Origin of the sequence: Pseudarthrobacter niigatensis (genome assembly GCF_030812615.1) — a bacterium.
Classification (GTDB): domain Bacteria; phylum Actinomycetota; class Actinomycetes; order Actinomycetales; family Micrococcaceae; genus Arthrobacter; species Arthrobacter niigatensis.
The window spans coordinates 112,445-160,929 of the sequence record NZ_JAUSTB010000010.1 but is presented as its reverse complement, the minus strand read 5'-3'; the positions used below and the strand labels follow the sequence as shown (position 1 = coordinate 160,929).

45 protein-coding genes (1 of these 45 cut by a window edge) are annotated in these 48,485 nt (G+C 66.3%); 17 read left to right on the top strand and 28 right to left on the bottom strand.

Translation table 11 applies throughout. The features are described from left to right. Nucleotides 1-264 precede the first annotated feature (264 nt). The gene (ggt, locus tag J2T23_RS15095; protein WP_307361246.1) at nucleotides 265-2,118 is read right to left on the bottom strand and encodes a gamma-glutamyltransferase; all 1,854 of its coding nucleotides are present in this window, start codon (nucleotides 2,116-2,118) and stop codon (nucleotides 265-267) included. 90 nt (nucleotides 2,119-2,208) lie between these two features. Between ggt and J2T23_RS15090 the strand changes: the two genes are divergently transcribed. Both J2T23_RS15090 and J2T23_RS15085 read left to right on the top strand, forming a co-directional pair. Beyond that, a complete protein-coding gene (locus J2T23_RS15090; protein WP_141158967.1) occupies nucleotides 2,209-3,156 on the top strand; it encodes an L-lactate dehydrogenase in 948 nt (315 codons plus the stop codon). A 120-nt stretch (nucleotides 3,157-3,276) separates the two neighbouring features. Continuing rightward, nucleotides 3,277-4,593 (top strand): ATP-binding protein, encoded by a 1,317-nt coding sequence (locus J2T23_RS15085; RefSeq protein ID WP_307361241.1) that lies wholly within the window; start codon nucleotides 3,277-3,279, stop codon nucleotides 4,591-4,593. On the opposite strand, the gene J2T23_RS15080 is transcribed toward J2T23_RS15085, so the two are convergent. Further along, the gene (locus J2T23_RS15080) at nucleotides 4,590-5,204 is read right to left on the bottom strand and encodes an HD domain-containing protein (protein ID WP_141158965.1); all 615 of its coding nucleotides are present in this window, start codon (nucleotides 5,202-5,204) and stop codon (nucleotides 4,590-4,592) included. The genes J2T23_RS15085 and J2T23_RS15080 overlap by 4 nt on opposite strands. 9 nt (nucleotides 5,205-5,213) lie before the next feature. Next, nucleotides 5,214-6,110, bottom strand: a complete 897-nt coding sequence (gene gluQRS, locus J2T23_RS15075) for a tRNA glutamyl-Q(34) synthetase GluQRS (protein WP_307361237.1) — start codon at nucleotides 6,108-6,110, stop codon at nucleotides 5,214-5,216. Nucleotides 6,111-6,436: 326 nt separating this feature from the next. On the opposite strand from gluQRS, the gene J2T23_RS15070 reads away from it, so the two are divergent. Next, nucleotides 6,437-6,895, top strand: a complete 459-nt coding sequence (locus J2T23_RS15070) for an Lrp/AsnC family transcriptional regulator (RefSeq protein ID WP_210411392.1) — start codon at nucleotides 6,437-6,439, stop codon at nucleotides 6,893-6,895. A gap of 14 nt (nucleotides 6,896-6,909) precedes the next feature. Here the strand turns inward: J2T23_RS15070 and J2T23_RS15065 are convergent, their stop codons facing one another. After that, on the bottom strand, nucleotides 6,910-7,365 hold the full coding sequence (locus J2T23_RS15065) for an Lrp/AsnC family transcriptional regulator (protein ID WP_141158962.1): 456 nt from the start codon (nucleotides 7,363-7,365) through the stop codon (nucleotides 6,910-6,912). A 106-nt stretch (nucleotides 7,366-7,471) separates the two neighbouring features. Here J2T23_RS15065 and J2T23_RS15060 point away from each other — a divergent pair, with 106 nt between their 5' ends. Continuing rightward, nucleotides 7,472-8,113, top strand: coding sequence for a LysE family translocator (locus J2T23_RS15060; protein WP_307361234.1), 642 nt, complete (start codon nucleotides 7,472-7,474; stop codon nucleotides 8,111-8,113). A gap of 16 nt (nucleotides 8,114-8,129) precedes the next feature. On the opposite strand, the gene J2T23_RS15055 is transcribed toward J2T23_RS15060, so the two are convergent. From J2T23_RS15055 to J2T23_RS15035, 5 genes are all read right to left on the bottom strand, one after another. Further along, a complete protein-coding gene (locus J2T23_RS15055; RefSeq protein WP_307361231.1) occupies nucleotides 8,130-9,107 on the bottom strand; it encodes a hypothetical protein in 978 nt (325 codons plus the stop codon). 194 nt (nucleotides 9,108-9,301) lie between these two features. Then, nucleotides 9,302-9,805, bottom strand: a complete 504-nt coding sequence (locus J2T23_RS15050; protein WP_307361228.1) for a DUF456 domain-containing protein — start codon at nucleotides 9,803-9,805, stop codon at nucleotides 9,302-9,304. A gap of 93 nt (nucleotides 9,806-9,898) precedes the next feature. Continuing rightward, nucleotides 9,899-11,098: an NAD(P)-dependent malic enzyme gene (locus J2T23_RS15045; protein WP_307361225.1), complete on the bottom strand. Its 1,200-nt coding sequence runs from the start codon at nucleotides 11,096-11,098 to the stop codon at nucleotides 9,899-9,901. A gap of 290 nt (nucleotides 11,099-11,388) precedes the next feature. Next, a complete protein-coding gene (locus J2T23_RS15040; RefSeq protein ID WP_141158957.1) occupies nucleotides 11,389-11,997 on the bottom strand; it encodes a TetR/AcrR family transcriptional regulator in 609 nt (202 codons plus the stop codon). A gap of 137 nt (nucleotides 11,998-12,134) precedes the next feature. Next, the gene (locus tag J2T23_RS15035) at nucleotides 12,135-13,421 is read right to left on the bottom strand and encodes an MFS transporter (protein WP_307361222.1); all 1,287 of its coding nucleotides are present in this window, start codon (nucleotides 13,419-13,421) and stop codon (nucleotides 12,135-12,137) included. A 119-nt stretch (nucleotides 13,422-13,540) separates the two neighbouring features. Between J2T23_RS15035 and rraA the strand changes: the two genes are divergently transcribed. The 3 genes from rraA to J2T23_RS15020 all read left to right on the top strand — a co-directional run bounded on the left by rraA (nucleotide 13,541) and on the right by J2T23_RS15020 (nucleotide 17,490). After that, nucleotides 13,541-14,038 (top strand): ribonuclease E activity regulator RraA, encoded by a 498-nt coding sequence (gene rraA, locus J2T23_RS15030; protein ID WP_307361220.1) that lies wholly within the window; start codon nucleotides 13,541-13,543, stop codon nucleotides 14,036-14,038. Nucleotides 14,039-14,158: 120 nt separating this feature from the next. Beyond that, nucleotides 14,159-15,823: an MDR family MFS transporter gene (locus J2T23_RS15025; RefSeq protein WP_307361217.1), complete on the top strand. Its 1,665-nt coding sequence runs from the start codon at nucleotides 14,159-14,161 to the stop codon at nucleotides 15,821-15,823. A 224-nt stretch (nucleotides 15,824-16,047) separates the two neighbouring features. After that, the gene (locus tag J2T23_RS15020; RefSeq protein ID WP_307361215.1) at nucleotides 16,048-17,490 is read left to right on the top strand and encodes a sugar porter family MFS transporter; all 1,443 of its coding nucleotides are present in this window, start codon (nucleotides 16,048-16,050) and stop codon (nucleotides 17,488-17,490) included. A 111-nt stretch (nucleotides 17,491-17,601) separates the two neighbouring features. Here J2T23_RS15020 and J2T23_RS15015 read toward each other — a convergent pair whose 3' ends face one another. The 6 genes from J2T23_RS15015 to J2T23_RS14990 all read right to left on the bottom strand — a co-directional run bounded on the left by J2T23_RS15015 (nucleotide 17,602) and on the right by J2T23_RS14990 (nucleotide 24,068). Then, nucleotides 17,602-18,828 (bottom strand): MFS transporter, encoded by a 1,227-nt coding sequence (locus tag J2T23_RS15015; protein ID WP_141158953.1) that lies wholly within the window; start codon nucleotides 18,826-18,828, stop codon nucleotides 17,602-17,604. A 47-nt stretch (nucleotides 18,829-18,875) separates the two neighbouring features. Then, nucleotides 18,876-19,316: a MarR family winged helix-turn-helix transcriptional regulator gene (locus tag J2T23_RS15010; protein ID WP_141158952.1), complete on the bottom strand. Its 441-nt coding sequence runs from the start codon at nucleotides 19,314-19,316 to the stop codon at nucleotides 18,876-18,878. 42 nt (nucleotides 19,317-19,358) lie between these two features. Then, entirely contained in the window at nucleotides 19,359-19,880 is a 522-nt protein-coding gene (locus tag J2T23_RS15005) for a GNAT family N-acetyltransferase (RefSeq protein WP_168225722.1), read from the bottom strand. A gap of 147 nt (nucleotides 19,881-20,027) precedes the next feature. Then, on the bottom strand, nucleotides 20,028-21,191 hold the full coding sequence (locus tag J2T23_RS15000; protein WP_307361211.1) for a mannitol-1-phosphate 5-dehydrogenase: 1,164 nt from the start codon (nucleotides 21,189-21,191) through the stop codon (nucleotides 20,028-20,030). Continuing rightward, nucleotides 21,191-23,251, bottom strand: a complete 2,061-nt coding sequence (locus tag J2T23_RS14995; RefSeq protein WP_307361209.1) for a PTS mannitol transporter subunit IICBA — start codon at nucleotides 23,249-23,251, stop codon at nucleotides 21,191-21,193. The genes J2T23_RS15000 and J2T23_RS14995 overlap by 1 nt, the downstream gene beginning before the upstream one ends. Before the next feature lie 88 nt (nucleotides 23,252-23,339). Next, nucleotides 23,340-24,068, bottom strand: coding sequence for a TetR/AcrR family transcriptional regulator (locus J2T23_RS14990; RefSeq protein WP_141158949.1), 729 nt, complete (start codon nucleotides 24,066-24,068; stop codon nucleotides 23,340-23,342). A 160-nt stretch (nucleotides 24,069-24,228) separates the two neighbouring features. On the opposite strand from J2T23_RS14990, the gene ptsP reads away from it, so the two are divergent. From ptsP to J2T23_RS14975, 3 genes are read left to right on the top strand one after another with little or no spacing between them, the layout of a single operon-like run. Further along, a complete protein-coding gene (ptsP, locus tag J2T23_RS14985) occupies nucleotides 24,229-25,914 on the top strand; it encodes a phosphoenolpyruvate--protein phosphotransferase (protein WP_307361205.1) in 1,686 nt (561 codons plus the stop codon). A gap of 39 nt (nucleotides 25,915-25,953) precedes the next feature. After that, entirely contained in the window at nucleotides 25,954-26,376 is a 423-nt protein-coding gene (locus tag J2T23_RS14980; protein WP_141182756.1) for a helix-turn-helix domain-containing protein, read from the top strand. A gap of 59 nt (nucleotides 26,377-26,435) precedes the next feature. Beyond that, nucleotides 26,436-27,206 carry an alpha/beta fold hydrolase gene (locus J2T23_RS14975; RefSeq protein ID WP_307361256.1) on the top strand — a complete coding sequence of 257 codons (771 nt, stop codon included), beginning with the start codon at nucleotides 26,436-26,438 and terminating at the stop codon, nucleotides 27,204-27,206. On the opposite strand, the gene J2T23_RS14970 is transcribed toward J2T23_RS14975, so the two are convergent. Continuing rightward, on the bottom strand, nucleotides 27,169-28,389 hold the full coding sequence (locus J2T23_RS14970) for a PucR family transcriptional regulator (protein WP_141158946.1): 1,221 nt from the start codon (nucleotides 28,387-28,389) through the stop codon (nucleotides 27,169-27,171). The two genes, J2T23_RS14975 and J2T23_RS14970, sit on opposite strands and share 38 nt — an antisense overlap. A gap of 234 nt (nucleotides 28,390-28,623) precedes the next feature. Here J2T23_RS14970 and ald point away from each other — a divergent pair, with 234 nt between their 5' ends. Then, complete coding sequence (ald, locus tag J2T23_RS14965) at nucleotides 28,624-29,742, top strand: alanine dehydrogenase (protein ID WP_307361200.1); 1,119 nt, start codon at nucleotides 28,624-28,626, stop codon at nucleotides 29,740-29,742. A gap of 72 nt (nucleotides 29,743-29,814) precedes the next feature. On the opposite strand, the gene J2T23_RS14960 is transcribed toward ald, so the two are convergent. The 6 genes from J2T23_RS14960 to J2T23_RS14935 all read right to left on the bottom strand — a co-directional run bounded on the left by J2T23_RS14960 (nucleotide 29,815) and on the right by J2T23_RS14935 (nucleotide 37,804). Beyond that, complete coding sequence (locus J2T23_RS14960; protein ID WP_307361198.1) at nucleotides 29,815-30,879, bottom strand: Gfo/Idh/MocA family protein; 1,065 nt, start codon at nucleotides 30,877-30,879, stop codon at nucleotides 29,815-29,817. 106 nt (nucleotides 30,880-30,985) lie between these two features. After that, nucleotides 30,986-32,701 (bottom strand): ABC transporter family substrate-binding protein, encoded by a 1,716-nt coding sequence (locus J2T23_RS14955; protein WP_307361195.1) that lies wholly within the window; start codon nucleotides 32,699-32,701, stop codon nucleotides 30,986-30,988. 50 nt (nucleotides 32,702-32,751) lie between these two features. Next, the gene (locus J2T23_RS14950; RefSeq protein ID WP_307361192.1) at nucleotides 32,752-34,950 is read right to left on the bottom strand and encodes an ABC transporter ATP-binding protein; all 2,199 of its coding nucleotides are present in this window, start codon (nucleotides 34,948-34,950) and stop codon (nucleotides 32,752-32,754) included. Next, nucleotides 34,947-35,936 (bottom strand): ABC transporter permease, encoded by a 990-nt coding sequence (locus tag J2T23_RS14945; RefSeq protein WP_307361190.1) that lies wholly within the window; start codon nucleotides 35,934-35,936, stop codon nucleotides 34,947-34,949. Before J2T23_RS14945 ends, J2T23_RS14950 begins: the two co-directional genes overlap by 4 nt. Nucleotides 35,937-35,938: 2 nt before the next feature. Next, nucleotides 35,939-36,922: an ABC transporter permease gene (locus J2T23_RS14940; protein WP_141158940.1), complete on the bottom strand. Its 984-nt coding sequence runs from the start codon at nucleotides 36,920-36,922 to the stop codon at nucleotides 35,939-35,941. A 258-nt stretch (nucleotides 36,923-37,180) separates the two neighbouring features. Beyond that, on the bottom strand, nucleotides 37,181-37,804 hold the full coding sequence (locus J2T23_RS14935) for a TetR/AcrR family transcriptional regulator (RefSeq protein WP_307361188.1): 624 nt from the start codon (nucleotides 37,802-37,804) through the stop codon (nucleotides 37,181-37,183). 120 nt (nucleotides 37,805-37,924) lie between these two features. Here J2T23_RS14935 and J2T23_RS14930 point away from each other — a divergent pair, with 120 nt between their 5' ends. The 4 genes from J2T23_RS14930 (at nucleotide 37,925) to J2T23_RS14915 (ending at nucleotide 40,886) form a co-directional block, all read left to right on the top strand. Beyond that, complete coding sequence (locus tag J2T23_RS14930) at nucleotides 37,925-38,482, top strand: NAD(P)H-dependent oxidoreductase (RefSeq protein WP_141182763.1); 558 nt, start codon at nucleotides 37,925-37,927, stop codon at nucleotides 38,480-38,482. Nucleotides 38,483-38,608: 126 nt separating this feature from the next. Then, nucleotides 38,609-39,901 carry an aminotransferase-like domain-containing protein gene (locus J2T23_RS14925; RefSeq protein WP_307361186.1) on the top strand — a complete coding sequence of 431 codons (1,293 nt, stop codon included), beginning with the start codon at nucleotides 38,609-38,611 and terminating at the stop codon, nucleotides 39,899-39,901. Between the two features lie 44 nt (nucleotides 39,902-39,945). After that, nucleotides 39,946-40,374 (top strand): universal stress protein, encoded by a 429-nt coding sequence (locus tag J2T23_RS14920; protein WP_141158936.1) that lies wholly within the window; start codon nucleotides 39,946-39,948, stop codon nucleotides 40,372-40,374. Nucleotides 40,375-40,550: 176 nt separating this feature from the next. Further along, entirely contained in the window at nucleotides 40,551-40,886 is a 336-nt protein-coding gene (locus J2T23_RS14915; RefSeq protein WP_141182765.1) for a hypothetical protein, read from the top strand. A 29-nt stretch (nucleotides 40,887-40,915) separates the two neighbouring features. Here J2T23_RS14915 and J2T23_RS14910 read toward each other — a convergent pair whose 3' ends face one another. From J2T23_RS14910 to J2T23_RS14890, 5 genes are all read right to left on the bottom strand, one after another. After that, complete coding sequence (locus tag J2T23_RS14910; protein ID WP_307361182.1) at nucleotides 40,916-41,533, bottom strand: phosphatase PAP2 family protein; 618 nt, start codon at nucleotides 41,531-41,533, stop codon at nucleotides 40,916-40,918. Nucleotides 41,534-41,549: 16 nt separating this feature from the next. Continuing rightward, nucleotides 41,550-43,007 (bottom strand): dihydrolipoamide acetyltransferase family protein, encoded by a 1,458-nt coding sequence (locus tag J2T23_RS14905; RefSeq protein ID WP_141158933.1) that lies wholly within the window; start codon nucleotides 43,005-43,007, stop codon nucleotides 41,550-41,552. Between the two features lie 7 nt (nucleotides 43,008-43,014). Continuing rightward, the gene (locus tag J2T23_RS14900; protein WP_141158932.1) at nucleotides 43,015-43,995 is read right to left on the bottom strand and encodes an alpha-ketoacid dehydrogenase subunit beta; all 981 of its coding nucleotides are present in this window, start codon (nucleotides 43,993-43,995) and stop codon (nucleotides 43,015-43,017) included. Next, nucleotides 43,995-45,227 carry a pyruvate dehydrogenase (acetyl-transferring) E1 component subunit alpha gene (pdhA, locus tag J2T23_RS14895; RefSeq protein WP_307361179.1) on the bottom strand — a complete coding sequence of 411 codons (1,233 nt, stop codon included), beginning with the start codon at nucleotides 45,225-45,227 and terminating at the stop codon, nucleotides 43,995-43,997. Before pdhA ends, J2T23_RS14900 begins: the two co-directional genes overlap by 1 nt. Before the next feature lie 149 nt (nucleotides 45,228-45,376). Continuing rightward, on the bottom strand, nucleotides 45,377-46,495 hold the full coding sequence (locus J2T23_RS14890) for a histidinol-phosphate transaminase (RefSeq protein WP_141182768.1): 1,119 nt from the start codon (nucleotides 46,493-46,495) through the stop codon (nucleotides 45,377-45,379). A 105-nt stretch (nucleotides 46,496-46,600) separates the two neighbouring features. On the opposite strand from J2T23_RS14890, the gene J2T23_RS14885 reads away from it, so the two are divergent. Both J2T23_RS14885 and J2T23_RS14880 read left to right on the top strand, forming a co-directional pair. Then, on the top strand, nucleotides 46,601-47,026 hold the full coding sequence (locus tag J2T23_RS14885) for a phage holin family protein (RefSeq protein WP_141158929.1): 426 nt from the start codon (nucleotides 46,601-46,603) through the stop codon (nucleotides 47,024-47,026). Nucleotides 47,027-47,242: 216 nt separating this feature from the next. Beyond that, nucleotides 47,243-48,142, top strand: coding sequence for a glycoside hydrolase family 25 domain-containing protein (locus J2T23_RS14880; RefSeq protein WP_307361174.1), 900 nt, complete (start codon nucleotides 47,243-47,245; stop codon nucleotides 48,140-48,142). Between the two features lie 27 nt (nucleotides 48,143-48,169). On the opposite strand, the gene J2T23_RS14875 is transcribed toward J2T23_RS14880, so the two are convergent. Beyond that, nucleotides 48,170-48,485 carry the 3' portion of a hypothetical protein gene (locus tag J2T23_RS14875; RefSeq protein ID WP_307361172.1) on the bottom strand. It continues 989 nt past the right edge of the window, so the window shows 316 of its 1,305 coding nt (coding positions 990-1,305); its start codon lies beyond the right edge, outside the window; its stop codon occupies nucleotides 48,170-48,172.

The window sequence follows — 48,485 nt, the reverse complement described above, 5'->3', positions numbered from 1 at the left end:
GTCTTCATCGACTCACCCCTGACCATGCTCGTCACCGCCATCGCCTCCATCCTCATGGTCGCCGGCTGGTACGCCTGCCGCCACCGCATCCGCCAAATCGCCGAAACCCGCGACGGCTACACCGGCACGTCCCCGGTAGTCGCCAACGCGCCGGCTGACACCTTCAAGAAGTAGCTGCCGCAAGACGTCCGACGGCGGCACCTGGGTTCTGGAAGTCGCAGAACCCGGGTGCCGCCGTCGGGGTTTAAGGGCAGTTTCCGGCCGTCACTTGGACGGCTTGACCACCAACGCTGACCCTCCGCCGCGCCTTACCGGCTCGGCTGCGGCCAGGGTGCGCCCGTCATCGAGGAATTCGATGGCGGTGGCCGCCCCGATCTCCGAGGCGGAGGTTCCCGGGGCACCGGCCGCCATAAACGTGTGGCCATAGCGGGCAGCCAGGACCTTGCCTGACGGGGAGTCAATGAAGGCCTGTTCCGCTGTCACATTGGCGGTATTCCGCTGGGACGCACGGGGGGCCGCGATGGCGTCCGGGGTGCTCATGCCCAGGTCAATGCGGTTGACGATGGTCTGCAGGACGGTGGTGATGATGGTGGAACCGCCCGGTGAGCCCAGTGCCAGGAACGGCTTGCCGTCCTCCAGCAGGATGGTGGGGGACATGGACGAACGCGGCCGCTTGCCCGGCTCGATCCGGTTGGGATCGGCCTTGTCGTACACGGCTGAGAAGTCCGTGAGCTCGTTGTTCAGGATGAACCCGCGTCCGGGAACCACCATGCCGGAGCCGCCGGTCTGTTCAATGGTCAGCGTGTACTCCACCACGTTGCCCCACTTGTCCGACACGGTCATGTTGGTGGTGTTGATGTTTTCCGTGTCCTTCTCGTCCGCGGCAGCGGCAGGTTTCACCGGGCAGGCGCCGTCGTAGGAGGTGACGTCACCTGGCAGCACCGGCTTGGTTGCCGCATGGGTGGGATCAAGCTCGCAAGCGCGTTCCTTGCCGAAGATGGGGTCCGTCAGGGCCTTGGTGGGCACCTTCACAAACGCCGGGTCCCCCACGTACTTGGCACGGTCCGCAAAAGCCAGCGCGCTGGCCTCAAGGTAGTGGTGCAGCACTGCAGGCTGGTCCTTTTTCAGTCCCGGCAGGTCGAACACGTCCAGGATGTTCAGCGATTCGCCCACCGTGGTGCCGCCGCTGCTGGAAGGCGCCATGCCGTAGACGTCGTAGCCCCGGTAGTTCACATGCGTTGGGTCCTGGTCCAGGGCTTTGTAGTGCTCCAGGTCCTCCTCGGTCATCGAGCCTTTGGGGACTGGGAGGGTGGTGTCCTTGGACTTGGGCGGGTTCTGCACGGTGTTGGCGATCTCCTTGGCCAGCGGTCCGTTGTAGAACGCGTCCATTCCCTTGGCTGCCAATAGCCGGTAGGTGTCTGCGAGGTCGGGGTTCTTCAGGACTGATCCTACGGCGGGCGCCTCGCCGCCCGGAAGGTAGATCTCGCTGGTGGCGGGGAAAGCGGAGAAGCGGACCTTGTTCTCTGTGGTCTGAAGATTGAACGTCTTGTCCACCACGAATCCGCGGTCAGCGACCTCAATGGCAGGTTCCAGCGCCTTCTTCAGGCTGAACTTCCCCCAACGCTCCAGCGCGCGTTCCCACGTGGCGGGCGTTCCCGGGACGCCCACCGAGACGCCGCTGGTGACGAGTTCTGGCGTGAAGTTGTAAGATTTGCCGGTCTTCGGATCGATAAAGGCATCATGGGTGATACCCGCCGGCGCCGTTTCCCGCCCATCGATGGTGCTGACTTTCCGGGACTTCGCGTCGTAGTAGACGAAGTAGCCGCCACCGCCAATTCCGGCGCTGTACGGTTCGGTGACCCCCAAGGTGGCTGCCGCGGCGACGGCGGCATCAACGGCATTTCCGCCATGGCTGAGGACATCGATGGCCGCCGCTGACGCTTCCGGGTCCACAGTACTCACCGCGCCGCCGTAACCGGTGGCCGTGGGGTTCTTGTCGGTGTGGCGCCCGTCGCCTTCATGCGGGTTTGTCGCGACTGCGGGGCTGACGGCCCCCGTGGTGACGCTTATGGCCAGCGCGGCAGTAACAGCTGCGAGCCGGCGTCCGAAATGTGGCATGGTGGCTCCTAAATGGGGGTTTGAGTGATGTGGGCCACGCTACTCTTCGGGTAGGACACACTCAACGGCTCCGGAAAGGAAGGGTGCACCATGGCAGGATCCAAGCTCGCGGTGGTAGGCGCGGGAAGCGTCGGAACCTCGCTGGCGTACGCAGCATTGATCCGCGGCTCTGCCAGCAACATCGCACTGTTCGATGTCAACGCGCCCAAGGCGGAGGCTGAAGCCCTGGACCTTGCCCATGGCAGCCAGTTCGCCGCGGCGTCGGCCACCGTAACAGGCGGCGGGGACATCGCCGTTACGGAAGGCGCCGACGTCGTGGTCATCACGGCCGGCGCCAAGCAGAACCCCGGCCAGAGCCGGCTGGACCTGGCCGGCACCAATGTGCGGATCCTGGAGCAGTTGATGCCGCCGCTGCTGGAGCAGGCACCGGATGCTGTCTATGTCCTGGTGACCAACCCGTGCGATGTCCTGACGGTGGCCGCGCAGCGGATTTCCGGACTGCCCCCGGAGCGGATCTTCTCCTCCGGAACGGTACTGGACACGTCCCGGCTGCGCTGGCTGTTGGCCCGCCGGGCAGGGGTCTCCGTCACCAGCGTCCACGCCAGCATGGTGGGCGAGCACGGCGACACCGAATTCCCGCTGTGGTCCGGCGCCACCATCGGCCCGGTCCCGATCCGCGACTGGACGGTTGGCGGGGAACGGATCTTCACGCCCGAATCCCTCACGGGCGCCGCCAAGGAAGTGGTGCAGGCCGCTTACAAGGTCATCGCGGGCAAAGGGGCCACGAACTACGCCATCGGCCTCTCCGGCGCCCGCATCGTGGAAGCGCTGCTCCGCGACGACAACGCCGTCCTGCCCGTATCCACGGTCCTGTCGGGGCTCTACGGGATCTCCGGGGTGGCGCTTTCCCTGCCCAGCGTGGTGGGCCGCGGCGGCGTGCACCGGGTTCTTGAGACACCCATGGACGACGACGAGCTGGCAGCACTGCGTCACTCTGCGGACACCCTGCGGCACTCCATGGACGCGCTGGGCCTCTGAGTGGACGTCATGCAACGCCGCCGCAACCCTCCCGGGCGGCGGCGTCGCATAAGCTCACTTCCAGGTGCCAAACGCTGGCCCACCGGGACTGGCTCGACGACGAACCAACAGGAGTAACGCATGACCAACTGGCGGATCAGGGATTTCCATTCGGCGGACCTGGACGGGATCCTGCACCTGTGGGAGACGCTTAAGGCCAACAACGTGGAGCCCGTCTATGCCCTGTCCGAGGTCCTCGCCTCCTGCGAAAAAGACCATGCAGTGGTGGCGGTGCTGGGTGAGCAGGTGGTGGGCGCCGCCGTCGGGCGGGCCGCCCACGACCAGGGCTGGATTGTCTTCCTCGCCACCCTGCCCGAATACCGGGGCCGCGGCATCGGCACCTCGCTGCTGGCCGCCGTCGAAAGCCGGATGGCCCCGCATGGCCTGAACAAGCTTTCGGCGCTGATGCCGGAATCCGAAACCCGGGTGGAGGCGTTCCTGGGCCGCGGCTTCGCGCTCAAGAAGAACCTCCGCTACTTCGAACGCACCATCCCGGTCCAGCGGCAGGAGCTCGGTGCCCTCGGCCAGCTCGGCGGCCGGGTCCTGGCACGCGACCTGTGGGAAAACGTGGCGGGGATGCGCAAGGAAAAGGAACTGCTCGAACGCCGCCTGGTGCTTCCACTCGCCGAGGCGGACCTGGCCGATGAATTCGGCGTGGTGCCGCCGCGCGCCGTCGTCCTGTTCGGCCCCCCAGGCACCGGCAAGACCACCTTCGCCAAGGCCATCGCGTCCCGGCTCGAATGGCCGTTCGTGGAAGTGTTCCCCTCGCGGCTGGCCGGTGATCCCCAGGGCCTGGCCGGCGCACTGCGCGAAACCTTCCTGGAAATCGCCGAGTTGGAGCACGCGGTGGTGTTCATCGACGAGGTGGAGGAAATCGCCTCGCAACGGGCCGGGGACCCGCCGTCGCCGCTGCAGGGCGTGACCAACGAGCTGCTCAAGATCATCCCGGCGTTCCGCGAACAGCCCGGCAGGCTCCTGGTCTGCGCCACCAACTTCATCCGCGCCCTGGACTCTGCATTCCTGCGCCACGGTCGGTTCGACTACGTCATCCCCATCGGGTTGCCGGACCGGCAGGCACGCGAAGCCATGTGGCAGCGCTTCATCCCCGCCACCGTGGTGGACGGCGTGGACGTGGAACTCCTGGTGGAGCGCACCGATGGTTTCTCCCCGGCGGATATCGAGTATGCCGCCCGGAGCGCGTCACAGCGGGCCCTGGAAAAGGCAGTGTACGACGACGGCGGGCTGGCCTCGGGGGGCGATGTGTCCGTCCGGGAGGCGGTGCGGAAGGGCCCTTCCACCCAGGACTACCTGGATGCCATCGGTGACACCCGGACCACCGTGAGCGCTGAAGTGCAGGCGGATTTCCTTGAGGACATCGAGGCGCTGGGGCGGGTCTAGCTCCCGGAACCGGAGTCGTACCGGAGGTTTTCGTAGTCCGTGTCGTCGGCCTCGTCCAGCTGGGCGTCGAATTCCTCAAGCAACCATGGGTTGGCCCGGGCCAGGATCTTCCGGACTTCTTCCACCTCTACGGCGGCATACAGCACGGGCCTGGCATCACGGTACTTGGTGACCGGAGGCTTGTCCGGCCACTTCGCCGCGAGCGCCTGGACACGTTCCGGCAGCGAATTGTGGGCATTGTCGGCGATCTTGACCAGGGCGGCGTCATGGTCCTGGGCGATCTCGAGCATGCCGGCCTGGTAATCATCCGGGTTGCTGTGCAGTCGGTTAGTGACGCGCTCGATGATGTCCACCGAACGCTCCGGGACCCCCATGTCCAGCAGTGCCTGGCGGGTGATAGGTGTGTCCTCGGCGATGTCGTGGAGATACCCGGCGATCCGGATCTCGTCGTCGAAGTCCGCCAGGGCATCGCCCACGGCAAGGACGTGCTCCCGGTACGGGCGCTTCAGCTTGTCCTTTTGCCTGTTGTGGGCCACTTCGGCCAGGACCTTGGCTGTTTCCACCGTAAACCTGGGTGCGGGGTTCTGCTCCGGAAAGTGCTCGCGTGACATGCACTAAGCCTAGGGCGTGGTTGCCGCCTTGGGTGTCCACACCCAAGGTTCCCGGGGCAGGGCTCCGGGGCGGAAGGCCGGCAACGCCTGCCCCAGCGTCCCGCCCGGCAGTCCGACGGACGCCAGCAGCCTGTCCCGGACCTCCCCTGCCGCCACCCCGGTCTTCGCCAGGTCAGCGAGCGTGACCGCACCGTCACGCTTGGCCAGCCGCACGCCGTCGTGGTTCACCACAAGGGGAACATGCGCATATTCCGGTATTGGAATATTCAAGAGGCTTGCGAGATACGCCTGGCGGGGCGTGGACGGGAGCAAGTCATCACCGCGGACCACCTGGTCTATGCCCTGTTCGGCATCGTCCACCACCACGGCAAGGTTATAGGCCGTGACGCCGTCGTTGCGCCGCAGCACAAAGTCGTCCACCACCCCCGTGAACTGGCCGTGGAGGACATCCGTCACGGTGAACTCCGCGACGCCGGCCCGCAGGCGGAGGGCGGCGGGCCGGATGGAACGCTTGAACTCCAGTTCCGCGCGGTCCAGGTTTCGGCAGGTTCCCGGGTAGGCGCCCTGCGGGGCATGCGGCGCGGACGCCGCCTCCTGGATCTCCCGGCGGGTGCAGAAACACTCGTACGTGAGGCCCGCCCGCGTGAGCCGGGTGATTGCCTCGGCATAGAGGGGCCCCCGGGCCGTCTGCCTCACCACGTCGCCGTCCCAGGTGACGCCGATGGCGGCCAAGTCCCGCAACTGCTCCGCCTCCGCCCCGGCGCGGGCACGGTCGAGGTCCTCCACCCGCAACAGGAAGGCCCGGCCGGTGGAGCGGGCGAAGAGCCAGGCGAGCATGGCGGTGCGGAGGTTCCCGATATGTAGTTCGCCGGAGGGGCTGGGGGCGAAGCGGCCGGCGGAGGTCATGAACCAACCCTAGACCGAACGACACAAGAGCCCCTCAGCTACCGATGACAGCGGAATTCCGACGTCGGTAACCCAGGGGCTCTTGCCGTGTTTGCAGAGTGAGCATGGTGTGAACAAGCCTCATTCAGCGGCGGCCTCCTTGCGGGAAGCGGTGTCCAGGGTGCGGGTGGTGTGCCGGGAAACCTGTAAGCCTGCGGGTTCGAGCGGTAGCTTTTGCCCTTGTTGCCACCATTCCAGCAGACGACCTACAGTTGGTACAACAAGCAGGACTTTGGTTAGTCATACTGATCAATTCCTTACGCGGGAGCAGGCAGGAAGTGATCAGATTGCAGGAACTGGACGCAACAGACAAGCGGATCCTGAATGCACTGGATCAGGACCCGCGGATCCCGGTCATGGTGCTCGCCCAAAAGCTGGGCCTGGCACGCGGAACCGTGCAGTCACGGATGGAGCGGATGGCGGCGTCGGGCGCCCTCCGGCCCAACAGCAGCCGCGTCCTGCCATCGGCCCTGGGGCGCGGCGTCGCGGCGGCCGTGAGCGCAGAACTTGACCAAAGCCACTTGAATGAGGCCATCGATGCACTGCGGCGGATCCCCGAAGTCCTGGAGTGCCACGCGCCGGCCGGGGACACCGACCTCCTCATCCGCGTGGTGGCCAAAAGCCCTGACGACCTCTACCGCGTCTCCGAAGAAATCCGCCTTTGTCCCGGCATCGTCAGGACGTCCACGAGCATGTTCTTGCGCGAGGTCATCCCGTACCGCACCACCGGATTGCTCGAAGGGTAGCCGTTGCCCAGCTGCTACACCGGCGGGCCGGCGTTGGATTTCAGGTTCTTCATGACCAGCGTTGACGTCAGCCGCTCCACCCCGGGCAGGGACGTGAGCTCGGTGTCGTAGAAACGCTGGTAGGCCGGCAGGTCTTCGGCGATGATCTTCAGCAGGTAGTCAGGCGAGCCGAACAGCCGCTGGGCCTCGATGATGTTCGGGTTCCCTGCCACCCGGTTCTCAAAAATCTCCATCGTGGACCTGTCCACCTGGCGGAGCGTGACGAACACGATCGCCTCGAACCCCAGGCCCACCGCAGCCGGGTCGACGTCCGCCTTGTAGCCGCGGATGACTCCGGACTGTTCCAGTTCCCTCAGTCTCCGGTGGCATGGTGCCACCGTCAGCCCCACCTTGGCAGCAAGCGCCGTGGCCGTCATCCTGCCATCCTCCTGGAGGTGGCGCAAAATATTCCTGTCGATACTGTCGATCACGCAATAAACATATCGGTTCGGCGGTGGGTCGGGCGAAAACCGGACAGCACTTTTGGCTGAATTCTCCCTATGGTTGCTCCTGAGAGTATTCCGACAGGAGAAAACCATGAATCCGCAGCTGTTCCTGGCATTTTTGGTGGTGGCCGCCGCCCTGGCGTGCACGCCGGGAGTGGACTGGGCCTACACCATCGCAGCGGGACTGAGGCAGCGCAGCTTCGTTCCGGCGGTGGCAGGACTATGCGGCGGATATGTCCTGCACACGGTCCTGCTGGTGGCAGGACTGGCCGCGGTGCTGGCCGGGTTGCCCGGCGTCCTGGGCTGGATCACCCTGGCAGGTGCCGGCTACCTGCTGTGGCTCGGTGTGGGAACCCTCCGGTCCTGGCGTGGGGCCACCTTCAGCGCCCATGCCGACGGCGGCTCCGGCACCCAGCTGCGCACCTTCCTGCAGGGCATGGGCACCAGCGGGATCAACCCCAAGGGCCTGCTCTTCTACGTGGCGCTCATCCCACAGTTCATCAGCGCCGATGCTTCCCTGCCCGTGCCCGTGCAGTCCGGACTGCTCGGCATGACGTTCGTTGTCCTGGTGGGTGTGGTTTACACGTTGGTGGCCCTGCTCTCACGAACCCTTCTGCAAAGCCGGCCCGGCGCCGCCCGGGCAGTCACCCTCGCCAGCGGCATCATCATGGTGGCGCTGGGGGCCGTGCTGCTCGGGGAGCAGCTGGTGCCGCTCCTGGCCGGCCGGGCGTAGCACCGGCCCGGGGCTTCTAGTCCCCGTTGAGTTCCTTCCAGTCCTGCTCCCAGATCCGCCGCATCTCCTCGTCCTTGCGGATGGGTACCGGTGCCCCAAGCTCACGCTGCGGTTCCGGGTCCGGGCGCCGGCGCCCCCAGTCACGCGGGTTCAGCGTCCGGCGGCTTGATTCCAGCACCAGCAGCGCCCGGTCAGTCAACGCATCATTGCGGAGCGTCAGGTGGGTCTTGCGACGGCGGAGTACCTCAGCGATGGCTTGGTGTGCGGCGTCCAGCCGGCCCTCCCTGCGCAAGGCACGGGCGCGGACCAGCAGCAGGGCGGCGGAAAGATCGTCCGCGTTCAGCAGTCCGTCGGTCCAGTCGATGACGGTCCGGGTTCGACCCAGCCCAAGGGCCAGAGAGCAGCGCGCCAGGGCCATGGGCAGCGACGGCGGCAGCCCGGTGAGCGCATCGAGAGCAGCTTCCGTGCGGCCCGTCTCGCGGAGCGAGTGGGCGAGGGCCAGGAACACCGATTCCTCACTGAACAGGACGGGGATCTCTACCCGCTCGGCCAGTTCTATCCTGGTGACGATCCGGGTGAGGTAGGTGGAGGAGTAGCGGTTCGCCTCGTCGTCGTTCCTGGTGGTGAGGCCGCGCTGGAGGAGCTCGGAAGCCCGCAGGTAGCCGCCATGCTTGTATATCAGCAGTCCGGCCATCAGGTAGCAGAGACCGGCCCAGCCGGGGTAGGCGCGCGCCAGGGTGATCAGGCGTTCCGGTTCGCGGCTCGTGAAGACAGCCTCGTGGACCGCCTTGGCCGGCTTGGGCATCAGCCGCTTGAGCCGGGGCACCTCGCCGTCGACGGACAGCAGGGCGGGATTGCGCCCGCCCAGGACGCCGGTCAGCAGGCCGCCCACACCTCCGGCAAGGTCGTGGACCGGAGTGCGAAGGTATGGCTGGCCGAAGGGAGTGAGGTCGCGGCTGTCCCAGTAGATCGGTGCAGTTTCCCCGGAGCCCATCCTTCCATGCTAACCGCGGCCGGCCGGAGGCGGACGCCCATCCCGGAAGGCGGCGCCGGACTGGGGGCCTTGTCCCGGCTCCATATTCAGGGAGGGTGGGAAGCACCTTTGTCCAGGCTTGGCATCAATCCTGCCGACCTGCTGCAGAAGCTTCCCGGTGGCCTCGGTGACAAACTTCCGGGCGGCCTGGGACTCTAAGCGCCGGCCGCGGCTATCCACACCCCGATCACCCAGGTACTGGCAGCCAGGCAGGCGAGCCCGAATTCGGCGAGCATTCCCAGACCCGTGGCCTTCAGTGCCGCCCAGCTGGATCGCGCCGCCGTCGACATGTTCCGGGTGCGGAGGAACTCGCTGGCCAGCAGCCCGGCGGCGAAGCCAACGAAGAGTCCCACTACCGGGATGATGAACATTCCCGCCACACCCGCCACCAAAGCCACCACGACGCTGCGGCTTGGAATGGCGTGCTGCTTCAGTTTCCGGCCGGTGAGGACGGCGCCAGCTGTCATTCCTGCGGCCACAAAAATCATGGCCACTGCGAATACCACCCATCCCGCCGTTCCGGCACCGCCCCAGATGGCCCACGCCAGCAGGCTCACGCCGATCAGGACGCTCCCGGGCAGGACAGGAATGATGGTGCCGGCCACCCCCACCAGGATCGCCAGGCCGCACAGGATGGTCACCACGGTTTCGGAGCTCATGGTGCCCAGTCTAGGGTGCTGCCTTAATGCCCGACGGCGGTACCTCCTTCAGGAAAGGAGGCACCGCCGTCGTGGTTTCCGGGGAAGGAAGCCCTACCCTGCTTCGACCGCTGCGGCGACCGCGGCGGTGACTGCCGGGGCCACGCGGGGGTCCAGGGGGCTGGGCACGATGTAGTCGGCCGACAGTTCCTCTTCGGCGAGCTCGGCGATGGCGCGTGCCGCCGCAAGCTTCATGGCAGGGGTGATGCGGCGGGCGCCGGCGTCGAGGGCACCGCGGAAAATGCCGGGGAACGCCAGGACGTTGTTGATCTGGTTCGGGAAATCACTGCGGCCCGTGGCCACAACGGCGGCGTACTTCACGGCAACCTCAGGCAGGACTTCGGGGTCCGGGTTGGACAGCGCGAACACGATGGCGTCCTTGTTCATGGTGGCAAGGTGCGCCTCGTCCAGCTTGGAGGAGGAGACGCCGATGAAGACGTCGGCACCGGCCAGCGCCTCGGCGGGTCCGCCCGAAATGCTGCGGGGGTTGCTGCGGCCGGCGATGTCCGCTTTCTTGCCCGCGGGGCTTGCGGCGAGGTCGGCTCGGTTGCTGTTGATGACACCCCGGGAATCGAGCAGCACCACGTCGGTGATGCCCGCTGCCAGCAGGATTTCGGCAACGGCGATTCCGGCCGCGCCTGCACCAGACACCACGACCTTGAGCCCTTCGAGGCCGCGGCCGGTTACCTTCGCGGCGTTGGTGAGCGCAGCAAGGGCCACCACGGCGGTGCCGTGCTGGTCGTCGTGCATGACCGGGCAGTCCAGGGCTTCGATGAGCTTTTCCTCAAGCTCGAAGCAGCGCGGTGCCGAGATGTCTTCGAGGTTCACGGCGCCGAAGCTGGGGCGGAGGCGGACCAGGGTCTCCACGATCTCGTCCACATCGGTGGTGTTGAGTACCAGCGGGATGGAGTCAAGGTCGCCAAAGGTCTTGAAGAGGGCGGACTTGCCTTCCATCACCGGAAGCGAGGCGCTGGCGCCAATGTTGCCCAGGCCCAGGACGGCGGTGCCATCGCTGACCACGACCACCAGGCGTTCCGCCCAGGTCAGTGTGCGGGCGAGTTCGGGCTTGGCATGGATGGCACGGCTGACCTCGGCGACACCCGGCGTGTAGGCGATGGACAGGTCCCGCTTGTTGGACAGCGGAACAGTACTGGTGACGGACAGCTTGCCGCCCTGGTGGGCGCCGAAGATCTCTTCTTCGGTCAGGGCAGTGGCTGCTGAGTTGTCGGTGGCGGTGATTGCGTCAATGGACACGTCGTTGTCTCCTGGTGCTTGCCGTGGGCGCACGGCACATGGGGCTGGTGCCCGGCAGCGGGCCCAGCATGGAAAGTAGTGCGACAGGAAACCCAGGGGTGGCGGGTCCGTGGGGAACGCCGGGGATGTTTCCGCCCTGACCGCTCCTGTGCCTCCATGGTAGGCAGCCCCAAGGGTGCGGTCAGGCCACCCTTGACACGAAGCAACCCTGCTAAAACGCTTACGCAGGACATTTTGTGGTCCGCATCACGTGATTATGGCGGATTTAATGCCGTTTTGGTCTAGACCAGTTACGCGGTTTTGCCCACTGTGAACCCTGATTCAGCACCGGGGGACAGCCGTCCGCAGGCCTTTTTGAGGTCCTCCTCGGCTTCGAAGAGCGAGAGGCGGCGGTTGCGCACTGACTGGACCAGACCAGTGACGGTCAGGAGCAGGACTCGGGCGCCAACGGCATCACCGCAGGCTCCGGCCACAAGCTTCTCACTGAGCGCGTCGATCTCGCGCAGCAGATCCGTGGTGTCCTTCTCGGGGAGGTAGACGCCCCGGCTGAGGCACTGCTCCACCGCGGGCTGCATGACGCGCATGTGGAAGATCTCCATCAGCAGGCCGGAAAGCGCCCGGCCGCGGAAGCGCGGGGACGAGCCGCGGGACCCTGCCTGCAGCTCATCAAGCTGCTGGCGGTACAAGGCGAGCATCAGGTGCGTTGGGGAGGGAAAGTACCGGTAGAGCGTGCCGAGCGGAACGTCCGCTTTTTCCGCGACCTCGGAGAGTTCCACGGCGTCAAGCCCGGTCCGGGCAAACCCTGCAGCGGTGTCGAGGATCCGTGCATAGCGGAGCCGCTGGCGCGGAGCGGAAGGCCTGGCGGCCATGGGCGGATGGTCTGAAAAAGTCTCGGGCATCAGCATTCCGGGGTTGTGTTTTAGCGACTGCGGCCAGGAGCGCCCCCACTTCCGTACCGCCCTGCAGCCGGTTCAACTATACGGCACAGGTCCGTGCCCTAATTCGTCAGCCACCCTTACTATCAAGGGCCGCAAGGTCAGTCGACGCCCTTGATCTTCACCACGAAGACGGCGCCCAACAGTCCGATGACCGCCGCCGTGAGGAACAGTGTCCGGTAGCCACCCCCGTAGGCCACGGCCAGCAGCGCCAGCCCCGGGGCAACCACCTGCGGCAGCGAGTTGGCCACGTTGATGACCCCCATGTCCTTGCCGCGGCTGACCGCGAAGGGCAGGACCTGGGTCAACAGTGCGAAGTCAACGGCAAGGTAGGCGCCAAACCCAATGCCCAGGACGGCGGCACCGGCCAGGGCTCCGGGCCACACGGGAAAGAACGCCATGATGGCACCCGCCATCGCGATGGTGGCGGAGGAGGCGATGACGAAGGGCTTCCGGCGGCCCACCCGGTCGCTCCAGGGCCCAGCGACCACGGCGGTGATCATCACCATGACGGCGTAAATGCCCGTCAGGACCAGCACTCCCGCGGCGGGGTCCTCATGGTGGATGACGTCCCGCAGGAAGAAGAGCAGGTAGACGATGGTCAGTTGGTTGCCAACGTTCACCAGGAAGCGTGTCAGCCAGGCCCAGGCGAAGTCCGGGTAGATAAACGGGCTGATCCAGAAACCCTTGAGAAAAAGCCCGAGGCGGAAAGCCTCCAGTTCCGACTTGGGCAGAGCGGGGTCATTGCGGTGGAACAGGTACGGCAGAACGGACAGCAGCAGGGCCCCTGCGCAGAGCCAATAGCCCACCAGGAAGTTTCCCGAGACCACGGCTCCGAAAACCGCCCCGGTGAGGATGCCGAGGGTCTGGCCCATCGCTGCGAGGCCGCCCACTCCCCCGCGCTGGACCACGGGGACCCGGTCGGGGACCGCAGCGGTGATCGCTGCGTAGGCGGCATTTGCGCCCAGCTGCACCAGGCACCAGAAGAGGGCCATCAGGGCCACGGCGCCCGAGAAGGACATAGCCACAAGCGCCGCAGCAGCAAGCACTGCCCCGGCCAGCACCCACGGAGCCCGGCGGCCGAAGCGTGACGTTGTCCGGTCCGAGAACGCGCCGGACAGGGGATTGGCCACCAGGGAAACAGCCGCGCCGCAGGCCGTGACCAGCGAGAGGATGGCTTCCTTGCTGGGCGCGTCGATGCTGATGGCCTGTTGGCCGATGAAAACGTTAATCGGCCCGAAAAACGCCGCGTTGATACCCACGTTCACCAGCACCAGGCCGGTCACCCAGCGGGCGGTGACCTTTCGCACCGGCTCGGCGAGCGCCGCCCCGGTGCTCTCCTCTTCCGCGGGCGGCCCCGAGGGCGCGGGAGTGTTGGACAGGCTCATTGCGTGGCTCCCCCCGGTGCGGCCGTTTGGCAGTGGGATCAGACTATCGTGGGCGGTATCGCGCCGCCCGTCCCAAGGCGCCGCATGTGCATAATCCACCACCAGGCGAGGAGAGCCACGTGACCACACCAGCAGGAACCGGATCCGCCCCGGCCGTGAACACCGCCGATCTTTATGATGAGCGCGGCGACGGGCTGGCGTCCGTCTCGCTGCAGTTCCAGTCCCTGGGCGGCCGCTCCCATTTCAGCGGCCCGGTCCGGACCATCCGCTGTTACCAGGACAACGCCCTGGTGAAGTCCACGCTCGGCTCCCCGGGGAACGGTGCGGTCCTGGTGGTGGACGGCGGCGGCTCGCTGGGGACTGCCCTGATGGGGGACATGATTGCCGAAAGCGCCGTGGCCAACGGCTGGGCCGGCGTCGTCATTAATGGCGCCATCCGCGACCGGCTGGCCATCGCGGAACTGGATCTTGGCGTCAAGGCGCTCGGCAGCAACCCCCGCAAAAGCCAGAAGGCCGGAGCCGGCGAGGTTGACGTGGATGTAGTGATCGACGGCGTGACCTTCCGCCCCGGAGCCACTGTCTGGTGCGACCCGGACGGCATCCTCGTGGAGTCGTGAGGAAGGACGGGCAAAACTTTTTCGGTAAAAATCCGAAGGACGGGGAATAGAAAGAACCGGTAAGATAGTTACTGAAAGCAACTATCGCTGCTTATATCCTTTTCTTTCCTTGGAGCACCCATGTCCAAAGCCCCTTCCGCGCCCCGTGCCGGAGAAACACTGACGCAACGACAGATCGTCACGGTAATGGTGGGCCTGATGCTGGGCATGTTCCTGGCGTCGCTTGACCAGACCATCGTCTCCACGTCCATCTACACCATCGCCAACGACCTCGACGGGCTCTCGCTGCAGGCCTGGGCCACCACCGCGTACCTCATCACGTCCACCGTCAGCACGCCGCTCTACGGCAAGTTGAGCGACATCTTCGGCCGCCGCCCGCTGTACCTGACGGCGATCCTCATCTTCCTGGTGGGCTCGCTGTACGCCGGCTCGGTCCACTCGATGACCGAACTCGCAGTTGCCCGCGGCATCCAGGGCCTGGGCGCCGGCGGCCTGCTGGCCCTGGCGCTGACCATCATCGGCGACATCGTCTCGCTCAAGGACCGCGCCAAGTTCCAGGGCTACTTCATGTCGGTGTTCGGCATCTCCTCCGTCCTGGGCCCGGTGGTGGGCGGCGCGTTCGCCGGTTCCGCCAACATCCTCGGTTTTGACGGCTGGCGCTGGGTGTTCTTCATCAACATCCCCATTGGCCTCGCCGCGCTCACGGTGGTCTTCCTGTTCCTGCACCTGCCCGCCAAGCACCTGAAGCAGAAGATCGACTACTGGGGCGCAGCCGCGATCACCGTCGCCATCGTTCCGCTCCTGCTGGTGGCCGAACAGGGCCGCACCTGGGGCTGGACGTCGCTGAACTCCTTCCTTTGCTATGGCCTGGGCGTGGTGGGCATTGCGTGGTTCCTGCTGGCGGAAAAGCGTGCCGGCGACTACGCCCTGATCCCGCTCCGGCTCTTCCACAACGTCACGTTCGGGCTGTCTTCCCTGCTGAACTTCATCATCGGCATCGGGATGTTCGGCGCCATCGCGATGCTCCCCATGTACCTCCAGCTCGTGAAGGGCCTCACCCCCACCGAGGCCGGCCTGATGATGATCACCTTCACGGTGGGCATCCTGTTCGGTTCCATCACCGCCGGCCGCACCATCTCCGCCTCCGGGACGTTCCGCATCTTCCCCATCATGGGCACCGGCATCCTGACCGCGGCCGCCCTGGTGATGGGCTTCTCCCTGGGCGTTGACACCGGGCTCTGGGTGCCGGGCGTCATCGCGGTCTTCTTCGGCGTCGGCCTGGGCTTCTGCATGCAGCCGCTCACCCTGGCCATGCAGACCTCGGTCCCGCCGCGGGACATGGGCGTGGGAACCTCCTCGGCCGCGTTCTTCCGCTCCATGGGCGGCGCCGTGGGAACCGCAGTCTTCATCTCCATGCTCTTCAGCCTGGCCGCAAACCGGATTGCCGACGGCATGAAGGCCGCCACCACGGACCCCGCCTACCTGGCCGTCCTGAAGGATCCCGCCGTCGCGTCGGACCCGGCCAATGCCAAGCTGTACGACTTCTTCAAGAACGGCGCGTCCAACGACTCCCTGAACGACACCAGCTGGCTCCACACCGCCAACAGCACGCTCACCAGGCCCATTACCGAAGGCTTCGCCACGTCCATTGACACGGTGATGCTGACGGCCGCGGCCCTGACGGGCCTGGCATTCCTCATCAGCTTCGCCCTTCCCCGCAAGAAGCTGACGGACCAGAAAGCATCCCCGCAGGACGACGACAGCATGCAGATCCCGGCGCACTGACGCCGGGCACCCTGCCGGGGTGAGCGGGACAGTGGGATGAGACGACGACGGCGGCACGGCCCGCCGTCGTCGTCGTTCCTTAAGGCCCGGGCAGACCCTGCCAAGTGGAACCTGCGGCGGTGACGTGCCACACTGTTTAGCGCGTGTGCGCCGGCCCCTCCGGCCGGTACCGCAGCCGACGACGTCCGCACCGCATCCATAAACCCCCAAACCCAGGGAGAACCATGCCCACTGCACAGGAGCAGACCAATACCGGGATACCGCGGCGGGTGATCTGGCTGGCACTTGCGGGGGCGGTGGGCGGATTCCTCTTCGGCTTCGACTCGTCCGTGGTCAACGGGGCCGTGGACGCCATGAAGGAAGAATTTGCCCTGTCCGAGGCAGTGACCGGTTTTGCCGTGGCCATCGCCTTGCTGGGCTGCGCGGCCGGCGCCTTCCTGGCCGGCAAAGTGGCTGACCGCTACGGCCGCATTCCGGCCATGAAGCTGGGCGCGCTGCTGTTCCTGGTCAGCGCCATCGGTACGGGGTTCGCGTTCGGCGTGTGGGACCTGGTGTTCTGGCGCCTGGTAGGCGGCCTGGGCATCGGCCTGGCGTCCGTGATCGCACCGGCATACATATCCGAGATTTCGCCGCGAAAGGTCCGCGGCCGCCTCGCATCCCTGCAGCAGCTGGCCATCACCACGGGTATCTTTGCCGCCCTGCTCTCCGACGCGCTCTTCGCCACCAGCGCAGGGGGCGCAGACCAGGCCTTCTGGCTGGGCATTGAGGCGTGGCGGTGGATGTTCCTCGGTGCTGCGGTGCCGGCCGTCGTGTACGGCTGGGTTGCCTTCACCCTGCCCGAATCCCCGCGGTTCCTGGTCTTCCAGGGCAAGGAGGACGAGGCCCGGACGATCTTCGACTCGATCGCACCCGCGGAGGACACGGAGCGCCATATCCGCGATATCCGCGAAGCCATCGAGGAGGACAAGGTGGCCGGCCAGAAGGGATCGCTGCGCGGCAAGACCCTGGGCCTGCAGGCAGTGGTCTGGGTGGGCATCATCCTCTCCGTACTGCAGCAGTTCGTGGGGATCAACGTGATCTTCTACTACTCCACCACCCTGTGGAAGGCTGTGGGGTTCCAGGAGAAGGACTCCCTGGCCATCTCGGTGGCAACGTCCATCACCAACATCCTGGTCACCCTGGTGGCCATTGCGCTGGTGGACCGTGTGGGCCGCAGGCCCATCCTGCTGGCCGGCTCCGTGGGCATGGCCGTGTCCCTGGGCGCCATGGCCCTGGCCTTCTCCTCCGCCACCGGCTCGGGCGAGGACATCAGCCTCCCCGGCGCATGGGGTCCGGTTGCCCTCGTGGCCGCCAACATCTTCGTCATCAGCTTCGGTGCCTCCTGGGGTCCGCTGGTATGGGTGCTCCTGGGCGAGATCTTCCCGTCCCGGATCCGCGCCCGCGCGCTGGGCCTGGCAGCGGCGGCGCAGTGGGTGGCCAACTTCGCGATCACCCTCAGCTTCCCGGTCATGGCCTCGGCGTCCCTGCCGCTGACGTATGCCATGTACGCCCTGTTCGCTGCCGCGTCCTTCTTCTTCGTCATGTTCAAGGTGCCGGAGACCAACGGCATGTCCCTGGAGCAGGCTGAGACGCTGTTCGTGCCGAAGGGTTCAGCGAAAGCCAAGTAACGCCCCATCACATCCGGCGGCCTTTCCGGGGACGCCCCATCGGCTTTCGCCGGAAAACAACAAACCCTCCATCACCTGGTGTGATGGAGGGTTTGTTCGTTGTCCGGATATCTACACGACGTGCGGTTCGTGCGAGGACAGGTAGGCCCGGCCACCGAAGGCGATCAGGATGGCAATCACCATGGCCACGGCACCGGCGAAGAACGGAACCTGCGGACCGAAGTGTTCACCGAGCTGGGCTGCCAGGAAGGGGGCCAGGGCTCCGCCCATCCAGCGGACGAAGTTGTAGCCGGAGGACGCCACGGGCCGGGGCGAATCGGAGACGCCCATGGCCAGTTCGGTGTAAATGGTGTTGTTGACGCCCAGCAGGGCACCGGCAACGATCACCAGGACGACGACGGCAGGAACCGAGTGCCCGGCGGCCAGTCCCAGCCCGGCCAGGTCCAGCATGAGCAGGAACAGTGTGCCGGTCAGGACCTTGACGGCGCCGAAGCGGGCCTGCAGGGGCGGGGCAACGAAGACGGAGAAGACCGCCACGGCTACGCCCCAGCCGAAGAACACGCCGCCGATGCCGTAGGCGTTCATGCCCAGGATGAAGGGGGTGAAAGCCAGGATGGTGAAGAAGCCGTAGTTGTAGAACAAGCCGCTTGCCGCCGTCGTCCGCAGGCCCTTGTGGCCCAGTGCCAGCAGCGGGTCGCGCAGCCGCACCTTGCGTTCGGGCAGCGGCGTTTTAGGCAGCAGGGCGATCAGGGCGATGAAGGCGGCCGCCATCAGGACCGCAGTGCCGAAGAACGGTGCGCGCCACTGCCAGCCGCCCAGAAGGGCTCCCAGGAGCGGGCCCAGGGAGATGCCAAGGCCCAGGGCGGCTTCGTAGAGGATGATGGCGGTGCCGGCACCGCCGCTGGCCACGCCCACGATTACAGCGAGGGCGGTGGCCACGAACAGGGCGTTGCCCAGGCCCCAGCCGGCGCGGAAGCCCACCAATTCACCGACGCTCGCGGACAGGCCGGACAATGACGAGAAGACGACGATGACGGCCAGGCCGATCAGCAGGGTCTTCTTGCCCCCGATCCTGGAGGAAACAAAGCCGGTGATCAGCATGGCGAGTGCGGTGACCAGGAAGTAGCTGGTGAAGAGCAGCGATACCTGGCTGGGGCTGGCATTGAGGTTGGTGGCGATTGCCGGGAGGATGGGGTCCACCAGCCCGATCCCCATGAAAGCGAACACTGCGGCGAGGGCGGTGGCCCATACTGCCTTGGGCTGCTTCAGGAACGAGGCCTTTTCGGCCTGCAGGGTGGATTCTGGTGCCGGCAGGGTTTCTGCGAGCTGGCCGTCCATGGAGGGTACTCCTAAGTTCGTGGCTGTTTCAGTGCGGGGTGGGTGGTTCAGTTCTGGAGTGACGCATTGATTTTGTCGATCACCGGAAGGGCTTCCGCCAGGGCTTTGCGGTCCCGGTCGGTAAGGCCGCTGAGGATGTCTGCCATCACCTGGTTGCGGCGCTTGTTCGCGGCGTCGACGGCGGCGCGGCCTTCGGGGGTGAGGATCACCCGGACGGCGCGGGAGTCTGCCGGGTCAGGTTCGCGGCGCGCAAGGCCTGCGCGTTCAAGCTTGATGATCTGCTCGGTGGCGCTGGGCACGCGGACCCCGAGGTTCCGCGCGATCTCGCCGACGCGCTGGCCATCGCCGAGCAGCATCTTGAGGGTGCTGAGCTGGGCGGCGCTGAGTTCACCGTCCGCGTCGAGCCGCCGGACCAGGTAAACGCTGTGGCGGAGGGCTTCGCGGAACCCGCCGGCGAGTTCCTCCAACTGGGGATCTATGTCATTCATCGTTAGGTAGCCTAACATTTAGGGCACCTAACGGTCAAGGCCCTAGAGGGTCAACTTCATCCCGACGTGGCTGGCCTCGAAACCCAGCTGTTCGTAAAACCGATGCGCGGCCGTGCGGCTCTGGTGCGTTGTCAGCTGCATCAGGTTGCAGCTCCGCCTGCGGGACTCCGCGATGGCCCAGCCCACCATCAGCTTCCCGATCCCCTGGCTGCGGAGGGACGCGTCCACCCGGACGCCCTCGAGCTGCGAGCGCCATGCCCCGTGCCTGGAAATGCCGGGGAGAAAGCTCAGCTGGAACGTGGCCACCACCGCTGGAGAATTTTCGCCGGGCCGCACCAATTCGCCCACCACCAGCAAGTGGGAGGGGTCGGCCGCGATCGCTTCAAAAGCCAGTTCGTAGGGTTCCATGTCCGCGCCGTACTCCCGTCCGGCCCCCATGGCGTCGTCGGCCAGCAGCCGCACTATGGCGGGCAGGTCGGCGCGGGTGGCGTGGCGGAGTCTGAACGTCCCGCCGTCGACGTCGGCGGTAAACAGGGCAGGAACGGCATCTTCAGCAGGGGTCACCTGCCCAGCTTTGCACAGGAACCGAACGACGCCGGCACTTGGGGAAGTGCCGGCGTCGTTGTGATGGGGCGTTGCCGGAATTCCTGCAGGATCGGATGGCGCGTTGCGTTAAAAGCCGCAGGAAGTGATGGCGCGTGCCGGGGGGCGTCAGGCCGGGGTGCGGGCCAGCTCCGCCTGCCGCTCCTCCACCAGGGTGGCGACGGCGTTGAACAGCGGGTGGTCCTTTTCGAGCCCGGTGATCTTCTCCGTGGCATCCACCGGACTTTCCGAGCCCAGGATGGCCGCCAGCTCGGTGGCCTCGGTATCCGCAGGATCGGTAAAGCGCAGGGCGGCGGCAATGGCACCCAGCAGGGCTTCCGGCACCACGCCGCGTTCCGCCAGTTCCGCAGCCGGGCCGATGAACCGTTCATGCCGGCTCAGCTTCCGCAGCGGTGCACGGCCCACCCGGTTCACGGTGTCAGGCAGGTACGGGTTGGAGAACCGGACCAGGATCTTCTGGACGTAAGCCTCCTGTTCGTCGTTGCTGAACCCGTGCTTGGCCACCAGGAGCTGCTTGGTTTCCTCCAGCACCGCCCGCACATCCTCGGCCACATCCTGGTCCGCCATGGCATCGGAAATCTTCTCCACGCCCGCTTCGAAGCCGAGATACGCCGCCGAGGCATGCCCGGTATTGACGGTGAACAGCTTCCGCTCGATGTACGGCGACAGGTCATCCACGAACGTGGCGCCAGGGATCACCGGGGCCGCGTCGCCGAAGGCGGTGCGGTCGATGACCCACTCGTAGAAGGTCTCCACGGTCACGTCCAGGCCCTGCCCGGCCTCCTGGTTCGGCACGATCCGGTCCACGGCGGTGTTGGCGAACACAGCCTTGCCGTCAAGGACTGCTGCGGTGACTCCCGGCTGGGATGCCACCTCCCTGGCCAGGATGTCCGTGGCGTTGATGGCGTTCTCGCAGGCCATCACCTGGAGCGGTGCGAGCCCCGGTTCCCTGGCAACAATGCCCTTGGCGATCACGGGTGCCACGAACTTCAGGATGTGCGGGCCCACCGCCGTGGTGACGATGTCCGCCGTCGAGATTTCCTGGACCAGCTCAGCTTCCTGGGCGTTGGAGTTCAGCGCCCGGAAGTTGTCCACGGTGCGCACGGCCGGGTTCTCCCCCACCTCGTGCACAGCGTAGCTGTCGGCCTGCGAGAGCCGGGTGATGAGTTCGTCGGCCACGTCCGCGAACACCACCTCGTAGCCTGCGTCATGCAGGAGCAGGCCCACGAAGCCGCGGCCGATGTTGCCGGCACCGAAATGTACTGCCTTCACTATGCGTTGACCTTTCCGAAGAGCTCCAGGACTTCATCCTCGGACGTGGCAGCCTCGAGCCGGGCAACCTGCTCCTTGTTGGTGAAGACCTTGGCGATGGAGGACAGGATGTGCAGGTGCTCGTTGTTGATGCCTGCCACGCCCACCACGAACTTGACCTGCTTGCCGTTCCAGTCGATGCCTTCCGGGTAGCGGATGACGGACACCGCCGACTTGCGGATGTGGTCCTTGGCTGCGTTGGTGCCGTGCGGGATGGCCAGGAAGCTGCCCATGTAGGTGGACACAGATTCCTCGCGTTCGTGCATGGCGGCAATGTAGCCCTCGTCCACGGCACCGCGCGCCAGCAGGAGCCGGCCGGCCTCGTCGATGGCGGCGTCACGGGTGGTGGCCTTACCGGCCAGCACCACACTCTCGCGGGCCAGGATCTCGGAGGTTCCGTTGGCGGAGGCGCCGGACGCCGCAGCTGTTCCCGCGGCAGCGGGCGCTGCGTCAACGGGGGCGTCGGCGGCGTGCGCACCGTGGGTGGTGCCGGCGTCGGACTTTTCCCCTTCGGTGTTGCTCTCACGGACCAGCTCGACGATCTCGTCGTAGCGCGGGCTGCTCATGAAGTTGTCCACGGAGTAGTGGACGGCGCTGGACGTGGCCGGCTTGGCGCGTTCGGTGAGGTCCTGGTGGGTGACCACCACATCGTAGGTGTCCGTGAGGTTGGCAATCGAGGCATTGGTGACCTTGACGTCCGGGAAGCCTGCGGCCTTGATCTTGTTCCGCAGCACCGAGGCGCCCATGGCGCTGGAGCCCATACCGGCGTCGCAGGCGAACACGACGTTCCGCACGGGGCCCGCCAGGACGCCCACCCCGCCGCGGCCGGCGGCTGCACCAGCGGCAGTTCCTGCAGCGGCACCGGTGAGGGTTGAGGCAACCGAGCTCTTCTTGCCCTTCATGGCTTCCATGCGGGCGGTGGCGTCACCCAGGTCGGCCTCGTCGCTGTGCTTGGTGGTGCGCAGGATGACCGAGGACACCAGGAAGGAGACGGCCGCCGCGAGCACCACGGACAGGATGACGCCGAAGTAGCTGTCACGCGAGGTCTGCGCCAGCACGGCGAAGATGGAACCCGGGGCGGCCGGAGCGACCAGGCCGGAGTTGGTGACGGCCAGGGTGGCGATGCCGGTCATGCCGCCGGCGATGGTACCCAGGATCAGCAGCGGACGCATCAGGACGTACGGGAAGTAGATCTCGTGGATGCCGCCGAGGAACTGGATGATGGCTGCGCCGGGGGCCGATGCCTTGGCGGCGCCGCGGCCGAAGAACGCGTAGGCGAGCAGGAGGCCCAGGCCGGGACCGGGGTTGGCCTCCAGCAGGAACAGGATGGACTTGCCCTGCTCCAGCGACTGCTGCACGCCCAGCGGGGTGAGCACACCGTGGTTGATGGCGTTGTTCAGGAACAGGACCTTGGCGGGCTCGATAAAGATGCTGGTCAGCGGCAGGAGGCCGTTGTGGACCAGGAACTGCACGAAGTTGCCTGCGGCAGTACTGAACGCCGTGACCAGCGGCGATATGCCGTAGAAGCCCAGCAGCGCCAGCAGGGCGCCCCAGATGCCTGCGGAGAAGTTGTTGACCAGCATCTCGAAGCCGGGGCGGATCTTGCCGTCCCAGATCGAGTCGATCTTCTTCATGGTCCAGCCGCCCAGCGGGCCCATGATCATGGCGCCGATGAACATCGGGATGCCGGCACCGACGATCACGCCCATGGTGCCGATTGCCCCCACCACGCCGCCGCGGACGTCGTAGACCATCTTGCCGCCGGTGTAGCCGATCAGCAGCGGCAAGAGGTAGGTGATCATGGGGCCTACCAGGCCAATGTTGGGCTTCCCGTCGGTCTCGCCGAAACCACCGAGCTGCGGTACGGGCAGCCACCCCTTCTCAATGAAGAGGGCGGTGATGATGCCCCAGGCGATGAACGCCCCGATGTTGGGCATGATCATGCCGGACAGGAATGTCCCGAACTTTTGGACGTGCACGCGCGCGCTGGTGCGGGGTTTTGCAACTGTCTCTGTTGCCATGTGATTTCCTAACCGTCATTCCTGCTGCTCCGCAGGATTGGTCCGATGATTACGACGACGTACTGCTGGGTAATGCGTGGTTGTGGGGCTACCCGGCCGGGCTGGTGGAGATCCGGTGGAGCCATTCGAGGAAAAGCTTGAGTTCCGAGCTGGAAAGCTGGTCAGAGTGCGAGGCCTGAAGTGCGGCGTTCAGGGCGATCGCTGCCACCACCACCGAGGACTTTCCGGCGCCGCCCGGGGCCGGGCCGCTGGCGGGCTCGGCGGACACCGCGAAAATCATGGCGTCCCGGGTCATGGTGGACAGTTCGAGGTTGCGTTCGGTGGCGGGCTCCGCAATCAGCATCAGCGTCACGCCCACGTTGGCCGCCAGGATGGACCTGGCCGCTTCCCGGGGCTGGACGTTCAGCTGGCCCGCCGCCGCTGCCTTGTTCAGCATCTCCTCCATCAGCGCCTCGGCGTCCGCCACGATGGCGGGCCGGCTTTCCGGACGGATATTGCCGAACATCACCAGGTACAGCTCGGGCTGGTTGAGCCCGAACTGGACGTGGTTGTCCCACATTCTCCGGATGTCCTCGAGGGGCTGTCCGGAAGGGGCGAAATCCCTTTCGCCCGCGACATATTCTTCAAATCCTGCGGCGACGACGGCGTCGAACAGACCTTCCTTGTCACCGAAGTGGTGGTACAGGGTGGGAGCGGAGACCCCTGCCAGCTGGGTGATCTGGCGGGTGGAAACCGGAGCTCCCGCGGAATTTGCCAGCAGTTCCGCGGCAGCACGGAGCAGCCGCATTTTGGGGGGAAGCTGGCCATCCAAACTCATAACCGCTACCCTAGCACCTATAGCGTTGCTATATGAACTGAATCACATACAATTTTTTCAGGCTCGTTTCCACCTCCTGACGTGGCAGTCCGGCGGTGTTCCGGCACGGCGCCGGAAATGTTTGGCGGGCCTGGCTACCGGCAGAGAATGAGGACCTTCAGTGCAGAACTTCCCAGGAGTAGGCGTCAGTCCAGGCCGCGTCATCGGCACCATCCGCCAGATGCCCAAACCGATCAGTGAGCCTCCTGCAGGTGAGCAGCTGGCGCCGGACACCACGGCGGAAGAAGCCACGGCTGCCCTGAAGGCGGCCTCGCAGGCCGTGCACGACGAGCTGAAGGACCGCGCCGCGCACGCCACCGGAGACGGAAAGGCGGTCCTTGAAGCCACTGCACTGATGGCCAAGGACACCATGCTGATCAAGGGCGCGGCCAAGCTGGTGGCCCGGGGCACCTCCGCCGAGCGCGCCATCTGGGAATCAGGCTCCTCGGTGTCGGAGATGCTGCACAACCTGGGCGGCTACATGGCCGAACGCGCCACCGACGTCCTGGACGTCCGCGCCCGGATCGTCGCTGAGCTGCGGGGCGTCCCCGCGCCCGGCATTCCCGCCTCCAGCACCCCGTTTGTCCTGGTGGCTGAAGACCTGGCCCCCGCCGATACCGCCACGCTGGACCCCAACAAGATCCTGGCGCTGGTCACCGCCGGCGGCGGACCCCAGTCCCACACTGCCATCATCGCCCGCTCGCTCGGCCTGCCCGCCGTGGTCGCAGCCGTGGGCGTTGATGAACTTCCGGACGGCACCGAGGTGTACGTGGACGGCGCGGCCGGCAGCATCACCGCCGAACCCGACGAGACCCTCCGTGCCACGGCCGAAGCCTGGGCGGCAACGGCCTCCCTGCTGGCCGAATTCAACGGCACGGGTACGACGGCGGACGGCCACGAGGTGCCGCTCCTCGCCAACGTGGGCGGCGGCAAGGACGCCGAAGCAGCTGCCAAGCTGGGCGCCCAGGGCGTGGGCCTGTTCCGCACCGAGTTCTGCTTCCTGGAACGGGACACGGAACCTTCCGTGGAGGAGCAGGCGGCGGCCTACAAGAGCGTGTTTGATGCCTTCCCCGGCAAGAAGGTGGTACTCCGCACGCTCGACGCCGGCGCCGACAAGCCGCTTCCGTTCCTGACCGACTCCACGGAGCCCAACCCTGCCCTGGGCGTTCGCGGCTACCGCACCGACTTCACCACGCCGGGCGTCCTGGACCGGCAGCTGGAAGCCATTGCCCTGGCCCAGCAGCAGTCCGAAGCCGACGTCTGGGTCATGGCTCCGATGATCTCCACGGCCGAGGAAGCGGCGCGCTTCGCCTCCATGTGCGCGGACGCCGGGATCAAGACCCCCGGCGTCATGGTGGAGGTCCCCTCCGCCGCCCTCACCGCAGAAGCGATCCTCCGCGAAGTGGAATTCGCCAGCCTGGGCACCAACGACCTCACGCAGTACGCCATGGCGGCCGACCGCCAGCTGGGCCCGCTGGCCAACCTGAACACCCCGTGGCAGCCCGCAGTCCTGCGCCTCGTCGGACTGACCGTCGAAGGATCCCGCGCCGAGGGCCACAACAAACCCGTTGGAGTCTGTGGTGAGGCTGCCGCCGATCCTGCCCTCGCCGTCGTCCTTACCGGCCTTGGCGTCAATACACTCTCCATGACCGCGCGTTCGCTGGCCGCAGTGGCCGCGGTCCTGAAGACGGTAACCCTGTCCGAGGCCCAGGAACTGGCCAAGCTGGCCCTCTCCGCCCCGAGTGCCACCGAGGCGCGGGCCTGGGTGCGCGAAAAGCTGCCGGTCCTGGAGGAACTGGGACTCTGACCAGCCGCGGGCGGGCGGCACCCGGGATAGGCTACGTCCATGGCACTGATAGCCCCCCGGGTCTCGGCCGGCCTGCCCGCCGGCGAGGCCCGCGCCCTGACGCGCGCCCTCGAGGACAGCAACGACGTCACCGTGTTCGTGGACGGCACCGTCCACCGGCTGCCCGCGGAGGCCCGGGACGCCGTCGTCGATCTCCTCGCCAGGCTGGGACGCGGCGAAACGGTGACGGTGAGCAGCGTGGAGGAGATGCTGACAACCTCCCAGGCCGCCGAACTGGCCGGGATTTCGCACACCTACCTGCGGAACATGACCGATCGCGGGGAAATCCCGGTGGAGTACCGCGGATCGCACCGCCGGATCCGCACGGCCCACATCATGGCCTGGCTGGAGCAGCAGAAGCTTGCCGAACAGAAGCGCAAGCAAGGCAAGAACGCGGCCGTCGACGCCGGCGCGGGCGAATAGTGCGGGCCCCCCTGTCCTGGCCACGGCGCCGGAAGGATGTTGTGCTCCACTCAGCCGACATGGAAGCGAACGGTTTCACGGGCCGGATCCTCTGGGCTGACGGGACACCAGCCCCTGGACCGGATGCCGCAGGCGCCTCCATGGCACCGGCCTACATCCTCATTCACGGCATCGGCGTTTCACACCGCTACCTTCGCCGCTTGCACGGTGAGCTCGCCGCCGTTGCCCCAACGTACTCCTTGGAACTGCCGGGCTTCGCTGGAACGCCCAGGCCGGAGCGGCAGCTGTCCGTGGCCGACTACGGCGCCTTCATCGCCCAGGCACTCAAGGCAAGCGGCATCGCCTCCTACATCCTGGTGGGGCATTCCATGGGCGTGCAGTTCGCCATCGAGGCAGCGCTCTATGCTCCCGGCCAGGCGCAACGGCTGGTCCTCATGGGTCCGGTGGTGGACTCGCGGCACCGGACCGTCGTGCGGCAGGGCATGGCGCTGTTCCTGGACGCCCTCCTCAGGGAGAGCCCAGGGTCGAACTGGCTCGTGCTCTCGGACTACTTCCGCTGCGGGCCCCGCTGGTATTTCACCGTGCTCCCCGTCATGATGGCCTACCCTACGGAGCGGAGGCTGGCCGGGATCAACGTTCCGGTCCTGGTGCTGCGCGGCGACAACGACCAGGTGGCAGGCGCTGACTGGTCGCTCCAACTCTCCCGGGCAGTGCCGGAGGGAAGCTTCGCGGAGATCCAGCACGCCGGGCACGTGGTCCAGCACCTGCGCCCGCGGCAGGTGGCGGATGCCATCAAATCCTGGGCCGCCCTGCCCAGCGCCGCATCTTGAGGGCCGCGTGCAGCTCCAGCCGGGGCATCCCCTTCAGCGGGTCCACGCCCAGCAGCTGCCTGATCCGTCCGAGCCTGTTGTAGATGCTGCTGCGGTGCAGGTGGAGCCTGGTGGCCACGTCCTGGACCGAGCCGTCGTTGTCATAGAGCAGCTCCAGGACCGGAATGAGCTCACCGTTGCGGTCATGGTCCTCGAGCATGCGGAAGTACACCGACCCGGAGTCCGCCCAAGCACCTACTCCTCCCCCGGCGGAGGCCAGCAGCTGGTACACGCCGGTGGCCCTGCAGTCCACCAGCTCGCCCAGCGGCGGATCCACCGCGGCCGCCTGGGCCGCCATCCGTGACTGCCGGTACGCCTCCGAGAGCTGCCGGGTCTTCGCGAAGCCTTCACTGATGCCAAGGATGATCCGGTGCACCGGGCGGCCGGAACGCTTGGCCAGCTCCAGCTGGTAGTGCACCAGGACCTGGGCATGGTTTGCCCGGCCGGTCGATTCGCGGAACAGCACCACCGAATGCGTCTCCGTCCCCGCGCTGAAGAGGGCGGCATCCACGCCCACCGTGGCCTGCAGCGCGGTGGACCGGTGGATCAGGGTGGAGGCGATGGGGTCCGGGCCGCTGGCCCAGCCGTCTGCGTCCAGGACTGTGACCATCTGCCACGGCCCCCTCCCCTGGACTTCCTTCCAGCCGGCCACCGCGGCCACCGCATTGGGCTCCCCGGCACACGCGGCCAGGAACTCCCGCTCGCGGCCCCGCCGGAATTCCGATTCAGCCGTGTTCGAGTCGAGCAGGAGCCCTGACAGCAGCTCAAGCTCGTGGTTGACGCCCGGCAGCTGCGTGAGGATCGCCGTCGGGCTTTCCTCCGCCGAGTCCTGCTGCACCCAGAGATAGCCCACCCGGAAACCGCGCACCATCAACGGGACGCACACGCGGCCCAGCATGCCCAGGTCCGGGTTGGCCGGCACCACAACAGGCCGTACGGCGGTGGCGATCCCGTGTGCGAGCTGCCACGCGCTCACGTCCGCCGGGACCTTCTTGCTCAGCAGGAAGTTGACCCGGACGCGGTCAGCGTGGGACTGGTTGGAACTGTAGGCGAGCAGCAGCCCGTCCAAATCCTCCAGGGACAGCCCCCGGCCCAGCTTCTGCGCCACCTGTTCGACGAGCTGTTCCACACCCTGCTGCTGCATGGGCCAACAGTACTGCCCCGGCGGCCCCGCGGACGAACGGACACGAGGCGACACCTGACGCTCCAAGGCTCGACGGATGTCGAGGTTAAGGATCCAAAAACCGCGGAATCCCGCGGTTCCGGCCAGCCCGAGGGCACGGGATCATGTCGCCTGGCTCACAGCGGGATTTATCGTTGAAACACGAAAATCCTTCCACCTGTACGGCCTACCGGCCCCCGAAAACTGGAGCAGACGATGATCATCGGCGTCCCCAAAGAAATCAAGAACAACGAATTCCGGGTGGCCATCACCGCGGCCGGCGTCCACGAGTTCCTCACCCACGGGCACACCGTCCTGGTGGAGCGCGGCGCAGGCCTGGGCTCGGGAATCACGGACGAGGAATACTCGATCGCCGGCGCCGAGATCGTCAACGAGGCGGACGACGTCTGGGCCCGCGCCGACATGGTGATGAAGGTCAAGGAACCGATCAAGTCCGAATACCACCGCTTCCGCAAGGGCCTGATCCTCTTCACCTACCTGCACTTGGCCGCCGAGCCCGAGCTCACCGCGGAGCTCATCAACTCCGGCGTCACCGCCATCGCCTACGAGACCGTGCAGGAAGGCCGCACGCTGCCGCTGCTGGCCCCGATGTCCGAAGTGGCCGGCCGCCTGTCCGTCCAGGTGGGCGCCACCTCGCTGATGGCACCGGCCGGCGGCAAGGGCGTGCTGCTGGGCGGCGTGCCCGGCGTGCGCCCCGCGAAGGTGGTTGTCCTGGGCGCCGGCGTGGCCGGAACCAACGCCGCTGCCATGGCCCTGGGCCTGGGTGCCGACGTCACCATCCTGGACATCAACATCAACCGCCTGCGCGAACTTGATGCCCAGTACCAGGGACGGCTGAAGACCGTTGCCTCCAACAAGTACGAGATCGAGAAGTCAGTGGTGGACGCCGACCTGGTGATTGGATCCGTCCTGATCCCCGGCGCCAAGGCTCCCAAGCTGGTCACCAACGACCTCGTGGCCCGCATGAAGCCCGGATCGGTCCTGGTGGACATCGCCGTGGACCAGGGCGGCTGCTTCGAGGACACGCACCCCACCACCCACCAGGAGCCCACGTACAAGGTGCATAACACCATCTTCTACTGCGTGGCCAACATGCCTGGCGCCGTGCCCAACACCTCCACGTACGCGCTGACCAACGTCACCCTGCGCTACGCGGTGTCCCTGGCAAACCTGGGCGTCAAGGCCGCCTTCGACCGCGACCCCGCCCTTGCCGCCGGCCTTAACATCGCCGCAGGCCACGTGGCGCACCACTCCGTGTCCGAGGCCCACAACCTGCCCCTCGTCGCCGACTGGCACGAGCTGGTCTCCGCCTAAGGCCTCTCTATCGATTGCTCCGTAATCGTCCTTTTGAACCCTCAGAACGGCGCTTACGGAGCAATCGATGAGTCATTTAACCAGTTCCCTGGCCCTCTCGATGATTTTGAGGACCTCGACGGCGTCCTCCGGGTTTACGGGGAGGGGCAGGGATGACTCTGCTCCGCCGTCGAGGATCTTGTCCCCCAGCAGGCGGTAGAACTCCGGGTAGTTCCCGCGTTCGGTGGCGAGGCGGTCCAGGTGCCCGTCGCGGCCCAGGAGCCCGGCCCATTCCGGTGCCTCCACGCCATAGTCCGCATCCCGCGGACTGCCGCCGGCTGCCATGTAAGGCTCCTGCGGGTCCACCCCGTTCTTGGTGAAGCCGCCGATCGAACCCAACACCCGGAAGCGCGGCCCCTGCTGGGCGCACAGCATGTTCATGGCCAGGTGGCTGGTCACACCGGACTGGTGCCGCAGGGCCAGGAAGGCGTCATCATCCGCCCGCTCGTCGGACCGGCGCGCCTGCAGCTCCGCGTGGAGGACGGTGGCCGGGCCGAACAGCTGCAGGGCCTGGTCGATCAGGTGGGTGCCCAGGTCGAACAGGACGCCTCCGCCGTCGGCAGCAGTGGCCCGCGCCTTCCAGGCCTTGGCAATGGAGGGGGACCACCGCTCGAACGTCGACTCGAACCGGGCCACCTTGCCCAGGGACTGGGTTGCCAGCAACTTCCGGAGCGTGAGGAAATCCCCATCCCACCGGCGGTTGTGGAACACCGTCAGCACGCGTCCCTCCGCCCGTGCCAGCGCAACGAGTTCCTGTCCCTGGGTGCTGGTGACCGCGAACGGCTTGTCCACCACCACGTCCAGCCCCGCTTCCAGCGCGGCCTTGGCCAGCGGATAATGGGTCAGCGGCGGGGTCGCCAGGACCACAAGGTCAAGGTCTGCGGCCCGCTGCAGGACGGCGGCGCCGTCGCGCACCACCGCCACCCCCGGAAGCCGGGACGAGGCAGATCCCTGCCGCGCGGCGTCGGACGTTGCAATGACGTCCAGCGAGTAGCTGGCGTTGGCTGCCAGCAGCGGCGCGTGGAAAACGCTGCCGGCGAGTCCGTATCCGACGACGGCGGTGCGGATGGTGCGGGGGTCCGCTGCAGTTCCGGTCATGGAAGCAACGCTACCCCCGGTCCCGTATGGATAAGGCGCCGGGTTAAAGGAAGCCGGCACCCCTGGAAGACCAGGGGTGCCGGCTACTCGACAGGGCTGGGGGTGGTTACTTCTTTACCCAGCCGATGGTGGTCCAGTCCGGGACCTGCGAGGTGCTCTGGAAGAGCGACGGGCCGTAGTTGGCCAGTCCGGTGCGGACGAAGGAGATCTGCGGGCCGTTGAAGACCACGCCCATGGAGTAGTACTTGGCCATGTGCTCCTTCTCCACGTCCATGGCTGCCTTGTTGCGGGCTGCGTTGTCCTCGATGGAGGCGAGGTCGGCGATCTTCTTGTCCAGGTCGGCGTCGCCCAGCTTGTTCTCGTTGACCTTGGAGTCGTAGTACTGCTTGACGGCGTCGGTGGCATCCGGGCCCACGGTGTAGCCGGAGATGCTCAGGTCGAACTCGCGGCTGCCCAGCACCTTGCCGAAGTCGGCGGAGGCGCGCTGGTCGATGCCCACATCCATGCCACCGGCCTGGAGCTGCTTCTGCAGGGTCTGGGCCACTGCCAGGGTGGTGGGGTCGTCGCCGAAGTTGCTGATCTTGAAGGCGGCGGGCTTGCCGTCCTTCTCCATGATGCCGTTGGCGTTGGCCGTGTAGCCGGCGTCAGTGAGGACCTTCTTGGCCGCATCGGCTCCGGTTTCCTTCACCGGGTAGTTGTCCTGGTAGTACTCGGAGAACGGCAGCAGCATCATGGAACCGGAGCTGGGCTCTTCCCAGTTCAGTCCATTGAAGCGGACCTTGCGGAGGGCTTCGCGGTCCACGGCAGCGAAGATGGCCTTGCGGACGTTGACGTCGGTGATGCGCTGGGCGTTAAGGTTCAGGCCACCGGCGAAGAGGCGCTGGCCGCGGCGGATGTCCGAATCCTTGGTGCCGTCCAACTGCTTATACAGCGAGATGGTGTTGGCGGACATCGCGTCGATTTCACCGTTCTTGAAGGCGGCGATCTGTGCGCTGGTTTCCAGCTGGCGGAACGTCACGTTGGCCAGGACCGGCTTCTGGCCCCACCACTTGTCGTTCGGCACCATGGTTACCGTCTTGGCGGCGGTGTCGTACTGGTCAAGCTTGAAGGGGCCTGCCATCCACTCCGGGTGCATGTTGCCGTTGAAGCCCTCGTTGAAGATCTCGGGGGTGTTGACGGCGGGGTGGATGAGTCCGAAGAAGAGCGAATCCACGGGGAAGACCGGGCGGCTGGTCTTGACGATGACTTCCTTGTCGTTGCTGCCGGCCTCGACGGAGTCAACGAACTCGTAGGCGCCCGAGCTGACGATGTCGTAGCCGGCGTCCGGGCTCTTGAGGATGTTCCAGGTGTTCTTGAAGGCCTTGACGTCGATGGGCGTGCCGTCGTTGTAGGTGGCCTTGGGGTTGACCTTGATGGTGATGGTCTGCTTGCCGTCCTTGACCTCGCTGTCCACTGAATCGCAGAAGTCAGGGTTTGGCGTGACCTTGCCCTTGAAGTCCACCTTCCAGCAGCCGCCGATGCCGCCGCTGTTCATGGCAACCGGGTTCATGGGGATCTGCAGGGCGGAGTTGTCCGCACTGTTGCCGTTGTTGGAGAACCCGTTGAAGTCCGGGCCAATGTTGCCCAGCGGCAGGGTGACCTTGCCGCCCTGCTGGAGGTCGGACGCCGGCTTCTCGTTGATGCTGATCAGCTTGGACAGATCGCTCCCGGATTCCTGTCCTTTGGCTGTTTCGGGGCCGCTGGCACCGCCACCGCCGCAGGCCGTCAGCGCCAGGGCGGCAGCAATGGCTGCAGCTCCGCCGATCCTGTTCAGTTTCCTCATGGTTTTCCCTTCATTTGGTGCGAGTGGTGGTGCTTGGGGTCGAAAAGTCCTTAGGGCGCATGGTGGTCCGCCGGTTCGTGGACCACCAGCATGTCCTCATCCAGTTCCCCGTCCGGGAAGAAGCAGGCGAACTGCTGGTCCGTGGCAGTGGACGCCGTTTCCAGGGGCGGCTCAACGGTGAGGCACTTCTCCTGCTTGGCAGGCGGAAGTGCAGCGAAGACTGGACAGCGGGTGGCGAAGTTGCAGCCTTTGGGGGCCTGCAGCGGCGAGGGCAGGTCGCCCTGGAGGATGATGCGTTCGCGGGTGCGTTCCAGCCGGGGATCGGGCACCGGGATCGCGGAGAGGAGGGCGCGGGTGTAGGGGTGCCGCGGGTTGTCGAACACCCGGTCCACGGCGCCCACCTCCACGATCTTGCCGAGGTACATGACGGCCACCCGGTTGGAGATGTGGCGCACCACCGAGAGGTCGTGTGCCACCAGCAGGTAGCTCAGGCCCAGCTCTGCGCGCAGCTGGTCCAGGAGGTTGATGACCCCGGCCTGGACCGAGACATCCAGGGCCGAGACCGGTTCGTCGAGGACCACCAGCTTGGGGTTCACGGCCAGTGCCCGGGCGATCCCGATCCGCTGGCGCTGGCCGCCGGAGAACTGGTTGGGGAAGCGGTTGACGTGGTCCGGCTGCAGGCCCACGAGCTTCATCAGCTCCATGATCCGCTTCCTGGTCGCGGCCCGGTCCATGCCCGCGTTCTGCAGGGGTTCGGCCAGGACTTCGTACACCGTGAAGCGCGGATCAAGGGCGCCGGTAGGGTCCTGGAACACCATTTGGAGTTCGCGCCGCATCTTGCCCTTGGTCTTGGCATCAGCCGCCTGCTTGTTGCTCAGGCCGCCGATCACCACCTCGCCGTCCTGGTCCGGATGGAACTCCATGATTTCCAGGAGCGTCGTGGTCTTTCCCGAGCCCGATTCGCCCACGATCGAAAAGCATTCGCCTTCGCGGATGTCGAAGCTCAGGCCGTCCACCGCCTTGATGGTGCCGATCCTGCGTTTGATGAGGGCTCCCCTGGTCAGGGGGAAGTGCTTGCGCACGTCCTTGAGCTCCAGGACGGTGGACCGCTCCTCCCGGGGAATCGCGTCGAAGCGGGACACAGCCACCGGCGGGGCGGCGAACACGTCGTGCACATCCACGGCGCCGCCCAGGGACCCGGATTTGATGCAGGCGGCGTGGTGCTGGGCGTCGCCGTCAACGGGTGCCAGCGCAGGTTCGCCTTCCAGGCACGCCTCCGAGGCCAGGGGGCAGCGGGGAGCGAACGAGCAGCCGGTGGGGGTCTGCAGCAGGTTCGGCGGCATGCCTTCGATGGGAACGAGCGAGGACTTCTCGGCCACATCCACTCGGGGCACCGCGCCCAGCAGGCCCATGGTGTAGGGCATCCGCGGGTTGTAGTAGATGTCCTCCACGGCGCCGGTTTCCACCGGTTTTCCTGCGTACATGACCATGATGTCGTCTGCCATCCCCGCCACCACGCCAAGATCGTGGGTGATCATGACCACCGCCGCGCCCGTCTCCTCCTGGGCCGTGTGAAGCACCTCGAGGACCTGGGCCTGGATGGTGACGTCCAGGGCCGTGGTGGGCTCATCCGCAACCAGGACGCGGGGGTTGTTGGCAATGGCGATGGCGATCATGACGCGTTGGCGCATGCCGCCGGAAAATTCATGCGGGAAGGCCTTCAGCCTGTCCTTGGGGCTGGGGATCCCCACCATGGCCAGGAGTTCGACGGCGCGGGCCTCCTTGGCCCTCCTGCTCATGGTGGGGTGGTGGATGGTGAGCGCTTCGATGATCTGGGTGCCCACGGTGAACACCGGGGTGAGGGATGACAACGGGTCCTGGAAGACCATGGCAAGGTCGTTGCCGCGGTACTTGCACATGTCCTTGTCGCTGAGCCCCAGCAGCTCCCGGCCCTTGAGCCGGACAGAGCCGGAGACCTGGGCGGTGGGCGGGAGGAGCCCCATGACGGCCAGCGAGGTGACGGACTTGCCGGACCCCGATTCGCCAACGATCCCGAGTGTCTTGCCCGGCATCAGGTCGAAGTCGACGCCCCTGACGGCGTGCACAACGCCGTTCTCCGTATTGAAGCGGACGTTCAGGTCGCGGACCGACAAGACGGCGTCGCCGGGGGCGTGCAGGCCTGCCACATGCAGGCGTTCCACGGTTGAACGTGATGGGTCCGTGGCTCCGGTGGTGGTTTCGCTGCTCATGCCGCCTTCTTTTCCGCGGTGGTTTTCCGGGCTTTGGCTTTTTTGGCCCTGCCGCTGGAGGTGGAGCTGGGGTCAAAGGCGTCGCGCAGGCCGTCGTTCATCATGGCCAGGGAACCGGTCAGCAGGAACATCACGGTGAGCGGCACCCAGAACATCCAGGGGAAGGTTTGCACCTGGGAGGTGGCCTGGCCGATCAGGACGCCCAGGCTCACGTCCGGGACCTTGATGCCGATACCGATGAAGGAGAAGGCGACCTCGGCCAGGATGGCTGCGGTGACGCCGCGGGTGATGTCGAGGATCAGCAGTGAGCCGATGTTTGGTACCAGGTGCCGCCAGACGATCCGGCGCGGCGGGACGCCCATGTACTGGGCCGCCTTGACGAAGTCACGCTGCATCAGCGACATCGACATGGACCGGATCAGGCGGGCGGTGCCCATCCAGCTGAACACCAGCAGGACGATGATGAGGAGCAGCCAGGAGGGAAGGTCGCGCTTCAGCCCGGCCCCGCCGCCGCTCGTGGCGACAGCGACCACCAGGAGCGCCGGCATCATGATCAGCGCTTCGAGGATGAACAGCATGACCTTGTCCACCTTGCCGCCGAAGTAGGCCATGGTGCAGCCGTAGACAGCGGCGATCAGGACCGACGCCAGTCCCACCACCAGGCCGATCAGGATGGAGATCCTGGTGCCCTCCACGGTCATGGCGTAAAGGTCGATGCCTGCCTGCGAGGTTCCGAGGTAGTGGTCGGCCGACGGGGGCATGCCGATATTGAAAGGATCGATGGTTTCCTTGTCCCACTGGGTGAAGAATCCGCCGATGAACGAGAAAACGGTCAGGGCCAGGAAGATGGCCAGGCCCGCAACGGCCGTCTTGTTCCGCAGGAAGCGGCGGAAGATGATGGTGGTTTTGCCGATGACGACGTCGGCGCTTTCCAGGTGCGCATCCTGCGCCACTGCTGCCGGGTCCACCGCGTTCAGGTTGGTCATGGCTACTGCACCCGTACCCTCGGGTCGACAAGCGTGGTGGCGAAGTCCGCCAGGATGGCGCCCAGGGCGAAGATCACGGAGCCGTAGGCCAGTGTGGCCGTGGCCGCGTTGACGTCCTGCAGCGAGATGGCGTCGATGCTCCAGGACCCGACGCCCGGCCACGCGAAGATCTTTTCGGCGAAGAAGCCGCCGGCGAAGATGGCCGGGATGGTGAAGGCGATGCTCTGGGCCACCGGGATGAAGGACACGCGAAGCGCGTGCCGGGCAATCGCCTGGTTCCGGGTCAGCCCCTTGGCCCGTGCGGTGCGGACAAAATCCGCGTTGACGTTGTCCAGCAGGTATTGCCGCTGCGCGATCTGGTAGGCACCCCAGCCAACCAGGGTGATGGCCACGGTGGGCACCACGTAGTGGCCCAGCATGTCAACGAACTGGGCCCAGCCTGGGGCGAGGCCGGGAGTGGAGATGCCGGTGACGAAGAAGATCCGGTCGCCCACGGACTCGTTGATGTTGATGGCGCCCAGCTGGACCAGGAAGTAGGCGATGGGCGCCGGCACGATATAGGCGAGGTAGCTGTAGGACGTGATGACCCGGTCCTGGAACTTGTACTGGCGTGCCGCCGAATAAACGCCGAGCGCGACGCCGATCACCAGGGTCAGGATGATGGACGCCAGAAACAGCCGGGTGGAGATCCAGACACGGTCCCCGAACTCGGCGTTGATATAGGCGCCGTTGGGGCTGCGGCCCCAGTCCCAGCGGGTGACGATGCCGGTGAGCCAGTCAACGTAGCGCTCCCACGGGCTGAGCGCCGGGTCCAGGCCTTTGAGCCGCATCGAGTTCGCCACCTGTTCGGGGGTGGGCCGCGGGATGCGCTCCTGTTCGAGCAGTGCCGGCTTGAGTGAGCTGACGGCCAGGAAGTAGCCAGCTGATGTGGTGAGGAAGATCATGACCACATACGTGATGCCGCGCTTGGCGAGGTACTTGAGCATGGGCGCTGCTGGATCCTTCCGTCCTCCCCGGACAAGCACGGATGGTGCCGCCTCACCGGGTCCCCTGTACCAGCGGGTAGCTGGCTTCCCGCAGCCCCTGGGGGCAGGTCCTGGTGGACTATGTTGCGGGTCACATTCCAGAGGAAACTATCACAAGCCTCGAGCCGAAAAGCCGGGGAATCCCCGGAAATCAAGCGCGCCGTATCAGATCGTTATGAATAGTTCTGTGAAGCCCGCGTGACTGGACGCAGGGTCCGCTCAGCGCGTACCATCCGCGCCTGTGACAACCCGTGTCACAAGCTCTCGCCATGATGCAGCCAGCCGTTCGCATGTGACTCCATGTTCACGGATCAGGTGTAGAAGCCTCTCGGGGTCCAGAGTCGAGTTGAGGGATCCCGCCATCAGCCAGGGCTCCGGGGATTCCGCGCCGGCTTCACGCAGCAGCATCTCCACGTGGCGGTCCCAGAGGGCGGCAGCAGGGACTTCAAATCTTCCCCTCGAAGCATTTCCGGCTGCGAGCACCAAGTCCCCGAATTCCACGACGTACGCGATCCGCCCGGCTCCAAAGGCGATGAGCCGGTCCAGTGGCGGTGCACCCGGACCCAGGGGTGGCGGGCCGAACAGGAAGCGGGCCTGGAACGCGGCCTCCGAGTCGTTCAGCAGGGTGAGCATCAGCCCGGCCCGGCTCCCGAAGCGGCGGAAGACGGTGCCCTTGCCCACGCCGGCCTGCTCGGCCAGCCGGTCCATGGTGAGCGCGGCGGCCCCGCCTTGTTCGATCAACTCCCGGGCAGCAAGCAGGAGGCGTTCACGGTTCCGGGCGGCGTCGCTGCGTTCCGCGGCCGTCACGGGGGCCACGACCGGCCGCACTGGGATGGACCTCACACAGACAGTGTAGCCATGGGGAATATAAACGGACTGCGGTCCGTTTAGTCTGGTGAAGGCTCCATGAGCCGGAAGTTTGACCGAATGCGGCCCCCGCCGCTCCCCTAGCCAGGAGTTCCCATGACCAAGAGCACAGTCCTTACCCTTGTCGGCAGCCTCCGCGCCGAGTCCACCAACCAAAAGCTGGCCGAGGCCATCCAGCTCAATGCGCCGGAGCAGGTGGACGTGGTGATCCACGAGAGCCTGGGCAACATCCCGTTCTACAACGAGGACCTCGACGTCGAGGGCCAGGTCCCTGCAGCCGCCGCAGCCCTGCGGGCCGCTGCCGAAGAGGCGGACACCGTCCTTTTGGTTACCCCCGAGCACAACGGCACCGTGCCCGCCGCACTGAAGAATGCCATCGACTGGCTGTCCCGCCCCTTCGGCGCCGGCGCCCTTGCCGGCAAGCCCACCGCCGTCGTCGGTACCGCGTTTGGCCAGTACGGCGGCGTCTGGGCCCAGGATGAAGCCCGCAAGGCCGCCGGCATCGCCGGTGCGCAGATCCTGGAAGACGTCAAGCTCGCCGTCCCCGGTTCCATGGTGCGCTTCGCTGAAGTCCACCCCAAGGACGACGCCGAGGTCGTGGAGCAGATCAAGGGCGTTTTCGATGCCCTTGCGGCAGCAGCACCGGCAGCCTAGCCCGTCCGGCAACGCGCCCGGCACGCTATGTCGCGTGCCGGGCGCTCTCATGTCCACGGAACGTTTCGCTCGTCCGGGATAAACAGGTGTTGCCCTGCAAGCAACATCGGGCTGTATCCTGACTCTGTGACCCACGAAACACTGGATGCCTCCGCCGGAACGCTGCCTGCCGAAGCCATCGATGCGATCGAGCGCGCAGCCACCTCGGCCCACCGCCACGAGGAACTGTTCTCGGAGCGGGCGGCGAACATCCGCCAGTCCGCCGTCAGGGACGTTTTCGACATTTCAATGCGGCCCGGACTGGTCTCCCTCGCGGGCGGGAGCCCGTATCTCCAGTCGCTGCCCCTTGAGCGCCTGTCAGCGACTGCAGCGGACATCATTGCCAAGGATGGACTTACTGCCCTGCAGTACGGCGCCGGGCAGGGTACGCCCGAGCTCCGGGAGCAGATCTGCGAGGTCATGGCCGCCGAAGGCATCCTGGACGCCCGCCCCCAGAACGTAGTGGTCACCGCGGGATCACAGTCGGCCCAGGATGTGGCCACCAAGCTCTTCTGCAATCCGGGAGACGTGGTCCTGGTGGAGGACCCCACCTACGTCGGCGCACTGAACACTTTCGAGGCATACCAGGTCCGGGTGGAAACGGTGGAGATGGACCAGTTCGGCCTGGTCCCGGAACTGCTGGAGGCGCGGATCGCCGCGCTCCAGCTCGCCGGCAGGAGCATCAAGTTCCTTTACACCATCCCGAACTTCAACAACCCCTCCGGCATCACCCTGGCCCGGGAACGGCGGCAGCAGGTGGTCGATATATGCCGCAGGGCGAATATCTTGGTCCTGGAGGACAACCCGTACGGACTCCTCCGCTTCGAAGGTGAGCCGCTGCCCCCACTGCGCGCGGCCAACCCGGACGACGTCATCTACCTCGGCTCCTTCTCCAAGATCTTCGCGCCCGGCCTCCGGATCGGCTGGGCCCTGGTTCCGGAACACCTGCAGCGCCGCTACTACCTCGCCGCGGAATCGGTCACACTCTGCCCGCCCGCCCTGAACCAGATGCTGGTTTCCGCCTACCTGCGCGACTACGACTGGAAGGGCCAGATCGAAACCTACCGCGGACTGTACGCCGAGCGGTGCCGGGCCATGCTCGCCGCCCTCAAGGAATACATGCCCGCCGGGACCACCTGGACCAGCCCACAGGGCGGCTTCTTCGTCTGGGTGACGCTGCCGGAGGGCATTGACACCTACCCACTGCTGCGCAAGGCGATCGATGCCGGCGTCGTGTTTATCCCCGGCGCTGCGTTCACGCCGTCGGACGAGCCGTCCAACAAGCTCAGGCTCGCCTTCAGCGCCGTCCCTCCCGATACCATCGCCGAGGGAGTGCGCCGGTTGGCGCCGGTGCTGCAGGAAGCCATCGCGGCGCTGTAGCGTAAGCCACACGGACGCCGAAAACCGAGCAAAGGAGCATGCATATGGGTGGAATCATCGTTGTAGGGGTCGACGGCAGCGAAACCGCAAAGAGGGCAGCGGAATCGGCCAAGAACCTGGCGGCGGGACTGGACGCCTCGCTGCACGTCGTGTCGGCCTTTGACAGCGACCGGACCGAGGTGTTCGGCAGCGGCAGCGACCGCTGGATCGTCTCCGACGCCGACGCCGCAGAACAGGTGGCCCGGACCGTGGCGGAATCCTTGGGCCGCGACGTCGCGGTCACCTATTCGGCGGCCCGCGGGCGGCCCGCCGATGCCCTCATCAAGGAAGCCGTCCGAATGGATGCCCGCATCATCGTGGTGGGAAACCGCCGCATGCACGGCATCGGCCGGGTCCTGGGCAGCGTGGCAAACAGCGTGGCCCACAACGCCCCTTGCGACGTGTACATCGCCAACACCTACGACGCCGACTAGAGCCAGGAACCCCCTTGGGGTAACGCAGGACACCACCCGTGGTGGCGGATATCGCTGCGGGTGGTGTCCGTTCTCACCGCATTGTCATCATTTAAGCTGCTGGCGCAACGATAAAATTGGATGGGCCCCCAACGGCGTGGACACTGACGAATCCACCCACCAGCGAAGGGCTCCCCTTGATCACCATGCAGCGCCGCCAGCTTGTTGGCCACGACATCCTCCTGGCCCGCCACGGCAACCACATCAGCTCCATGCGGGTGGACCGCAGCAACGACCGTGTGGTTGCGCTGCTGGACGACGGCAGCCTGGACAGTGCGCCCAACCTCATTACCCCGGGGCTCCAGCTCCCCGCCACCGTGCGCAGCGTCCTGCGCGAGGACTGGAAGCTCCTGAGCGCCTGGGCCGGGGTGGCCGCGCTCATGGGCGGCCTGATGACCGCCGCCGCAGTAGTGCTGGGAACCACCGCGGATCCGGCCATACTCGAAGCCTTCACCGCATACGCCGCCTACTAGGCCGGCAATTCCCCCGGCCGCGCAGAAGGTCAGCCCACCAGCCAACCCTGCAGCAGCCACCAGATCCCGGCCATCACCAGGCCGCCGAAGAGCGATCCCGCCACCACCTGTGCCAGGGAATGGGCCCGCAGCACCACCCGCGACCAGCTGACCGCCGGGACCAGGAGCAGCAGCGGTGACCACGCAGCGCCGAGCATCAGCACCGATACGACGGCCGCGCAGGACACGGCAGCGGCGTGGCCGCTCATCTTCCAGAACGGGCTGACCACGGCCAGGACCGCCACGCCGCCCACTACCGCCAGCACCATCGCAATGACGCTTTGGGGCGCATCCACGGCGCCCAGCACCAGCAGCCCCAGAGCGATGCAGCCCAGCGCCATCAGCAGCACGGGTGCACGCTGCTTCCGGTCGCTGACGTGGTGGTCCGTGACTTTGCCCAGCCTGACCAGGACCAGCAGCACCACCAGCGGAAGCACGCACACGAAGAGGGCCGCCAGCGCACCGTAGCCGATGGTTCCCGGGAATCCCGGCTGGGCCAGTGGGCTGACCAGCAGCTGCAGGGAAACCACCACCGGCGGCTGGAAGACCTCCGTCAGCCATTTGGCTGTGCGGTTCCTGTTCCGGATCGCCCCGTTGCCTACTGCCATGTCCTGGGCCGGTTCCCTAGTCCAGGAGGAGCGCGGGCTCCTCCAGGATGGCTGCGACGTCGGCCATGAAGCGGGCGGACAGGTCACCATCCACCACGCGGTGGTCGAAGGATCCGCCCAGGGTGGTGATCCAGCGGGGAATCACCTCTCCATCCAGGACCCACGGCTTCTGCTTGATGGTTCCGAAGGCAACAATGGCCACCTCCCCCGGATTGATGATCGGCGTACCGGTGTCGATGCCCAGGGCCCCGATGTTGGTGATGGTCAGCGTCCCGCCCTGCATCTGCGCCGGCTGCGTCTTCCCGGCCCTGGCCGTCGTGGCAAGGTCGTTCAGCGCCAAGGCCAGCTCCTTCAAGGACAGGTCCTGCGCATTCTTGATGTTGGGCACCATGAGGCCGCGCGGAGTGGCCGCGGCAATGCCCAGGTTCATGAAGTGCTTGACCTGGATCTCGGCGCTGCCGTCTTCGTTGTCCACCCAGGCTGCGTTCACGCTGGGATTCCTTGCAGCGGCCCAGATGACGGCCTTGGCCAGGATGAGCAGCGGCGAGACCTTGATTCCCTCGAAGTCCCGGGAGGCCTTGAGCCGCTTGACGAATTCCATGGTGCGGCTCGCGTCGACGTCCACGAAGATGCTGACGTGCGGTGCCGCGAAGGCAGATTCCACCATCGCCTTGGCCGTGGCCTTGCGGACGCCCTTGACCGGAATGCTCTCCACGCGCTGGTCCTGCGGCTTTCCGGCCGCGCCCCAGAAGCCGTCCGCCTTGTCCAGTTCGGCGTCGCGCTGCGCCTGGTAGCTGACCAGGTCTTCGCGGGTCACCTCGCCGCGCGAACCCGTTGCGACGACGTCGGCGAGGTCGATGCCAAGGTCGCGGGCAATTTTGCGGACCGGCGGCTTGGCCAGTACCCGGTTGACAAGGCCCGTGATGGTGCCGCCGAGGGTCGGCCGGGTGTCGACGGCGGAAGGTGCGCCGGCGGAAACTTCGGCCGGCGTACGGGGCTGGACCGGTTCGACCTCGGGCGCGTTCACTGTCATGGCGGCCGACGGTGCGGTCTTCCGGGGCCGGCGCTTGACGGCGTCGGCCTTCGGCCCGGAACCCACCAGGGGTGCGGCGGAGGTCTCGCCCGCCTCCCCTGCGTCTGCGGGCAGCGTGCCGTAGAGCGGCTGGGTGGAGGCACCGGAAGCGACGGTGGCCTGGGGTGCGCGGACGTCGGCGGGGGTGGGGTCGCCTGAGACTTCGTCGCTGACACTGATGATGGCGGTCCCGACGTCGACCGTCACCCCTTCCTCCACCAGCAGTTCGGTGACGGTGCCGGCGAACGGGGACGGCAGTTCCACGATCGACTTCGCGGTTTCGATCTCGCAGATGACGTCGTTGATGGCCACGGTGTCGCCGGGCTTGACCTTCCAGGAGACGATTTCCGCCTCCGTGAGGCCCTCGCCGACGTCGGGCAGGTTGAACTTATTAAGGGTCATGGTGTCCTCAGTAGGAGAGGGCGCGGTCCAGCGCCTCGAGGATGCGGTCGATGTCCGGAAGGTAGTCTTCCTCCACCTTGGCAACGGGGTAGGGCATGTGGAAGCCGCCGACGCGGATCACCGGCGCCTCGAGGGAGTGGAATGCCCGCTCGCTGATCCGGGCGGCGATTTCGCCTCCGATTCCGCCGAATGTGGGGGCCTCGTGGGTCACGATCAGCCGGCCGGTTTTTTGGACGGAGGCGGTGACGGTGTCGAAGTCGATGGGGGAAATGGACCGGAGGTCGATGACCTCGAGGCTCCGGCCGTCCTCCTCCGCTGCGTTGGCGGCCGCCAATGCCACGGGAACCAGGGGTCCGTAAGCCACGACGGTGGCGTCGGTACCCTCGCGAAGAACGTGGGCCTTGAACGGATCCTCCGACGGCCCGGGCGCCTCGACGTCGACCTCCCCTTTGAGCCAGTAGCGGCGCTTGGGTTCGAAAACGATGACGGGGTCCTGGCACTCCACGGCCTGCTGGATCATCCAGTAGGCGTCATGCGGGTTGGACGGGGTGATGATGCGCAGGCCGGCCGTATGGGCGAACAGGGCCTCCGGGGATTCGGAGTGGTGCTCAATGGAGCCGATGCCGCCGCCGTAGGGGATGCGGATGACCACGGGGACGGTGAGGTTGCCGTTGCTGCGTGAGTGGATTTTGGCCAGCTGGGTGGTGATCTGGTTGAAGCCGGGGAAGACGAACCCGTCGAACTGGATCTCGCAGACCGGGCTGTACCCCCTCAGCGCCAGGCCGATGGCGGTGCCGATGATTCCGGACTCGGCCAGCGGGGTGTCCACCACGCGGTCCGGGCCGAACTCGCCGATCAGTCCGTCAGTGACGCGGTAGACGCCGCCGAGGGGTCCGATGTCCTCGCCCATCAGCAACGACTTGGGGTTGGCGGCCAGGGTGGCGCGGAGGCCTTCGTTGATGGCCTTCGCGATGGTCATGGTGGTCATCAGTGGCCTGCCTTTGCTGCGTGCCCGGCGGATTCTTCCCCGCCGGCGAATCCTGCGCTGTATTCCTCGAACCACGCCAGTTCCTCGGCCACCAGCGGGTGGGCCTCCCTGTAGACGGTGGCGAAGGCCTGCCGGATGTCCGGGTTCTGAAGATCGTGGGCGGTGCGCCTGACATAAGCGGCCAGGTCGTCACCGTCGGCCTTCACCTTGGCGAAGTAGGCGTCATCTGCCAGGCCTTCGGCGCGCAGGTACTTCTCCAGCCGGGCCAGCGGATCCTTGGCCCGCCAGGCATCCTCCTCCTCGGACTGCCGGTACTTGGTGGGATCGTCCGCCGTGGTATGCGCCCCCACCCGGTACGTGAAGGCCTCAATGAGGACTGGCCCCTTGCCCTGGCGGGCATGCTCCAGCGCCCACTCGGTGACGGCGTGGACCGCGATCACGTCGTTGCCGTCCACCCGGATGCCGGGGAAGCCGTATCCCTTGGCACGGTTCGAGAGCGGAACGCGGGTCTGGACGTTGGTGGGCACGGAGATGGCCCAGTGGTTGTTCTGGCAGAAGAACACCACGGGGGCCTTGTAGGAGGAGGCAAACACCATGGACTCGTGGACGTCGCCTTCCGAGCTGGCGCCGTCGCCGAAGTACGCGATGACGGCGGCGTCAGGCTCCCTGCCGGCGGTATTGGAGGCGGCCGCGAGCTTCTGGTCCCGCTGGATCCCCATGGCGTATCCCACGGCGTGAAGGGTCTGCGCCGCCAGGACCAGGGTGTATAGGTGGAAATTGGTGTCCTTGGGGTTCCATCCGCCGTTGGAGACTCCGCGGAACTGGCGCAGGAGTTCGGCAAGGTCCACGTTCCGGGTAAGCGCCACGCCGTGTTCCCGGTAAGTGGGGAAGATGTAGTCCTGCGGCTGGCTGGCCCGGCCTGAACCGATCTGCGCCGCTTCCTGGCCTGTCAGCGGCACCCACAGGGCCAGCTGGCCCTGGCGCTGGAGGGCGGTCGCTTCGACGTCGAACCGCCGGATCGCGGCCATGTCGGCGTACAGGCCCCGCAGGTCGCCGGCGGTGAGCTTGTCCGCGTAGGCGCTGTAGACGGGATCGGTACCCAGCTTCCCGTCAGGACCGAGAAGCTGAACCATTTGTGCCGCGGGCTCGCCCATGACGGCTTCAGCATCGGCTTCCCGCTGGTCGTCTACCGCTGTTCCGTCGAACTCGGTGGAAGGCAGATGAGTGCCCATACCGTCTCCTTGCTTGCCGCATCCGGATGCAATGCAATGTCGCTGGGATATATGCCGCGCACGGAATACATTCCCGGCATGGCATATATATTGGCTTACTGATCCTAACTTTATCTTCGGTAAGTAGCCGGAGGGCTACTTGTTAAGTGCTAGGAAGTTGCAGGCGCCTTTGTATAGTCGGCACACAATTGGAGGAACCGCGTGTTGGCCTCAGGCTCCCCGATGCTGACCCTCACGCCTTCTCCGGCGAAGGCCCGCACCGAGAGAGCCCGCGTCCCCGCCAGCTCTGCGAAGGCGGCACTTTCGGCGCCAAGCGCGAGCCAGACGAAGTTGCCCTGGGCGTCAGGGACGCTCCAGCCGAGGTCCTTGAGGCCGTTGACCACCCGGTCCCTCTCGTCAACGAGTTTTTGTACCCTTTCCACAACCTGGCCAAAATTTGCCAGGGAGACAACCGCTGCCTGCTCGGCAATTTGGGAGACAGCGAATGGAGTCGCGGCCACCCTCAAATACTGCGTCAGCCCGGGATGGGAGACGCTGTAGCCCACACGGAGCCCTGCCAGGCCGTGCGCCTTGGAGAAGGTCCGGAGCACCACCACATTGGGATATTTCCGGTACAGCGCGATTCCGTCCACGGCGCCTTCCGCCCTGACAAACTCCTGGTACGCCTCATCGATCACTACCACCACGTCAGGCGGAACGGACCGGATGAAGGCTTCGGTTTCGGCCGCGTCCAGGGCCGGGCCGGTGGGGTTGTTGGGCGTGCAGAGAAGGATGACTTTGGTGCGGGCACTTACGGCCGCCGCCATGGCTGCGAGGTCGTGCCGGCCGTCGGCCGTGACGGGAACCTGGACACTTTCGGCGCCTGCCAGGCCAACGCTGATGGGGTAAGCCTCAAAAGAGCGCCACGCATAGATGACCTCGTCCGCTTTCCCGTCCTCGTTCTGGCCGGCAAAGGCGGCCAGGATCTGGTTCAGCGCGCCAAGGCTTCCTGCTCCGGTCACAATGTCGTCGGCGGGCACACCGAGGAATTCCGCAAGGGCAGCGCGAAGCTTGCTGCTCAGGGGATCCGGATACCGGTTGAAGTCGGACTGGTTGGCGATGGCTTCCAGCACTGCCGGGATCGGCGGTAACGGGTTTTCATTGGAGGACAGCTTGAAGCTGGCCAGACCGCTGACCGCGGCCGGCGGTTTTCCTGCCGCGTAGCGGGGCAGCCGGTCCAGCACCGGGCGCGGTGCAATTCCGCCCTCCCGGGTCTCAGGTGAAGTCATGGCCTCTAGCCTACGTCCCGCTCCCGCGAGGACCCGGGGTATGCGGGGCACAAATTCCTTGCCGTTCACCAGGTTCCCATGGGAACGGTATGGAAGCATGGGGGCATGGGTTCCTTCATCCTTCGGGTCGTCGTTAACGCCGCTGCGCTCTGGGTGGCCAGCTGGATCCTGCCGGGCATGGACATCTCGAGCACGGCGGCATCCGACGCCGTCGCCAGAACCGGGATTTCACAGGACACCGAGACCATTGGGATTGTCCTTGCCTACCTGTTCATCGGCCTCATCTTCGGCGTCGTCAATGCCTTTGTTCGGCCGCTTGTGCGCCTCCTCGCGCTGCCCATCACCATCCTGACGCTTGGCCTGTTCGCCATCGTCATCAACGCGGCCATGCTGTACCTGACGGCCTGGATCAGCAGCTATACGCCAGTGCACCTCACCATAGATTCCTTCTTCTGGACGGCGCTGCTCGCCGCCATCATCATCTCGCTGGTGTCCCTGGTGGCGGGGCTCCTGCCGGGAGGCCGGCGCTGACCCGGACCGCTTCCGACGTGAAGAAGCCCCCACGGTGCCCTGCCGCCAAGTAGCAGGGCGGCCGGCGGGCAGGTACCCATCAGGTGCCATTCCCCGAATCAGCAGCACAAACTCCAGTACCAGCCACCCATGACCCCTGCGCTGGCGGCCGCCTAGGCTGCAATTCAGGCCAGGCACGGCCCGTCGTTGTCGGTTCCGGAACATTGGGGTCAAGCTATGAAGTCCATCAGGATATGTCTCGCTGCCTGCCTGCTCCTGGCATGGCAAGCCGGCCCGGCACGTGCGGAATCCGGCACCGCACCGCACGGCCCCGCGGGGTTGGGCAACGACATCTCCTGGCCGCAATGCGGCGCTGATCTTCCTGCGCCCCCGCCCTTCGCGATCGTCGGGGTGAACGGCGGGCGTCCCGACACCGCCAACCCTTGCCTGGCCGCCCAACTGGCGTGGGCGGGTCAAAGTGCTGAGGCGGCAGACGGCACCCCGGCTGCAGTGTATGTGAACACTGCCGCGACCGGGCCCGCGGAGTCGTTATGGTGGCCGGCCGGGAACACGTACGGGGAAACCGCTGTCAGCAATCCATATGGTTTGTGCGACGGCACCGCGTCCCCGGCCTGCGCCTACGTGCACGGCTACGCCATGGCCGCCACGTCAGCCGGCATCCTGGCGGCAGCCGGGCAGGACATACACCGCATGTGGTGGCTGGATGTTGAGTTTGGAAACAGCTGGCTGTGGGACAAGGCAGTCAATGCAGCCGAACTGGAAGGCATGACGGCCTACCTGCAGGGGGCCGGGGTGGAAGTGGGGATCTATTCAACCGGATATCAGTTCAACGAGATTGCGGGTGACGTCAGTCCCGGCAGCAACCTCTACAAACTCCAGAACTGGCTGGCGGGCCCCGACTCGGCAGAGTCGGCAGAAGAGTATTGCGGCGCTCCGCCGTTGACGCCGGGCGGAACTGTCACCACAACGCAGTTCACGGAAAACGACCTCGACTACAACTACCGGTGCCCTGCCGACGTCCCGGCACCTGCCCCACAGCCGGCTGCCCCCGCCCCGCAACCCGAACAGTTGCGCTCCAGCCGGTACATGGAATTGTACGCCGCCCCAATCTCCTGACGCCTGCCGCGCGTGCGGAGAAACTTCCTAGCGGGCTCCCGGTTGTGGCCGCCCGGAAAAGGGATCCCTGCGGTCCTTGGGGACGGTGGGCGGCGGAGTCCTGGCCAGGGAGAATCGCGTAGCCGTGACGGCCCCGCCTGCGCCCAGGACAGCACCCAGCGCCGCGGTGGACTGGACCAGTGAGGGATCTTTGCTGGCGCCAACCAGGCTTGCCGCCTCTCCATAACCGCTGAGTCGGTGCCCTGGCCCCAGCCCCGCGCCTTCCCCCTCTGGAGTGGTTACCGGATTTGTCAGAGTGACCGTTACCCTGTCTCGGGTGTCGGGGTTTGGTGCTCCGTCTGCG

Coding starts and splice junctions, on each gene's coding strand:
- ald (WP_307361200.1), top strand. CDS start 28,624: ATGATCATCGGCGTCCCCAAAGAAATCAAGAACAACGAATTCCGGGTG.
- J2T23_RS15055 (WP_307361231.1), bottom strand. CDS start 9,107: ATGGGCTCCGGGGAAACTGCACCGATCTACTGGGACAGCCGCGACCTC.
- J2T23_RS14980 (WP_141182756.1), top strand. CDS start 25,954: ATGGCACTGATAGCCCCCCGGGTCTCGGCCGGCCTGCCCGCCGGCGAG.
- J2T23_RS15010 (WP_141158952.1), bottom strand. CDS start 19,316: ATGAATGACATAGATCCCCAGTTGGAGGAACTCGCCGGCGGGTTCCGC.
- J2T23_RS15015 (WP_141158953.1), bottom strand. CDS start 18,828: ATGGACGGCCAGCTCGCAGAAACCCTGCCGGCACCAGAATCCACCCTG.
- ggt (WP_307361246.1), bottom strand. CDS start 2,118: ATGCCACATTTCGGACGCCGGCTCGCAGCTGTTACTGCCGCGCTGGCC.
- J2T23_RS14990 (WP_141158949.1), bottom strand. CDS start 24,068: ATGAGTTTGGATGGCCAGCTTCCCCCCAAAATGCGGCTGCTCCGTGCT.
- J2T23_RS15090 (WP_141158967.1), top strand. CDS start 2,209: ATGGCAGGATCCAAGCTCGCGGTGGTAGGCGCGGGAAGCGTCGGAACC.
- J2T23_RS14930 (WP_141182763.1), top strand. CDS start 37,925: ATGACCAAGAGCACAGTCCTTACCCTTGTCGGCAGCCTCCGCGCCGAG.
- gluQRS (WP_307361237.1), bottom strand. CDS start 6,110: ATGACCTCCGCCGGCCGCTTCGCCCCCAGCCCCTCCGGCGAACTACAT.
- J2T23_RS15050 (WP_307361228.1), bottom strand. CDS start 9,805: ATGAGCTCCGAAACCGTGGTGACCATCCTGTGCGGCCTGGCGATCCTG.
- J2T23_RS15060 (WP_307361234.1), top strand. CDS start 7,472: ATGAATCCGCAGCTGTTCCTGGCATTTTTGGTGGTGGCCGCCGCCCTG.
- J2T23_RS14885 (WP_141158929.1), top strand. CDS start 46,601: ATGGGTTCCTTCATCCTTCGGGTCGTCGTTAACGCCGCTGCGCTCTGG.
- J2T23_RS14880 (WP_307361174.1), top strand. CDS start 47,243: ATGAAGTCCATCAGGATATGTCTCGCTGCCTGCCTGCTCCTGGCATGG.
- J2T23_RS14905 (WP_141158933.1), bottom strand. CDS start 43,007: ATGACCCTTAATAAGTTCAACCTGCCCGACGTCGGCGAGGGCCTCACG.
- J2T23_RS15035 (WP_307361222.1), bottom strand. CDS start 13,421: ATGAGCCTGTCCAACACTCCCGCGCCCTCGGGGCCGCCCGCGGAAGAG.
- J2T23_RS14975 (WP_307361256.1), top strand. CDS start 26,436: ATGGAAGCGAACGGTTTCACGGGCCGGATCCTCTGGGCTGACGGGACA.
- J2T23_RS15025 (WP_307361217.1), top strand. CDS start 14,159: ATGTCCAAAGCCCCTTCCGCGCCCCGTGCCGGAGAAACACTGACGCAA.
- J2T23_RS14950 (WP_307361192.1), bottom strand. CDS start 34,950: ATGAGCAGCGAAACCACCACCGGAGCCACGGACCCATCACGTTCAACC.
- J2T23_RS14995 (WP_307361209.1), bottom strand. CDS start 23,251: ATGGCAACAGAGACAGTTGCAAAACCCCGCACCAGCGCGCGCGTGCAC.
- J2T23_RS14920 (WP_141158936.1), top strand. CDS start 39,946: ATGGGTGGAATCATCGTTGTAGGGGTCGACGGCAGCGAAACCGCAAAG.
- J2T23_RS15040 (WP_141158957.1), bottom strand. CDS start 11,997: ATGCCCGAGACTTTTTCAGACCATCCGCCCATGGCCGCCAGGCCTTCC.
- J2T23_RS14900 (WP_141158932.1), bottom strand. CDS start 43,995: ATGACCACCATGACCATCGCGAAGGCCATCAACGAAGGCCTCCGCGCC.
- J2T23_RS14890 (WP_141182768.1), bottom strand. CDS start 46,495: ATGACTTCACCTGAGACCCGGGAGGGCGGAATTGCACCGCGCCCGGTG.
- J2T23_RS14955 (WP_307361195.1), bottom strand. CDS start 32,701: ATGAGGAAACTGAACAGGATCGGCGGAGCTGCAGCCATTGCTGCCGCC.
- J2T23_RS14970 (WP_141158946.1), bottom strand. CDS start 28,389: ATGCAGCAGCAGGGTGTGGAACAGCTCGTCGAACAGGTGGCGCAGAAG.
- J2T23_RS15020 (WP_307361215.1), top strand. CDS start 16,048: ATGCCCACTGCACAGGAGCAGACCAATACCGGGATACCGCGGCGGGTG.
- J2T23_RS15085 (WP_307361241.1), top strand. CDS start 3,277: ATGACCAACTGGCGGATCAGGGATTTCCATTCGGCGGACCTGGACGGG.
- J2T23_RS15080 (WP_141158965.1), bottom strand. CDS start 5,204: ATGTCACGCGAGCACTTTCCGGAGCAGAACCCCGCACCCAGGTTTACG.
- J2T23_RS14960 (WP_307361198.1), bottom strand. CDS start 30,879: ATGACCGGAACTGCAGCGGACCCCCGCACCATCCGCACCGCCGTCGTC.
- J2T23_RS14910 (WP_307361182.1), bottom strand. CDS start 41,533: ATGGCAGTAGGCAACGGGGCGATCCGGAACAGGAACCGCACAGCCAAA.
- J2T23_RS14940 (WP_141158940.1), bottom strand. CDS start 36,922: ATGCTCAAGTACCTCGCCAAGCGCGGCATCACGTATGTGGTCATGATC.
- J2T23_RS14945 (WP_307361190.1), bottom strand. CDS start 35,936: ATGACCAACCTGAACGCGGTGGACCCGGCAGCAGTGGCGCAGGATGCG.
- pdhA (WP_307361179.1), bottom strand. CDS start 45,227: ATGGGCACTCATCTGCCTTCCACCGAGTTCGACGGAACAGCGGTAGAC.